The sequence below is a fragment of the Pseudomonas sp. WS 5059 genome, assembly GCF_012985525.1.
GTDB lineage: Bacteria > Pseudomonadota > Gammaproteobacteria > Pseudomonadales > Pseudomonadaceae > Aquipseudomonas.
The window spans coordinates 1-57,671 of the sequence record NZ_JAAQWO010000004.1 but is presented as its reverse complement, the minus strand read 5'-3'; the positions used below and the strand labels follow the sequence as shown (position 1 = coordinate 57,671).

40 protein-coding genes (1 of these 40 running past the window's edge) are annotated in these 57,671 nt (G+C 62.8%); 3 read left to right on the top strand and 37 right to left on the bottom strand.

The annotated features are described in order from the left end of the window. From HBO12_RS12690 to HBO12_RS12585, 22 genes are all read right to left on the bottom strand, one after another. Window positions 1–539: the 5' portion of a DUF799 domain-containing protein gene (locus HBO12_RS12690; protein WP_169953968.1), read on the bottom strand. The gene continues 112 nt to the left of window position 1, outside the view; 539 of the gene's 651 nt are visible here — the first part of the coding sequence; the start codon lies at window positions 537–539; its stop codon lies off the left edge, out of view. Continuing rightward, complete coding sequence (locus HBO12_RS12685) at window positions 536–898, bottom strand: DUF4810 domain-containing protein (protein WP_169953969.1); 363 nt, start codon at window positions 896–898, stop codon at window positions 536–538. Before HBO12_RS12685 ends, HBO12_RS12690 begins: the two co-directional genes overlap by 4 nt. A 29-nt stretch (window positions 899–927) precedes the next feature. Beyond that, the gene (locus tag HBO12_RS12680; RefSeq protein ID WP_169953970.1) at window positions 928–1,611 is read right to left on the bottom strand and encodes a CsgG/HfaB family protein; all 684 of its coding nucleotides are present in this window, start codon (window positions 1,609–1,611) and stop codon (window positions 928–930) included. 30 nt (window positions 1,612–1,641) lie between these two features. After that, window positions 1,642–2,223, bottom strand: a complete 582-nt coding sequence (locus HBO12_RS12675; protein WP_169953971.1) for a hypothetical protein — start codon at window positions 2,221–2,223, stop codon at window positions 1,642–1,644. A gap of 200 nt (window positions 2,224–2,423) precedes the next feature. Next, entirely contained in the window at window positions 2,424–4,994 is a 2,571-nt protein-coding gene (locus tag HBO12_RS12670) for an autotransporter family protein (protein ID WP_170042300.1), read from the bottom strand. A gap of 61 nt (window positions 4,995–5,055) precedes the next feature. Further along, the gene (locus HBO12_RS12665; protein WP_170042299.1) at window positions 5,056–5,622 is read right to left on the bottom strand and encodes a hypothetical protein; all 567 of its coding nucleotides are present in this window, start codon (window positions 5,620–5,622) and stop codon (window positions 5,056–5,058) included. Between the two features lie 46 nt (window positions 5,623–5,668). After that, window positions 5,669–5,950: a hypothetical protein gene (locus tag HBO12_RS12660; protein ID WP_169953974.1), complete on the bottom strand. Its 282-nt coding sequence runs from the start codon at window positions 5,948–5,950 to the stop codon at window positions 5,669–5,671. Beyond that, the gene (locus tag HBO12_RS12655; protein WP_170042298.1) at window positions 5,947–6,813 is read right to left on the bottom strand and encodes a PoNe immunity protein domain-containing protein; all 867 of its coding nucleotides are present in this window, start codon (window positions 6,811–6,813) and stop codon (window positions 5,947–5,949) included. Before HBO12_RS12655 ends, HBO12_RS12660 begins: the two co-directional genes overlap by 4 nt. Further along, a complete protein-coding gene (locus HBO12_RS12650) occupies window positions 6,810–15,842 on the bottom strand; it encodes a hemagglutinin repeat-containing protein (protein WP_170042297.1) in 9,033 nt (3,010 codons plus the stop codon). The genes HBO12_RS12655 and HBO12_RS12650 overlap by 4 nt, the downstream gene beginning before the upstream one ends. 30 nt (window positions 15,843–15,872) lie before the next feature. Next, window positions 15,873–17,591 carry a ShlB/FhaC/HecB family hemolysin secretion/activation protein gene (locus tag HBO12_RS12645; RefSeq protein ID WP_170042296.1) on the bottom strand — a complete coding sequence of 573 codons (1,719 nt, stop codon included), beginning with the start codon at window positions 17,589–17,591 and terminating at the stop codon, window positions 15,873–15,875. A gap of 432 nt (window positions 17,592–18,023) precedes the next feature. Then, a complete protein-coding gene (gene pgaD, locus HBO12_RS12640; RefSeq protein ID WP_169953978.1) occupies window positions 18,024–18,473 on the bottom strand; it encodes a poly-beta-1,6-N-acetyl-D-glucosamine biosynthesis protein PgaD in 450 nt (149 codons plus the stop codon). Further along, the gene (gene pgaC / locus HBO12_RS12635; RefSeq protein WP_169953979.1) at window positions 18,470–19,816 is read right to left on the bottom strand and encodes a poly-beta-1,6-N-acetyl-D-glucosamine synthase; all 1,347 of its coding nucleotides are present in this window, start codon (window positions 19,814–19,816) and stop codon (window positions 18,470–18,472) included. Before pgaC ends, pgaD begins: the two co-directional genes overlap by 4 nt. A 3-nt stretch (window positions 19,817–19,819) precedes the next feature. Beyond that, the gene (gene pgaB, locus HBO12_RS12630; RefSeq protein WP_170042295.1) at window positions 19,820–21,820 is read right to left on the bottom strand and encodes a poly-beta-1,6-N-acetyl-D-glucosamine N-deacetylase PgaB; all 2,001 of its coding nucleotides are present in this window, start codon (window positions 21,818–21,820) and stop codon (window positions 19,820–19,822) included. A 12-nt stretch (window positions 21,821–21,832) separates the two neighbouring features. After that, window positions 21,833–24,283: a poly-beta-1,6 N-acetyl-D-glucosamine export porin PgaA gene (gene pgaA, locus HBO12_RS12625; protein ID WP_170042294.1), complete on the bottom strand. Its 2,451-nt coding sequence runs from the start codon at window positions 24,281–24,283 to the stop codon at window positions 21,833–21,835. A gap of 311 nt (window positions 24,284–24,594) precedes the next feature. Further along, window positions 24,595–26,091 (bottom strand): YdgA family protein, encoded by a 1,497-nt coding sequence (locus HBO12_RS12620; protein WP_169953981.1) that lies wholly within the window; start codon window positions 26,089–26,091, stop codon window positions 24,595–24,597. 231 nt (window positions 26,092–26,322) lie between these two features. Continuing rightward, window positions 26,323–26,955 (bottom strand): NADH:ubiquinone oxidoreductase subunit N, encoded by a 633-nt coding sequence (locus HBO12_RS12615; protein WP_169953982.1) that lies wholly within the window; start codon window positions 26,953–26,955, stop codon window positions 26,323–26,325. An 81-nt stretch (window positions 26,956–27,036) separates the two neighbouring features. Continuing rightward, complete coding sequence (locus HBO12_RS12610) at window positions 27,037–28,491, bottom strand: efflux transporter outer membrane subunit (RefSeq protein WP_170042293.1); 1,455 nt, start codon at window positions 28,489–28,491, stop codon at window positions 27,037–27,039. Next, on the bottom strand, window positions 28,488–29,378 hold the full coding sequence (locus tag HBO12_RS12605; protein WP_169953984.1) for an efflux RND transporter periplasmic adaptor subunit: 891 nt from the start codon (window positions 29,376–29,378) through the stop codon (window positions 28,488–28,490). Before HBO12_RS12605 ends, HBO12_RS12610 begins: the two co-directional genes overlap by 4 nt. Beyond that, entirely contained in the window at window positions 29,375–29,584 is a 210-nt protein-coding gene (locus HBO12_RS12600) for a DUF1656 domain-containing protein (RefSeq protein WP_029298814.1), read from the bottom strand. The genes HBO12_RS12605 and HBO12_RS12600 overlap by 4 nt, the downstream gene beginning before the upstream one ends. Beyond that, window positions 29,581–31,659, bottom strand: a complete 2,079-nt coding sequence (locus HBO12_RS12595; protein ID WP_170042292.1) for an FUSC family protein — start codon at window positions 31,657–31,659, stop codon at window positions 29,581–29,583. The genes HBO12_RS12600 and HBO12_RS12595 overlap by 4 nt, the downstream gene beginning before the upstream one ends. Further along, window positions 31,656–32,087 carry a MarR family winged helix-turn-helix transcriptional regulator gene (locus HBO12_RS12590; protein ID WP_169953986.1) on the bottom strand — a complete coding sequence of 144 codons (432 nt, stop codon included), beginning with the start codon at window positions 32,085–32,087 and terminating at the stop codon, window positions 31,656–31,658. Before HBO12_RS12590 ends, HBO12_RS12595 begins: the two co-directional genes overlap by 4 nt. Window positions 32,088–32,375: 288 nt before the next feature. Next, entirely contained in the window at window positions 32,376–32,618 is a 243-nt protein-coding gene (locus HBO12_RS12585) for a DUF2789 domain-containing protein (protein WP_170042291.1), read from the bottom strand. A gap of 149 nt (window positions 32,619–32,767) precedes the next feature. Here HBO12_RS12585 and HBO12_RS12580 point away from each other — a divergent pair, with 149 nt between their 5' ends. Together HBO12_RS12580 and HBO12_RS12575 are read left to right on the top strand one after the other, a co-directional pair. After that, window positions 32,768–34,924 (top strand): PA5441 family protein, encoded by a 2,157-nt coding sequence (locus HBO12_RS12580; RefSeq protein ID WP_170042290.1) that lies wholly within the window; start codon window positions 32,768–32,770, stop codon window positions 34,922–34,924. Between the two features lie 4 nt (window positions 34,925–34,928). Continuing rightward, complete coding sequence (locus tag HBO12_RS12575; protein WP_170042289.1) at window positions 34,929–35,636, top strand: DUF3142 domain-containing protein; 708 nt, start codon at window positions 34,929–34,931, stop codon at window positions 35,634–35,636. A 44-nt stretch (window positions 35,637–35,680) separates the two neighbouring features. On the opposite strand, the gene HBO12_RS12570 is transcribed toward HBO12_RS12575, so the two are convergent. The 15 genes from HBO12_RS12570 to HBO12_RS12500 form a co-directional block, all read right to left on the bottom strand. Continuing rightward, window positions 35,681–38,134 (bottom strand): TonB-dependent siderophore receptor, encoded by a 2,454-nt coding sequence (locus HBO12_RS12570; RefSeq protein ID WP_170042288.1) that lies wholly within the window; start codon window positions 38,132–38,134, stop codon window positions 35,681–35,683. A 226-nt stretch (window positions 38,135–38,360) separates the two neighbouring features. Beyond that, a complete protein-coding gene (locus HBO12_RS12565; RefSeq protein ID WP_170042287.1) occupies window positions 38,361–39,317 on the bottom strand; it encodes a FecR domain-containing protein in 957 nt (318 codons plus the stop codon). After that, window positions 39,314–39,823 (bottom strand): sigma-70 family RNA polymerase sigma factor, encoded by a 510-nt coding sequence (locus HBO12_RS12560; RefSeq protein ID WP_170042286.1) that lies wholly within the window; start codon window positions 39,821–39,823, stop codon window positions 39,314–39,316. The genes HBO12_RS12565 and HBO12_RS12560 overlap by 4 nt, the downstream gene beginning before the upstream one ends. 73 nt (window positions 39,824–39,896) lie before the next feature. Beyond that, entirely contained in the window at window positions 39,897–41,342 is a 1,446-nt protein-coding gene (locus tag HBO12_RS12555) for an efflux transporter outer membrane subunit (RefSeq protein WP_170042285.1), read from the bottom strand. Continuing rightward, a complete protein-coding gene (locus tag HBO12_RS12550; RefSeq protein ID WP_169953994.1) occupies window positions 41,339–42,397 on the bottom strand; it encodes an HlyD family secretion protein in 1,059 nt (352 codons plus the stop codon). The genes HBO12_RS12555 and HBO12_RS12550 overlap by 4 nt, the downstream gene beginning before the upstream one ends. 25 nt (window positions 42,398–42,422) lie before the next feature. Next, window positions 42,423–43,958 (bottom strand): MFS transporter, encoded by a 1,536-nt coding sequence (locus HBO12_RS12545; protein ID WP_170042284.1) that lies wholly within the window; start codon window positions 43,956–43,958, stop codon window positions 42,423–42,425. A 209-nt stretch (window positions 43,959–44,167) separates the two neighbouring features. After that, window positions 44,168–45,088, bottom strand: a complete 921-nt coding sequence (locus HBO12_RS12540; RefSeq protein ID WP_169953996.1) for a LysR family transcriptional regulator — start codon at window positions 45,086–45,088, stop codon at window positions 44,168–44,170. A gap of 52 nt (window positions 45,089–45,140) precedes the next feature. After that, window positions 45,141–45,767: an energy transducer TonB gene (locus HBO12_RS12535; RefSeq protein WP_169953997.1), complete on the bottom strand. Its 627-nt coding sequence runs from the start codon at window positions 45,765–45,767 to the stop codon at window positions 45,141–45,143. A 99-nt stretch (window positions 45,768–45,866) separates the two neighbouring features. Beyond that, the gene (locus tag HBO12_RS12530) at window positions 45,867–46,715 is read right to left on the bottom strand and encodes an ABC transporter permease (protein ID WP_170042283.1); all 849 of its coding nucleotides are present in this window, start codon (window positions 46,713–46,715) and stop codon (window positions 45,867–45,869) included. A 12-nt stretch (window positions 46,716–46,727) separates the two neighbouring features. Beyond that, complete coding sequence (locus HBO12_RS12525) at window positions 46,728–47,579, bottom strand: ABC transporter ATP-binding protein (RefSeq protein WP_169953998.1); 852 nt, start codon at window positions 47,577–47,579, stop codon at window positions 46,728–46,730. 1 nt (window position 47,580) lies between these two features. Next, window positions 47,581–48,606: an ABC transporter substrate-binding protein gene (locus tag HBO12_RS12520; protein ID WP_169953999.1), complete on the bottom strand. Its 1,026-nt coding sequence runs from the start codon at window positions 48,604–48,606 to the stop codon at window positions 47,581–47,583. A 14-nt stretch (window positions 48,607–48,620) separates the two neighbouring features. Beyond that, entirely contained in the window at window positions 48,621–49,505 is an 885-nt protein-coding gene (locus tag HBO12_RS12515) for a TauD/TfdA dioxygenase family protein (RefSeq protein ID WP_170042282.1), read from the bottom strand. A gap of 225 nt (window positions 49,506–49,730) precedes the next feature. Beyond that, window positions 49,731–51,092: an HlyD family type I secretion periplasmic adaptor subunit gene (locus tag HBO12_RS12510; protein ID WP_029298775.1), complete on the bottom strand. Its 1,362-nt coding sequence runs from the start codon at window positions 51,090–51,092 to the stop codon at window positions 49,731–49,733. Further along, complete coding sequence (locus HBO12_RS12505; RefSeq protein WP_170042281.1) at window positions 51,082–53,238, bottom strand: type I secretion system permease/ATPase; 2,157 nt, start codon at window positions 53,236–53,238, stop codon at window positions 51,082–51,084. The genes HBO12_RS12510 and HBO12_RS12505 overlap by 11 nt, the downstream gene beginning before the upstream one ends. Before the next feature lie 41 nt (window positions 53,239–53,279). Then, window positions 53,280–54,626 (bottom strand): TolC family outer membrane protein, encoded by a 1,347-nt coding sequence (locus HBO12_RS12500; RefSeq protein WP_029298771.1) that lies wholly within the window; start codon window positions 54,624–54,626, stop codon window positions 53,280–53,282. 340 nt (window positions 54,627–54,966) lie between these two features. On the opposite strand from HBO12_RS12500, the gene HBO12_RS12495 reads away from it, so the two are divergent. Next, the coding region (locus HBO12_RS12495) for a retention module-containing protein (RefSeq protein WP_170042280.1) at window positions 54,967–57,671 on the top strand (2,705 nt) is incomplete at its 3' end.

Here is a 57,671-nt window from a genome sequence, read left to right as displayed (position 1 = left end):
GAGCTGTTGATCACCTGCTTGACCGCCGCCGTGATCAGCATGCCCACCAGGCCGCCACCGTTGTTGTTGCCTTCCTCGCTGGAGGCCCGTGCCGAGCCGGTCCACAGGGTGGTGCCGGTACGCAGGTCGACCAGTTTGGCCGAGGCCGTCACGGAAGTGTCGCTGGTGACCAGCATGTACTTGGTGCCGTACTCGCTGACGGTGATGTACAGCGCCGCGTCTGCGCCGAAGATCTCATGCAGCTTGCCCGGCGCCACGCCCTGGATATCGTTGGCGGTGGTCAGGCCGTTCTGGCGGAAGGTTTCGTCCACCAGGGCAATCGGCATCACGTAGTAGCCAGCTTCCGCCAATGGGTAGGTCACCTGCGATACCAGGCTGTAGGAGGCCTGCACTTCAGGGGATTCATTGATCGGTGGCAGCACCAGGATCGACTTCGGCCGCGCCTGCTTGTAGGCCGAATAATCGACGGTCTTGGGGGCCGCGCAACCGCCCAGCAAGGCCAGGGCGAGCAAGGCGCCGGTGAGTTTCAAAAAGCTCATTGCTTCACCTCTGGGGCCTTGGCGTTCTTGAGCAAAAAGTCCATGTAGGCCGCGGACTCGGGGAACAGCGCCTTCTCGGTGCGCAACTGCTGCACCATCTGGTCATCCTTGCCCATGCTCAGGTACAGCAAGCCCAAATGGGCGTGGTAGCCCGGCGGGGCCTGGCGGCCACTGGCGTTGATCTTTTGCAGGTCGCGTTCCAGCGCTTCGACCTGGGCTTCCTTGGGCTCACCCTTGAAGTACTCGTAAACCTGTGGCTGGTAGCTTTCCCATTGATACAGGGGCTTGGGTGCCGTCTGGCACCCTGCAACCAGCGCGGTTGCTGTCAGCATCAGCGCCAACTTAACTGCCTTGCTCATCCGTGTACTGCTCCTTGAAAACGCTTGAATCAGTTGCGCGGGTTCCAGGCGCCGGCGTTGATGCCGTCGACCAGGCGATTGATCGCTTCGCGCATGGCCAGGTCCAGGACCTTGCCATTGAGGGTGGAGTCATAGCTGGCGGTACCGCCAAAGCCCACGACTTCGCGGTTCGACAGCGCGTACTCACCGGCGCCCTGGGTGGAATACACCACTTCGGAGGTGCTGATGTTGACGATATTCAGGTTGATCTTGGCGTAGGCCACCTGGGTCTTGCCACGGCCGAGGATGCCGAACAATTGGCGATCGCCGGTCTCTTTGCGGCCGAACTCGGTCACATCGCCGGTCACCACGTAGTCAGCACCCTTGAGGTTCTGGGCGGTGCCCTTGATCTTCGCTTCCTGGGAGATCTCGCCCATGTTGTCGCGGTCCAGCACGCTGAAGCGGTTGGTCTGCTGCAAGTGGGTGATCAGGATGGTCTTGGCCTGGCCACCGAGGCGGTCCACGCCATCGGAGAAGATCCCGCGCATGTAGCTGGAGCGGTTATCGAACTTGCCCACGGCAATCGGCACGCGTACGCCGGAGTAGGCAACGTTGGCGCTGGCGACTTTTTCGATCGGCAGTGCGCGGGAGGTTTCGGTCGCCGCACAACCGGCTAGCGCCAGCAGCGCTGCGCCGGCAAAGCCTGACAGCAGGATGTTTGAGAGTGCTTTCACAGGGTGCTCCTAAGTGAAGAAATCCGGGGGTTAGCGTGCAGGTATGGCACGCAGGTCACGCACGATGTAGTTGCTCAAACCACCGGTAAAATGGCGCTCGATGTTGGCGTTGCCTTCATTGGTCAGGATCCCGCCAATGGTCTTCCATTGCTGCACCTGGCCGCCCCAGTTGTTGGGCACCAGGCCATCCCGGTCCTGGGCAAAATGCAGCACCTCGGCCTCGGCTTTCCTGACCTTGACCTTGTAGCCAAAATCGATGCTTTGCAGGATCGTGTTGTCGTCGACCACCAGGCTGGTGATGCCGCCCTTGGAGTCGAGGATATGGCGCACGTAGACGATATCCACGTCCAGCAGGTAGTCAGCGGTCTGCTTGCTGCTGGCGTAGCGCTTGGCCTTGAGCAGGCGGTCCACCAGGTCGACGCCCAGCTGCTCGCGGACTTTGGCGTCCGACATGAAAATCCGGCCCTGCCCCACCACTTTGACGTCGAAGGTATCGACCCAGAAGGTGGCGGTCTTGGGAATGGTCACAGGGGCTGGAGAGATGTAGTACGGGGGTTTGGAAGCACAGCCGGCCAGGAAGGACAGAGCCAGCAGTAAAGCAAAAATGCGCATCTTCGAATTCGTCCCTGATTAAGTGCTGCGGCATTTTACGGGGTTGAGAGCGGTTCTCAAGTTGTTTCGCACTTGTGGGGCCTGGCTTGTGTAGGAGCTGGCTTGCCTGCGATGCAGACACTGCGGTGTTTCAATCACACCGCAGGGATGCTATCGCAGGCAAGCCAGCTCCTACACCAGCTCGCTCCTACCAGGACGGTTTAGAAGGCGTAGCGGGCCTTGAGCATGACGCCATCGGCATCAAACCCGCTGCGGGCCTGGCGGGTGTAGCTGGCACCGACGCTGAACGCCGAAACCTGGTAGTTCACGCCCACGCTGGCTTCATAGCTGTCACGCGCGACCGATGCACCGGTCACGCTGAACGTCGAACCACCGTTCACAAAGCTGGAAGTCTGCGCCACGCGATCACCCATCAGGTCGTGATAAGCCATCAAGGTCGCTTCCGGTTGCAGGGTGCCGGCGCCCAGCGCCAGGTTGCCCGCCACGCGCAGGCCGGCGCCCAGTTCACCAACTTCGTAACGCTGGGAACCGGTGTTCAGCGCCGCCGAAGAGCCCTTCTCATGCAGGCTGTCCATGTGCACGCTGGAGTAACGCGCCGCGACACGCGGTTCGATCAGCACGCTGTCCGACGCTTTGAAGCTGTAGCCGCCGATCACGCTGGCCGACAACGCCTGGCTGTCGTAGCTGCCCTTGGCCGTGGTGCCGGCGATGTGGCGCTTGCTGTCGTTGTCGTTGACGCCGTAGCTCAGGCTGCCATCGACAAACCAGTTCTGCAGCGACCAGTTGCCATACAGCGACAGCGCATTGCCCTGCACTTCGGTCTTGTTGCCCAGGTCCGAGTGGATGTTGGAGTTGAGGTAGCTGTACGCCACACCCACCCGCGTGCTGTCGTTCAAGCGCCCGTCCACGCCGACTGCCACGCCACTGCTGTTGGCCGAGTAACCGTTGTCGCCACCGCGACCGTCCTGGTCCATGTTGCTGCTCAAGCCCTGCACCCACACACCGCCGCGTTCGCTGCCATCGCGCTGGCCGGCCAGGCGGTTGAGGATCGCGCCGTTGATCACGGTCTGCCCGGACAAGGCCACGTCCAACGCGCCACGGTTCACGTCTGGCTTGAGCTGTTCGCCAAGCTGCGCCAGTTGCTGGGCGCTGCCAGCGTTGGCCACGGCCTGGAACACCGCGTCGTCCTGGCTCAGTTGGCCCAGCACTTCGTTTTTCAACAGGTTCACGGCAGTGACCGCCGAGGTCGTTGCCCCAACGCCGCCGAGGTCGGTTTGTACCTGCTCGTCTGGCTTCAGACCCACCACGGCCTTGACCGTCTGCGCATCGGCCGAGTAGCTGAGCACATCGAGCAGCGACGAGCTGCTGGCGACCGTCAGGCCGTTGTTCTGCACGCTGCCGGCTTGCAGCAGGGTGTATTCGGTGCCGCTGGGCGCTGCGGTGAAATCACCGGGCTTGGCGCTCAAGGTCACGTTGGAACCCTGGGCAAAATTCGCGGCGCCGCTGACCGTCAGGTACGGGGTGGTCGGCACCACGCTGTTGGACAGGCGCATATCAACCCCGGCGCCGCTGGCCACATTCAGGTCGCCAGTGATCGTGGTGCCGGCGCCAGACAGGTTCAACGAACCCGCGTTGACCGATACCGGGCTGCCAATGCGCGCACCGGTAAAATCGGCCTGGCCGTTGATGTTCACTGCCGTGACACCCAGCACATCACCGACGATTTTGCCGCCGCTCCAGTTCAGGCTCGCCAGGTTGCCCCCGTCGATGGCCGTGCCGGAGTTGCTGCGGATTTCCCCGGCTTGCTGGTTGATCTCCAAGGGCGTCAATTGGAATCGCGGGTTGACCTTGATCGCGGTCGCGTCGGCGCTGATCACGCCACGGTTGATCAAGCCGCGCTCACCGCTCGGCGAGGTGGTGTTGAAGGTCGCGCCTTGCACGTTGAAGGCCATGGCGTTGCTGCCGCTGGCTTCGATGGTGCCGGTGTTGAGCAGGTAATCGTAGGTGCCCGCATCGAGCTGCACGGCGATCGCCTGCCCGCCGTTGACGGAAACCAGGCCGCTGTTTTCGATACGCAGGGGGTTGGTATCGGTTTCGATCTCGATCCCCAGGGCCTCTTCACCGGTCACGCGAATGGTCCCGGAATTGAGCAGCTTGCCGCCGATGGTCACTGGCATGTTGTTGTGGGTATCGAGAATCAGGCCGTAGCCGTAGTAGGACGTGATATCCACCACACCGCTGTTGACCACGTCGCCCGCCACGGTGGTGCCGTTGAGGTAGATACCCTCGGCGTCGGATTCATCGCCCGAACCAGGGACCTCGACCAGGGTGATGTTGCCCGAGTTGATGATGCTGCCGCCCACGTTGCTGGCGCCCACTTCAAAGCCTTCGGCCCAGATGGTGTTGCTCAGGTGGATATTGCCAGCCTGGACGATATCGCCGCTGATTTGGCTGCCGGTGGTGGTGAGCATTTGATCCAGCGCCCCATCGACGATCAGGCCACGCACGGCCTGGCCGCCGGCATCCAGGGTGAGGTTGGCGTTGTTACGCAGCGTGCCCTGGATATTGGTCAGGGACACATTCACACCATCGGCACTGGGCTGGGTCGATACGACATTGCGCGCGCCCACCAGGGTCACGGGCTCGTTGAACGTCTGGGAGGCCCAGACGTTCTGCCCTGTGCTGACGTCAAACTCCACCGCACTGGCTTGTGCGGCAACGGCGCTGACCATCATGGCCAACAGGGTTTTCTGGAACTGCTTGCGCTTCATTTGAAACTCCATTTACTACGACAACACCGCCAATGTGCCCGGCGGTTGTAGGGTGCATGATTCAGGACGCGGGGACGGCAACGCGTTGTGCGGGGTCGGTGATGTCATAGGCATGCTGCTCACAGCCGGCGCCGACGATCACGAATTCCACCAGGTAAACCTTTTGCTTTTGCGGCTTGAACGCCGAGGTCATCGGGCCGCAGGCGTAGACAATTTTTTCGGCGTAGCGGTAGTAGTTCGAGTCATAGACCCGCGACTCGCCCAATACCTCGATCGTCTGCCCCGGATCGGCCAGCACTTCCAACTGTGGGAAGCGCTTGACCGCGGCGCTGTTGGCCACCTCGCTCATCTTGGCGATCCAGCCGAACACCTTGCCCCGGCCCGAATCCACCACCGTGCCGAGGATCTCCGGGCGCTGATCGGCATCGCCGCCACGGCGCACGGAGAACTGCACCGGGTAGGTAAAACCGGTGGCGCGCATGATCACCTTGGCGTGTTCGGCGTCCGCCACGACCTTGTTCTGCTGCAACTGCACACCATCTTTCAACAGGCTGGGCGACGAGTCGCGGGCAGTGGAGTGGCAGCCCGCAAGGGCCAGGGCCGCGAGGATAAAGGCAACTTTTTTCATAAAGGGTCTTCCGTGGCAATAAAGGGCTGGGGTTGCCCTGCAAGAGTCAAAAACTCAAAAAGAACACGCCCCCATATAAAAACAGGGCGAAGCCAGCCAAGGCCGCGCGCCACTTTGGGTCGGCATCCTTGCTCATGCCACCCGGCGCGATGGCTACCCGGGCGCCACGCGCATAGTTGTAGACCGCCTGGCCAAACCACAGCTGCACCAACACCATGATGAAAAAACGCTGCCAGCTGCCGTCAAATCGCAAGAAACCGTTCAATAACGCTGCCAGCAGTAAAGCCACGCCAATGCCATGCCGGTACTTGTACAAGTGACGGCTCATTCATCTGAGCGCCCAAACAACCGCGCCAGCCAGCCGGTTTTTTCTACGCGGGCAGGGGCTGGGGCGGGAACAACGTCTTCACTGGGATGGAGCAAGTCGCCGGGGTAATGCTCATGCCCCAGACAAGCGCTGTCATCCAGCCCGAATGCCTTGACTGCGGCAACCGCCTCAAAGCACCAGCGGCCAAAGTAACTACCCATTTCAAGGGGATGTTTTACCGGGTCGCCATAGATATACCACCAGGGTTGCTGTTTACCGCGTCGGTTCAGCTCCGGGTACCAATGTTCCACGAACGCCCGCAACAGCGAGGCCTGCTGGTCCTGGGGCGCATCGATGGCCTTGAGCAGCCTTGCATAAGGTTTGGCGTGCAGTAGCTGTTCACCGATCACACGCCCTGGCTGGCGGGATGCAATGATTCGATCCAGCAGAACGTCCTGCCCACCTTCGCCGATCAAGGCGACGAGGCGACGCCACTGGTCGTCGGGAATCTCCAGCGCCAGCGCCAGGCTTACCAACCAGAAACACCAGATGTAGTGGTTCAGGTCCGCCAACTCGAAAGTCCAGTCACGGCAGGTCTGGAGATTATTCTCAGCACACACGCTGTCGGACTCTCGATTTGAAAGCTCCCATGCGTCTATCGCGGCGGGAAGGTAGGTAGCCATCTCTGCAACATTGCCACCACTTGAATAGACCCGAATGGCCGCACGCACATTATCTTTGGCAAAGTCGAACGTAAATTGCGCTCTGTACAGGGGGTTGGCCGAAGGTTGCGAGAGAATTTCACTGACGCGCTCAACCCATTGCCGATCCTTGGCTTCGCGATCGTCCCAATACGGCTTATCCCCCAGGGGTGCACGAATCATGGATAACCCTCATCGAAGTTTTTCTTGGGCGGGAGAATTTTCGACGTATCAACATTTTTGGCTTTGCCACGCGCATCAAGCACTTCAATTTCCGTGTCGCCATCTGGCCGGGTTCTCACCACCCACGTTTCAGTACGGTTCGCGTCCACCGCGAGCCGCACATCCCGGCTCTGATCTGCGCCAACCGAACGCTCCAGGCGATCGCCTCCGAGTATCCACGAGGCGGAACCTTGCTTGCCATCTGTAGGCTTGCCCAGCGCCGAGGAACCGGACTTCCTGTTATCACTCAAAAACTTGTATTCAATGACAAGGAAGTCGACATCCGGACGATCGACCTTGTACAGATCGTCAATACCCGTTTCACCGGTCCCCGGTACTCGCGCCAGCTTCTGCCCGTCAGGAACAATTTGCTGCACCGAGCGACCTCCAAGTAAATCGCCCATGACACTTTTCTGCTCACGGGTCAGCACCGACAGATCCATCAGCGGCTTGCCATCAGGTCCGAATCTACCGCCACTCTTGAGCAGTGCCTGCTCGGCCGCTTCGTTGATGATACCGGTGAAGCGCTTGCCCACAGCCCCGGCCAGCTCGCCGGTCAGGCGGGTGGTCGTCGCGCCAGCACTACCGACACCCGCGCCGCCCAGGCCGAGGCCCACGCCAGTAGAGGTGGCGATCATCTCGTTCTGGCGCAGCACGTCGGCGCCATAGCCCTGCATGATATGCAGGGTGTCCAGGTAGCCCTTGAGCCTCAGCTCTTCGGGCAAGCTCTGCACCGCCTCTACCGCCGCGATAAACTGCCGACCGCCACAGCTTGGGCAATTGACGGTACTCATCGCCCAAAGCGCCGTCTTGGAACCGAAACTGGCCAGATCCTCTACGGCATTGGCAATACCCTCGGCACTGCCCTGGCCTTTGGCATTGAGAATTTCGGCCATGTTTTTCGGATCGTGCAGGTACTTGTAGGGGTCGACCAGTTCGATGTACTTGACCAGGTTCTCAACCGAGTTCCGGTCTTTCATCAGGCGCGACAGGCCCAAACGCTCATTGTTGTAATCGGCCAGGCTGACCTGGAACAGGTCGGCGCTTTTGGACTGCGAAAGCTCGCTGCGCAGGAAACTGGCCGCCGTCGTGGTGTTGCCATCCTCGACACCCAGCACGGTGTTCCAGCCGCGATCGACCATCGCCGCCGCCGTTCGCAGCAGCTCTATGCGTGCTTGCTCTTCGGTGATGCCCTGCGCTTGTGCATAGCGATCGACGCGCTCCTTGTCGGAGGCGAACTTGATCTCGTCCGGGTGCAACTGGCGGTTGTACCGGTCCACGCTGGCCGCAGTGCCACCGGCAACAATGGCGCCGCCGGTGCCATGCCCGGAACCGACCGCCGTACCCACGCCGGAGGCAATCAGCGTAGCCACGGCCTTACGGTCGGCCTCTTTCATGCCACTGTCTTCCAGCGCTTGCAGAATCGAGGGCATCAGCGCCGCCGAGGCCCCTGCACCCAATGCGCCGCTCTGCACATTGCCGCTGGAAAGCCCCAACGCGGCTCCCGCCAATGCGTGCAACATAACGCGCGCGGCGCCGCCTTCGGCCCAGGCAGCCTTGGTCGCGCTGTCGATGTCTTTGCGGTTTTTCTGCTCGTCGGCAAAACTGCCGATTTTATTGAAGATATCGCTGGCCGATGTATTAGCCACGATCCCTACCGCCGTGCCGCCGGTAGCGCCGCCCAGCCCGGCCGCAATCAGCCCGGATGCAATATCGGCCATCAGTTTCTTGTCGCCACCCACCTGCCAGCGCAGCGCCTCGGCATTCGCCGCCTCGTACGCCTGGGCCGCGGCACCCGCCGTTGGCGAGCCCGCGCTGGCCTGGTCTTTTGCCTCCTGCCCAAGCTTCTTCGCTTCATCGGCCTTGGCTTTGGCCACCGTACTGATCACCCCACTGGCCAATTGCGCCGAGCTTTGGATCAGGTCGATGCGCTCCCGCATGGCCTTTTCGTCTGGACGGTCGAGCCTCTGGTTGGCGTTGGCAGTGTCGCGATTGAGCCCCACCAGGTCATTGGCGCCCTCAGGGTTGCGGACCTCAATCGTGCCGTCGCTGACCGCACTGCGGGTGTGGCTGCGCTCGTCTTCCTTGAGCGCCACCGGAATGCTGCCACCCGGCGAGGTGCCACCGCTGCTGCTGAACGAAGCGGAGAGCCCCGCCGACTGGCTCTGGATCTCACTGGTGTTCTTGATATCGCTGACGATCAGGCGATCGGTGCTCAAGCGGTTCTTCACTGCCGCCGCTTCGCTGGCAATCACCCCGCCCTGCAAGGTGGTGGTCTTGCCGACATTGATGTCGTAGCCACCGGTGCCCGCAAACAGGCCGGTCTGGTCGGTCACGGCCTGGTAGTCGCTGTTCATCTTGGCCGCTGCGATGCTGGCCGAACCGGCCACAGTGGAGCCGTAGCAGAACGGTGGGATGCAGATACTCGCGCCAAAGCCTGCGCTGCTCTGCTTGCTGCGCGACGATTCGGTGTCCTGGCGCGAGAGGATGTTGAGGTTGCCGCCGATGTCGGCCTGGATGCGGTCAGCGCGCACCTGGGCGCCGGCGAGGGTGGTGTCGCCACCGCTTTTGAGCAGCAGCGAGCCGGTGTCCAGGGTGGTGTTGACCTGGGTTACCGAGTTGCCATTGCCCTTGTTCTTCGCGCCCTGTGCACCGAGGTCGAGGGTGAAGCCGTTCTGCTCGCCGATGTTGAAGCTGGCGCCAATTGCAGTCTTGTTGGTCGAGCCATCGTTCTTGCGATCGACGGTGTCCTGGGCGCTTTGCAGCAACACGTTGTTCTTGGCCAGCAACAAGGTGTTGGCGGCTTTCAGGCTGCTGCCGGTGATCTCGATATTGCCCTGGGTGCCGGGCGCTTCGCCGGTGGCGACAATCGACAGATCCTGCCCGGCATTGAGCGTGCTCTGGCGCGCCGTCAGGCTGTTGTACTCACTGCTGGCCTTGCTGCGGGTATTGGCCAGTTCGGTGCCGATCTTGATCAACGAACCGTTGCTGGGTGAGCCGCCCTGCTTGTTCTTGAAGCCGGCGCTCTGGCCGTTGGCGTCCGAGGCCTGGCCACCCAGGTTGTAGGCCGCCAGGGCGGCCTGGGCGATTTTCACCGCCTTGAGGCGCGGGTCATCGGCGTTCTTCGCCGCTTCGGTGGCATCGTGGATACTGCGCGCGGTGTCGATCACCGCACCGCCAATCACCCGGCCCACGGCCAGGCTCCTGGAGCTGTCTTGCGTGGTTTGCCGCGCGGTTTCAGCGCCGGCGGTGATGGTCACGTTGGCGCCACTGAGGTCCATGTTCTTGGTGCTGACCAGGTCACTGGCGACCACATTCAACTCACGCCCGGCAATCAACGAAACATTGCCTTCGCTGGAGCCAATGGTGCTGCCGGTCAGGGTGGTTTCCTGGGCGGTGCCGTTGTGTTTGCTGCTGCTGATCGACAGGTGTTGATTGCCGGTGATGTCGTCCAGGCCCAGCTTATTGCCGGTCAACACGCCGGTCAGGTCGCGATTTTTTTCCTTGTGCATATCGGTGCGCGAGAAGGTGTTCTGCGCCGCATCAATCGTCAGGTCGCGCCCCGCCTGCACAGCCAGATCGCCGGTGCTGACCAGTGCCGAGCCGGTCACTGTCGCATCCTGCCCCGCTACCACGCTGACCGTCTCGCCCGAAACCATGCTGCCCACGGCCATGGTGCGTTTCTCGTCAACCTTGTCCTGGACCTTGCTCGACTTCAGCCCGCCCCAACTGCTTTTGCTTTCTTTGCGCTCATGCCGGGCACTTTCGGCGTCGGTGACCGCGACGATTTGCACATCCTTGCCCGCCACCAGTTTTGCCGCGCCTTTGTCGGCGGCCACGCTGCTGCCCGCCAGCAGCAGGTTCTCACCGGCTACCAGGGTGCTGTTGCCGCCGGAATTGACGCTGCTGCCCACGTTGTTGACGGTGTCGGTTTCATCGAGGCGGAATTTTTTCCCGGACGAGCTTTTCTTGGTCTTGCTGTAGAAGCTGTAGTCCTGATCTTCGGCAGCCTTGAGGGCCAGGTTCTTGCCGGCCACCAGGTACGCTTCGTTGCCGGCGCTGACGTTACTGGCGAGCAACAGCAAATCTTCGCCCGCATTCAAGGTCACGTTGCCACCGGCCTTGAGCACGGTGGAGACCTGGCTCACATGGTCCTCGATGCTCTTGACCTTTTTCGAGTTGTACGCCGAATGCTGCTCGTTGGCCGCCGCCGCCAGGTTCACATTGCGCACGCCGCCCACGCTCAGGTCGCGCTTGGCTTCGATCTGGCTGCCCACCGCGCTCACATCCCGCCCGGCGACCACATGGAAGTCCCGCCCGGCTTCAACCACCGAGCCTTGCTGGGTGATGATCTCGTGGCGCGAACGGCTGCCAATGGCGCCGTTGTCCAGGGTTTGCGCCGCGACGATATTCACGTCGCGCACCGCCTGGGCGGTGGTGTCGCCGCCACTCTTGAGCGCGCCGCCGACACTGTTGATATCGCGCCCGGCCTGCATCGCCAGGGTGCTGGCCGACTCGATGCGCGCAGCGTTGTCGATAAAGTCGCTGCGCTCGATGCGGTAGTCGCTGGCGCTCTGGTGGGTGGTGACGCTGCGCTCGTTGAGCAGGTCGGCACCGGCCACCAGGTTGACCTGCTGCCCGGCAATGATGCCGCCGGCACGGTTGTTGAGGTTCTTGCCGGTCAGCAGGTCGAGGCGGTTGCCGGTCTCCATCAGCCCGCTATTGTTCAGGTCGCCGCCCACATTGGCGCCCAGGTTGCTGGTGGCGCGCAGCGTGCCGACGTTATTGAGGTTGGCGCCGGTCATCAGGTTCAGGTCGCTGCCGGAAATCAGCGCGCCATTGGGGGCCAGGCGATTGCTGGCCTGGGCCAGGTACAACACGGGCACCAGCACTTGCTGGCCGGCGACGGTGGCGTTTTCCAGCCACACGATATCGTGGGTCAGGGCCGCGACCTGTTCGGCGGTGAGGCTCACGCCCACGGCCAGGTTCAGTTGCTGGCGGGCGCCGACCGCATTGTCCATCAGGTACTTGAACACCCCGGCGTCGCTGGTCTGGCCGTCGATGAAGCGCTGGCCGGTACGGGCGACCACGGCTTGCTGGATCAGGCGCTGCTCGTAGAAACCGTCGCCCAGGCGCTTCTGGCTGGCGTCGGGGTCGTAGCCCAGCTTGGCCAGCATGTAATCCGAGCTCATGAACTGCGCCATGTTGGTCAGCTGCGCGTTGGTCTCGATCAGGTATTTTTGCGGCTTATCGGCAAACTGGCTGTTGGGCAGGCCCTGCACGCCACTGCCATCGCTGAAGTGGAACAGGCCGTTCTGCCCGGTGGGCAAGCTGAAGCCCGGCAGGCCCAGCGGGTTGACTTGTTGCTGGGCGACATCCGGTGGCAATTGCCCGTTGAGCTTCACTTGGGTGGAGAAGCCGGGAGCGTTGGTGTCGGTCTTCGCGCCGCTGCCCACGTAGGTGTAGCCGCCGCGCACCACGCTGTTATCGATACCGGCCTGGGCCTGGATGTTCACCGCGCCGCCAGCCTGGATCACCGCTGCGTAGCGCTGGTCCGCAGCCGCCAACTGAGTGGTTTTGGTCTCGCCCCACTGGCGCTCCATAGCGCCGATAAAGAACGCCATGGCCGCTTCCAGGCCGCCCAGGTTGTTGGGGTTGTAGGCCGCGCCACCGATGGAATAGCGCTGGGTAAATTGCGCGGCGGTCTGGTTGTAGCCCGACGGATCACGGGTGCGCTCGGAAGAAAACACGCGCTCGGTCAGGGTGTCGTGGGTTTCCAGGCCGAGGTTGGTCAACTGGTTGACCCGCGCCGTCAGGCTGCCGGCTGCAGCGATGCTACTGCTGCTGTTGAGCACATCGCCGCCGACCAGCAGCAGGTTGGCGCCGGAGGTAATGCTGGAAGCCGCACTGGCGTCGGTAACCCTCAGGCGCTCCCGCTGGGCAATCAGGAACGGACGGTTTTCCTTGCCGCCTTCGCAGTCACCGCCGTTGACGTTTTCAATGCACTGCACCGGGCTGATCGAGGCGCTATAGATCCCCGATTCGCTGGTCAGCACCGTGCGGATATTCTGGATGGTGCCGGCGGCCAGGCTCAGGTTGCCGTCACTCTGGATGCTCGACGAGCTGTTGATGATGCTGGTGGCGAACGCGCCCTTGCCGTCGCGGTCGATGCTCAGGTTGCCCATGGCGTAGATATCGGCGCCGAGGTTTTTCAGGCGCTCGACCCGCAGGCTCATATCACCGCCGCTGAACAGCAGGCCATTCTGGTTGAGCAGGCTGCCAGTGGTCAGGGTCATGGCGCGGCCGCTGCCCAGGGTACCGAGGTTGTTCAGCGCGGCACTGGCCAGGCTGAAATCCGTGGCGCCGGTCAGGCGGCCGGTGTTGTTGAGGGTCCCGCCCAGGTTCAGCTCAAGGCTGCCGTTACTGGCGATCACGCCCTGGGTGGACCAGTTCTGGCCGGCGCCCTTGATGCGGTTGGCCGCGAGCAGTTGGCCGCTGCTGGTTTGCTCAAGATTATCGACATTGACCGTGAGATTGCCGGCCTGGATCAGGCTGCTGTTGGTCCAGTTGGTTTTGTCCAGGCTCAGGTCGCCCTGGGTCACCAGGCTGCCGCCGACGTTATCGAGGTTGATCCCGGCGATATCAAACACCCCGGTACCCACATGCAACACGCTGCCGCCCTGGTTCTGGAACGTGCCGGCGGCCAGGCTCAAGTCGGCATTGGCCGCTTCCAGCTTGCCGCCGCTGTTATCCAGCACACCGCCAATCGCCACGCGACTTTTGCCGCTGGTACCCAGGGCACGCAATTGCCCGCCCTGGTTGCTCAGGCTGGCGGCGGTGATGTCCAGGGTGCTGGCACTTTCGATCAGGCCACGGTTGTTGAGGGCACCCAGCAGGCTGAGGTCGACTTGCTGACCGGCGATCTGCCCAGCGTTATCGACGCTGCCGCCGCTGAGGCGCACGCGCTGGCCGGCGAATACACCGCCGTTGCCATTGTTGAAAACACCGGCGTTGATCAGTGCATCGCCCGCCTTGGCCGAGAGCTTACCCCCGGCGTTGTTCAGGCTGCCGACGGTGAGGTTGAGGCCGGCGTTTTCACTGTGGATCAGGCCATCGTTGTCGTTTTGCAGCAGGCCGCTGGCGTTTAGGGTCAGCCCGGCGTTTGCCGCCAGGGTGCCGCTGTTGCGGTTGTCCACGCTGGCCGCCAATACCGTCAGCAGGGTTTGGCTGGTGAGTTTGCCGCCCTGGTTGTCGAGGGCTGCAACGCGCTCGATCGACAGCGGGCCGGCGCTGGCGAGCTTGCCGTTGCGGTTGATCAGGTCGGCCAGCAGGTCGAGGGTCAGCGCGCCGTTGCCGGTCAGGCTGCCGGCGCTGTTATCCAGGCTGTTGCCGCGCAGGGTGAATGCGCCGGCGCTGTCGATGGCGCCGCCCTGGCTGTTGTTGAGTGCGCCGCTGAGGGTCAAGGTTTGGGCTGCGGCGCTGGAGATCACGCCTTTGTTGCTGTTATCCAGGCTGTCGCCGGTCACGCTGAGGGTGTCGTGGCTGACCACCACGCCGCCCTGGTTATTGACCTGCGCGACATTGGCCTGCAACGCGCCATCGCTGATGATTTCGCCCTGGCTGTTGTGCAGCGCAGCAGCGGTCAACTGGGTGCTGCCGCTGGTCAGCAGGCGGCCTTTGTTGCGGTTATCCACAGTGCTGGCGGTGACGTCCAGGGCCTTTCTGGCACTGATGACGCCGCCCTGGTTATCCAGGGTCTGGCTGGCCTTGACGGTAGCGCTGCGGCTGGCAACCACACTGGCGTTATTGCGAATATCGCGGGCATCGAGGCTGACATCGCCGGTGGTGGTGCGGGTGTTATCGGCATTCACGCCGGCTTCGATAACGCCGTTGTTGGTCAACTTGCCGCCGCTGCTCAGGCGCACCGTGTCGCGGGCCGCGAGGCTTTTCTGGGTGCTCAGGTCGCCGCTGGTTTTCACCGTCAGGGCGGTGCCGGCGTAGGCCGGGCCCTGGGCATCGAGGCTCGCCGCCTTGACGTCGATCGCGCCACTGGCCGCCGCCTGCGCCATGCTCAGGTGCCCATTGGCATCGAGCTGGATATCGCCGGCGCTGGCCGCCAATGTGCCGTCCAGTTTTACCCCGACACCGGCCTCGGTGCCCACCAGCTTGATCGCGCCGGCGTACATGCCGCCCAGGGCCGAGGAGTCAATCGCAAGCTCCGGCTTGGCGCTGCCATCGTCGGCGCGTGCGGTGGCATTCAAGGTCTGTGCATTGACGTCGTTGCGCCCGGCAATCACGGTCAGGTTGCGCGCATTGATCTGCGCGTTGATCTTGGCCGTGCGAGTGATGATTTCGAAGCGGTCGACATTGCTCGCGTTCAAGCCCTGGCCGTCGATGGTCACCGCGCCGCCATCGACCTGGTAGCGGTCCAGGCGGCCGTTATCGAGGATCGGTTTGCCGGTGGTCAAGGTGACGTTGGGGGTGTTGATAAAGCCGCAGCCGTTGCAGGTCACGCCATAGGGGTTGGCGACGATGACCTTGGCCGACTGCCCCGCCACTTCGGTGTAGCCGCGCAACTGGCTGGCGCTGCCGCCGTTGACTTCGTTGAGGATGACATTCGCCGAGCCACCCTTGAGGTTGGGGTTGCCGACGATAATCCCGCCCAGTTGGGTGGACTGCAACGGGCCGCCGGCGTTGTTGAGGATCACGCCATTGGGGCCGACGTTGTAGTCCTTGAACTGGTTGTGGGACAGGCCGCTGCCGTTGGGCGTGGCGATGTTCACCACCGGTACGCCATTGCCCGCCGCGCCCACCGTCGTGCCGGGGCCGCTGACCACAATGCCGTCGGCCTGGGCCAGCAGCGGCTGCCAGAACAGCGCGTTGGCCAGGATCAGCACCAGGCCGCGCTTGGGCAGGCCGCAGAACGCATCACGGCGCTTCATGGCTGAAGAAGGCAGGCGGGCAAGGAAGGCAAACTGGCGGACATCCATGTCAAATTCTCGATGCGGCTAGGCGTTGAATTACAGGTAGAAATCCATCCGGAAGTAGATCGGCGCTTCGCGCTCGCTCATCACTGCCGGACGTTCCAAAGAGTGGGCAAAGGTCACGCTGGTGCTGACGTTTTTGCCACGGGCGAACAGCTCCACGGAGTTGCTGGAAACCCGGCCGTGGACGATGTCGTTGTAGCGGTCATTGCGGATCACGCCCTGGTCGTAACCCAGGCTCACGCCGTATTCGCCGAAGGCCGGGCGCAACCAATCCACCAGCACCGGCCGCGCCCAGCGCAGATCGTTGCGCCAGTAGCCGCCACTGTCACCGTTGAGTTGCTGGTCCTTGAAGCCGCGCACCGAGGACGAGCCACCGAGGCTCATGCGCTGCGGGCTGAAGAGTATGTCTTCACTGCGTTGGCCGGTGGCAAGGCTAGTGAAACTGAACGACTCGCCCCACAGCGTGAACGGTTGCAGGTAGCTGACGGTGGCGGTGTATTTGCGGTAGCGCGAATTGGGTTGGCGACTGCCGAATTCGCCACGTTCGTCCTGGGACTGGGCATCGAGCAGGCCAATGCCGTTCTGCATGCCCAGATCCATGTTGACGAAGGCACTGCCGACCCGCCGACCGTGGTTGATGCCGACCTGCATCTCGCTCAAGCGCGTGCTGCTGTCCAGGCGAGTGCTGAGCACGTAGTTGTTGGTACGCAAGTGGGCCAGGCCGACGTTGACCGAGGTCTTGCTCACGTCATCACGATGCACCACGCGCTCGGCGCGCAGTTGGTGGTTCTGGCTGTCACCCGATTGCTTGAAGCTGAACGTGTCGGCCTGGCCCAGCGCGCGGTAATCGCTCTCGCTGTAGGTGTAGCTGAAGTTCCACCAGCCCCACGGCACGTTGTAATAGAACATGCCGTTCTTCGAAGTTTTCTGGTGATCGCTGATCGCATCATGGCCGCCGCGCAACACCAACTGGTCCGCCAGGCCCAGGGGGCTGTCCCACTCAAGGCCGGCGCCCCACTGCTGTTCGCCGGTGCTTTGCTGCCCGTCGTTATTGCGCGACAGGCTGGCGCGCCAGGGCTTTTGCGGAGTGTTTTTCACCAGCACCGAACTGCCGCCAACGGCTTCGCCGGGGGCCAGCTCCATTTGTGCCTGGTTGGATGGCAAGCGGTTGAGCTGATCGATGGCCTGCTCGATTTCCCGCAGGTTGAGCAGGTCGCCGTTTTTGCCGGGGAAGGCCATGGCCAACTCGCGCGCCGAGATCTTGCTGTCGGCGGCGCTATTCAAGCCTTCGAGCTTGCCTTCGACCACCAACACTTGCAGATGCCCTTTGGACAAATCCTGCTGCGGCAAGTAGGCACGGCTGGTGACCATGCCCTTGTCGATGTAGTGATCGGTGACGGCCTTGAGCAGTTGATTGAGCTGGGCCACGCCCAGGCACTGGTCGATGTAAGGCTTGATCAAGCGCTCACGCTCGGGGGCGGACAGGCTGTCGGCGCCTTTGAGTTCAATGGTCTTGATCGCGAAGCAACGGGTATCTACCGGGGCGGTGGGCGTTGCGGGTTTGACTTCCTTGCCGGGCAATTCCTTGAGCTCTTCGAGGCGCCGGCGCTGCTCTTCAAGCAAGCGGTTTTGCCGCTCGCGGATCAGGTCCTGATCGCCAGGCGAAGTCGCGGCCACTGCGCTGTTTGACCCACAGAGGGCGAACAGGGCAATACACAGGGAATACCGAATCCGTGGCAATAACGAAGGCATGTTCGATCCATCGAATAACAAGGGGCGGCAAACTAACATCGAACTTCTACACAGCCTAAATTCCCGGCTAGTTGAAGCTAAAAATTAAATCACCAATAAGTTGCTGATTAATAACGATAAAAACTATCAGCAACAATTAAATGCTTGTATTCGGAATTTTTATTCCGACAAGCGGTATCAGTTTTGATACAGCTTTCGGCGCAACTTGAAAGTTGCCACTAGTTAGCCATCAATGTTGTGCCGAGATGGTTTAGTAGCCAAATAAGCGGAAAAGTTCGCGGTTATTTTGTGAATTGGATCCCATTTCTGACGATAGGTACCGCAGATCCCTCCCTGTAAGAGCTGGCTTGCCAGCGATGACGGCCGCGAGACCGCCGCAGAGTGTCAGATACCCAACGTCATCGTTGACGACCATCGCCGGCAAGCCGGCTCCTACCCAACGCGTTCCGCCACCAGCTTCAGCTCCCGCCGTTGTGCCGTCACCGCCTGCACCCCGCCCTCCTGGTCGTTATGAATCACCAACACCCCCGGCCGGCGCAGTTGTTCAAGCTCCCCCGCCGCCAACCGGAAGCTCTCGCTCAGGCCGTGATCACTCAAGGCCTTGCCCGCCGCCCGGCGCTGGGCGAAGCGCTTGCCGCGCCGCTGCTGGTAGCGCGCCCAACTGATCAGCAGTACCGCGTTGAACAGGGCAATCCACAGGTAGATCTGCAAGGTGTTCAGCGCAGCAAAGATCGGGGCGTCGATGCGTGGGCCGCCGTGGCTGTCGAGCATCGGCACCAGGCCGCGCACCAGCAGGATCACCAGCCCGGCCCAGGCCAGCAGGGTCAGGAAAATATCGATGGCCTGCATCACAGGCCGCTGTGGGGTACGGATCAGGTTCATGGCTTCACTTCCTTGGCAGGTGCCTTGATGCCGCGATCCGGGCTGACCCAGCGCGCGCGTTTTTGATGTTGGCGGAACAGGACTTTGGGAAAGCTGACCAGGGTGGTGAACAGGCTCACCAGCCAGAACACCAGCGGGTACCAGACGGTCCAGAACAGGGTTTTCCACAGGCCGCGCTCGTAGCGCCGGTCAATCATGATGCTCACGGCGAACTGCACCAGGCACACCACCGCCAGCAGCAAGCCGGTGAAGGCCGGTGGCATCAGCGAGCTGACGGCAATCGCCTCAGGCAACGGCACCACTTTGCCCACGCCCCAGAAAATCACCGACAGCAGGAAGGTGAAGGCCCAGCCGGTGGACAGGCAGTATTCGAACAACAACGGCCACAGGTAGCGGTGGCGCCATTGCCAGATCCCGCGAATGTTCTTGAACAGCACCTCGGCACCACCCTGGGCCCAGCGCAGGCGCTGCTTCCACAGGCCGCCGAGGGTTTCGGGCATGAGGATCCAGCACAGCGCGCGCGGCTCGTAGAAGATGCTCCAGTGGTCCAGTTGCAGCTTCCAGCTCACGTCGATGTCTTCGGTGATCATGTCGGTGCTCCAGTAGTCGACCCGGTCCAGGGCCGCCCGCCGAAACGCCACCACTACGCCGGACACGGTGAAAATCCGCCCGAAGACCCGCTGGGTGCGCTTGATCAGACCAATGATCGAAGAGAACTCGCCCACCTGTACCCGGCCGATCAAGGTCGAGCGCGTGCGGATGCGCGGGTTGCCGGTGACCGCGCCAAGCCGTGGGTTGTCGAGCATCGGCGCCACCAGGTAGGCGGCGGCATTGCGGTCGAGCAAGGCGTCGCCGTCGATGCACACCAGGTATTCGCTGCGCGCCGCCACGGCGCCCATGCGCAAGGCCACGGCCTTGCCCTGGTTTTGCGCCAGGTGCAACACGCGCAGGCGCGGCTCTTGCAGCGCCAGGGCATCGAGTACTTCGGCGGTGTTGTCGCTGGAGCCGTCGTTGATCGCAATCACTTCCAGGTTGCGATAACGCTGGGCCAACGCCGCGCCGATGGTCTCGGCGGCGTTGTCGCCTTCGTTGTAGCAAGGGATCAGGATCGAGATCAGCGGCTCGCCCTTGAGCGCCGGCGCCGGGGTGTCATCGGACCACGGCCAGTGGCGCTCCCAGTGCAGCCAGAAATACACGCCACCGGCGATCCACAGCCCGGACATGAACAACGGGTAGAAAAACACGAACTCCATCAGGAACTGCCCGGTGACCAGGAACATCAGGCCCAGGGGCACCCCCAACACCAATGCCAACACGAGAAGAGCAAGGATTCTGTCGAACATGAGTCAAGGATTCCATTTGTTGGAAAGGGCCGGACGCACGGTGTTCAGATCCGGCGAATTCTCCAGGAAGTTGTCGGGGTAGTAGCCAAAACTGCTGGCACCCTGGCGCTTGAGCACACCCATCCACTCCGCCATTTGCACGCCGGAAATGTCCGGGGCGGCTGGAGTGCGCCAATCCTTGGCCTGTAGCTCGAAGACCGTGCGTTGCATCGCACCGGGCCGGGCCTTGACCGTGGCCACGAGCTTTTCCAACCAGGCGTTGGAGTTTTTCAGCGACTGGCCTTCCATCAAGGGCATCGCCATCGGCGCGGTCCAGTCGTAGTGCTTGAGGAAGTCGTCGAGGTTCTGCGCAAACCAGGCTTCGCTGGCCGGGTTGAGCATCGGCTCGGCGAAGATATTGCGCGCGGTGAGCACTTCCGGGCCGCGCAGGGTGCGGACCTTGGCGGTCAGTTCATGGGTGAAGTCGATCAGGTAGCGACTCTTGAAACGGGTCCAGCGCTGCATCGCCTCAGGGTCGGCACGCAGCGCCTGGATGCTGCCCGGCAGGCCGTTGGCGGCGTAGGTTTTCAGGGCTTGGGGGCTGGCGTCTTCAAAGTCCGAGAGCACGGCGTCGTCGTGGAACAACACGCCGTGGATAGCGCTGGTACGGGCCAGGTCTTCGTAGATCTCACCGATGACTTTGCGCACTTGGGGATCGAATGGCGACAGGCGCTGGTACTGTTTCGGGTCGACGGCTACCTTGCCGGTGGCCGGGTCCCAACGGCTGACGCGGGGCAGCTTGGGGTCCAGGGCAAAGCTGAGCACGGGCATCCAGGCGTAGACCTTGACCAGGCCGCCACGGGTGTGCAGCTGCCAACTGACGCGGTTGAACAGGTCGGCACGCATCGGCAGATGGCGGTTGGGGAAGTACAGCGAACGCGCCAGGCCATCACCCTTGGGGTCGGCGAAGGCCTGGAGGAACACGGTGTCGACGCCCATGTCCAGCACACGCTGGACCAGCGCATCGAGGTTGCGCGCTTCCTGCGCCTTGTCCGGGTCGTAGACATGATCGAGGTCCACATGCAGCACGCGCATCGGCGCTTTGACCTGCGCCGAGACCATGCTGTTGGCGAAGTCCTCGCCGTACGGGTCGTTGTCCACCAGAAAGCGCGGGCTGCTCATCAAGTTGCCGAGGTTATCGAGGCCGTCCTCCAGGGTCAGGGCCATCTGGTAGCCCTGCTCACCCACCACCGCCAGGGAGGTGCCATCCGCCGCCCCATACGGCCATACCCATACACGCGGGGCCTTGCCGGTAACGGCGCGGATCTTGTTGGAAATCGCCGCGACGTCGGCGCGCATCCGTGCCTGGAACTGCGCTTCGGATTCATAACTGCCGGTGACCGGGTCATAGCGCCGGGTGGCGGCGGCCGGTTGCAGGTTGCCCTGGGGGTTGGCCAGCACGCCCTTGTGGTTGGCGTCGGTGTGGGCAGCGATTTCCACCAGGCCCGATTGCGCCACTTCGCGCACTTGTTGCCAGGTCAGAAACTCCGCGCGGTCACGCGGCACGCCGGCAAAATCCACCGGTTGGTTCAACGGCGTGTCGACCCAACTGCCCACCGGCGCCAGCACGGCCGGCCACTGGTAGGCACGCAGGATCGGCATGACACGGGTGTAGAAGCTCGAATAGCCGTCGTCGAAGCTGAGCATGACGGCTTTGGCCGGCAGCTCTGGCCCACCGGCGCGGGCGGCGAGGACCTGGTCGACGCTGACCGCCTGGTAGCCGTTCTCGCGCAGCCAGGACAACTGTTCGATCAGGCGTTCGGTGCGCACCGCCACCACTCTCTGGTCGGGGTCACGGTCGTTGACATCGTGGTAGGCAATGCCCAGGAAATGGTTTTTCGGCCACGGCGCTTCGTTGACCGGTTTGAGTCGTTCAGCAGGTGGCGTAAAAGGCGCGGGCGACTGGGCACAGGCACTGCTCAGCAGAAAGCCCAGGGCCAGCAGGCAACGGGAAACAAGGGTCATGATCGGACTCTTCTAGAAACGGTAAGTGAGGTCGACGATCAGGCGCACATCGCTTTCGCGCTCACCGTCATAAGGTCGGTTGATCCAGCTCAGGTTGGCGCCGGTCTCCAGTACGTCGTTCCAGCGATAACGCTGGCCGTAACTGAGCAAACCAATGGCGCCGGTGGCGTAATCGCGCTGGCTGTAGGTGCCCGCACCGGCCTGGAACTGCTGACTCCACTGGGTTTCGTAGCGGTGATAAAGCACATGGTTGACGCTCACCGTGGGCAGCACGCTGAAGTCTGAGCGCGGGTTGAAATACGCCGCTTCTTCCTTGCTGTTGCGGCTGGTGGCGACTTCCAGGCCAAGGTCCACTTGCACGCCCGGCGAGCGGTAGACGCCCTCACGGCCGATGAGCGACGCTTCAACACGGTCGTTACCGTCACTGAAGTGGGACGGGCTCAGCGCCAGTTTCCACTCACGGCTCTCGTTGGCGCTCCAGCGGATAAACCCGCTACCGCCGTTGGCGGTGACGTTGGCATTGAGCGCGCGCAACGGCGTGCTGGCGGCCAGGTAGTCAAGGCTGCCCCCGTACTGCCAGTGGTCGTTGATGTCCCGGGCAATCGCCAGGCGTGCACCTTGCTTGGTGCCTTTGCCGTAGGAGTGATTGGAGACTTCGGCCTCCAGGGTCATATCACGGGTACGCCGCTCCACCCCCAGGCGCTGCCAGCGGTGGTGGCCGGTACCTTCTTCAAAGTCGGCGGTGGCGTAGCCGATACCGCCGAATATCCGCCAGTCTTCATCGATGGGCGGGCTGTAGAGCAGGGTTTCGATCCCCCAGTCGCGACTGCCGGAGACCGCCCCGCCGCCATGGCTTTTGCCGGTTTCGGCCTCGATGCGCAGCTCGGCCATCTCATGCACCTTGCGCAGGCGCTGCAGGCGTTGGACCTGGCGATTGTCCGGGGCGCGGGCGACTACGTCATCGGCGAGCACATCGAGCTGGCGCCACTCCTGCAGATCCAGCGCGTTGTAGCCTTGGGAGACTTCCAGGTCGATATGGCGCGGGTTCTGGTTCTCGGCGTTCTTGAGGGCAACTTCGGCACGCCGCGGCCAGGCGCGGGCGCGGAACATGTCCGCCTGGGCCACACGCATGCCGACATTGCCAGGCGAGGTGCGCACCAGGGTTTCCAGGCTTTTTTCACTGGTCGGCAGATCGGCGCCGTAGGTCGCGGCCTGGGCCGCCAGTTGCTGGGCGGCCAACCACGCATCGTTGGGGTTACCGAGGGGCAGGCCCTTGAGTTCAACCCGAGGTTTTTGCGTGCTCGCCAGGTCGTTTGCGACGGCGCGGGCTTCGCGGGTCTGGTCGTTTTCCAGCAAGGAGTAGTACAGCGCGGTGCTGTCGACCACTTGGTTGCTGGGGTCGGCGTCCGGCGCAATCACCGCCTGGCGATACAGCGGCGCAGCCTTTTCCGGCAGGCGTTGATCGAGGTAGGCGGCGGCCACCCAGCGCAGGGCGTAGTTGGGCAACTGCACGCCTTGAGCTTGCAAGGCTTCGTAGTCGTGGAGCACCTCGGCGGTACGTGCGCGGGCCTTGAGCGCGCCCAGGCGGTCGATGCGCCAGCGCACCACATCGTCATGGGCACTGGCGTCCGGGGTCCAGGTGGCGAGCAGTTGGTCGTAATCCTTGAGGGCACGGTCGGCGATCACAAAGCGTTCGCTTTCACTGCGCGTCGGGAATTCAGCCAGGCGCACGCGTTCGGCAGCCAGGTCACCTTCCAGGCGGCGCTGGGTCACCGGGTCCAGCAGGCCGGGGTGGCGGGCGCTCAGGCGCAGGGCCGGTTCCGGCATACGTGCACGTTGCAGGGCGATCAGGTATTCGCGCACCACCTCGGGCTGGTTGCCGGCGCGGATAAACGCCTGGTCGAATTCGAACAGCGAATCATAGGGCTGCCCGGCACGGGACAACGCGTAGCCCAGGGCCATGCGACGCTGGACATCCTCAGGCTTGGCCGCCACCAGGGTGCGCGCACGCTGTACGGCCTCGGCGGTTTTGCCGCCGTCGGCCAGGGTCATGGCCAGGCCCAGTTGCAGGTCCGGGTTGTTCAGTTCGCGCAGCAAGGCCTGGCGATACACCGCCTCGGCGGGCGCCCAACGCTGTTGATTGCGGTAGGTGCGGGCCACGGTGGTCAGCGCTTGGGTGGTCAGTTGGCGCTGGCGCCCCTGGGTCTCATAGACCTTGAGCACTTCGTCATCCTGGCGCGCCCAACTGGCAATCAGCAGGTGATCGCTGACCTGGCCAGAGGTCTGGCGCTCGGCAGGCAATTGGCGCAGCAGGTTGAGCGCCGGCGTGTAGTTGCCGGTACGGGCCTGGCGAATCAGGGAATCATAGGCAGGATCGGCCACGGCCAGGGTCGGCAGCAACAAGGCGGCACCGATCAATAGACGCAGGCGGCCAGGGCCAGAGGGAGAGAAATTACGCAACATGTCGTCAGCTTCCTTACTTGGAAAGCTGTAGCGATAGGTTCGCCTGTACAACACGCATCAGGCCGCCGGTGTCTGATGACCCGGCCAAGCTTTCCTGGGGCGCAATATCCCTGAGAAGGATATGGAATAGGGCAAATCAGGACAATTGTTCAGAATCGTCCTACAAACCGGTGGAGATCAAATGTGGGGCTTGTGTGGGAGCTGGCTTGCCGGCGATGGCATCACCTCAGTGTCACTGATACACCGAGGTGATGCCATCGCCGGCAAGCCAGCTCCTACACAGACCGTATTTCTACAGGGGGCGGGCGGCCTTACTGCGCGCCGCTGACCGCACCCAGTTTGCCCAGTACGCCGCCGATAAACTGCTCGACGGTCATTTTCTGGCCATTGAAGGTCACTTCATTGTTGGCGTAGTGCAGCTTGGCCAGGATGTCGTTGCCTTCCAGGGTCGCCAACTGCGTGCCAACAGCCATGCCGCTGACCATCTCGCTGGCCATCTGCGATTGCTGCTCGATGGCTTTCGGGTCGGTCACGCCACCGATCTGCGCTTGCAGGGCAGCCACATCAGAGATCATCGGCTTGGACAGGGTCAGGTTGGCATCCAGCAGGGTGATCATCTGCTTGGCCAGTTCAACCGGCGGCAGCTCCATGGTGGACGGCTTGGTCAGGTCCACCACCAGGTTGAAGCGGCTTTCGCCATTGGCGGTCTTCAGGGACAGGTTTTCCAGGGCCACTTGCGGCTTGGCGGCCAGCAGCAGGTCAACGTTGGCCTGGGCCAGCACTTGCTCGGCTTCGCTCAGTTGCAGTTCTGGGATCGGTTGGCCGGCAGCCTGGGCAGCCTGCACCGGTTGCATCTTGTCCTGATAGAGCTTGGTCAGCACCATGGTCGATGGCACGTCGATGTTCTTAACGCTCACGGCCATGGCCGCCGAACCCACGGGTTTGCCCTGGTATCCGATCTCGGTGATTTTGTAGTCGACGCGACCGCTGAGGTTGTTGTCCTTGGTATCGCTGCTGTCTTTCTGCTCGAACCCTTTGACGGTCAGCACGGCTTGTTCCGGGCCAAAGGTGAACGTGCTGTTGCTCAACACGACGGTATTCTGGCCGACATAAAAGCCGAAGTTGCTCTTGGTCAAGTTACTGGCGAGGGTCAAGCCATTGAGCTCTGCCTGGAACGGTGCCCCCTTGGGGTCGACCAGGGAGACCTTGAGGGCGTCCATGTAACCGTCGACCTTGATCTCTGTCGCCTTTTCGGTGTTGAAGTAGTCCATGTTCAGGCCGGAGAAGGTGACACTGGTGGTGCCGTCCTTGTACTCCAGGGGCAGCAGCTCCAGGTTGCCGTTGACCGAACGGTTGAAGCCGATGTTGGCCACACCCTTGACCGGCGAAACGTCCTTGGTGGCGGCGAACCATTTTTCGGTGGTCGGGTTCTTCTCAAGCGCCAAATGGCTGGTAGCCAGCACCGGCCACCACTTCAGGGTTACCAGGCGCGAGAAGGGCAGCGGGCCGTGTTCGATACGGTCGACAAACAGCAGTTCGCTGTCTTTGAACTGTTCACCGAATGCCGCACCTTCAGCCTTGAGACGGAAGTGGCCGGTGCTGCTGAACCAGCCGCGGTCCAGGGAGACCATCTCCAGGGTCATGCGGCCATCGACACCGGCCAGGGAGCGTTCCATCTCTTTGTTGGCGTCTTCGATCGTGGTTTTCAGCACCCCTTCCAACTGGCTGCCGGTGTACCAGGCACCGCCAGCACTGACCACGCCGACGGCGGCAACAAAACCCAAGAGTACAACGGCTGATTTATTCATGAAGTGTCCTGATCCAATCCTGTGCGAAGTGGGCTGTCTTCCCTGAACCCCGAAGTGGGGCGTCGGCTCAAGCCCGCCGAAAATCGGGGCAAGGTTAGCACTGGCACGGGGGCTTGTCGCAAGGCCCGCCATACACACGCCCCCGGCTTGCCGGCGATGGCGGCCGAATGGGCGGCGCAGGGCTCAAGGTCGTCTCGCCGGCAAGCCGGCACCTACAGGGGGCGGTGGGGGTCAGGAGTATTCCATCTCGATCTCGTCGAGCTGGTGATCGAAGCTCTTCAGCCGTGCGGTCCAGGTGTACACCAGCACTTCAAACTCGCGATGAATCACCGCATTGCCCGGTGTGTCGGCCTTGGGGTCGTAGAAGTCCAGCTGGTAACGCTCGCGGGCCATGGCGGTGGCAACGTCTGACAGCTCCCGGGCGTTGTTCAGCCAATGCCGTCCTTCAGCCACTTGCCGGTCGAGTACCACGCATTGTTTCTTCAAGGCTTCGAGGCTTTTTTCCAGGGGGGTGCCGGTCAGTTCGCCCATGACTTCCTGGAACGTACGCCCCGGCTGCCAGTAGCTACCCCAGAAATAGCGGTCGAACACGGTTTCGACCCGGCGCAGGGCAACCTTGGTGTCCCAGATCGCCACCCGCGTCTTGCCTTGCTCGAGGATTTTCTTCTGGGTCCGCTGGCCCTGGTACGACGCCCAGGCCACCACGCCCACGGACAATGCGGCGATCAACGCGCAGGCGCTGTCGAGGAACACCATGGCCTTATCCAGTTGATGGGCCAGCATGACACCGTAGAAGTAAGTCGCCGATAACAACACCAGTGCGAAGAGCACGCACCAGAAAGCGGGAGCATAAGGGTTTTTCATTATTGGAATCCCCATGAGCAACGCAGGCAGTGATCAGCGGGCCATCACGCAAGCCCGTCTGATCAAAGCATAGCAACCGCCTCAGGGTTTGCCGGGTTCCGTACCTTGCGTTCGTCCGCTTTCCCAGCCGCCGCCCAGGGCTAGGAACAGGTCGATCTGGCTCATTGCCACCTGGCTATTGGCCTGGGCCAGTTGCGCGCGCATATCGGTGTAGGTGCGCGTGGCCTGCAGGTCGGCGAGAAACGACTCGCGGCCGGCCTGGAAGAAGCGGTGCGTCTGGTCGGCGGCCTGTTGCGCCGACTGCTCGGCCTCGGCCAGGGCATCGCGGCGCTGCAATTGGGCGGTGTATTGCGCAAGCCCGGTCTGGGTCTCGCGGATGGCATTGAGTACCACCCCGTCAAAGTGCGCCAGGGCGCCCTGGGTCGCGGCTTCGGCTTCGTGGATGCGCGCACGCGAGCCGTTGGATGGCACCGTCCAGCTCAACAAGGGGCCGAACCCCCAGCGGTTGGTGGCCGGTTTGCCGAGGTTGTCGATAATGCCCACGGTGCCAATGGAGGCGCCGATGCTGATATCCGGGTACAGCTCGCCGGTGGCCACGCCAATGCCCGCCGTCGCCGCCGCCAACCGGCGTTCGGCCTGGCGCACGTCGGGGCGGCGCTTGAGCAGCGTTGCGCCGTCGCCCACCGGTAGCAGTTGGGCAATCTGCGGCAACTCGGCGCAATCGCGGGTGCCGGTCGGCAATTGGTCCAGGGGCTTGGCCAGGAGCATCGACAGGCGGAACAACCCCGCCTGGCGCGCCGCCTCAAAGCGCGGCAGTTCGGCGCGCAGAGACTTGAATTGGGTTTGCGAGCGGGTGACCTGGGTTTCATCGCCCCGCCCGGCATCGCGCAGGCGCTGGGTCAGGCGCGTGCTCTGGGCTTGCAGGTCGAGGGACTGTTGGGCGATGTGCAGCTCTTCGTTGGCCGCGCACACCTGGGTGTAGGAGCGCACCACGTCAGCAACCAGGGTGATGCGCGCGGTATCGACGGCGGCCTGGGTCGCGTCGGCATTGGCCTGGGCGCCTTCGATGCCGCGCTGCAGGGTGCCGAACAGGTCGAACTGATAGGAGGTGGTGATGCCAATATCACCGACATTCGCCACCGGCACCTTATTGGCCTGCAAAAAGGCCTCGCCGGACTCCTGCAAACGCTGGGCGCCAAGCTTGACCCCGCCGCTCCAGCCGCCCGCCGATTGCGCTTCCTGCACCTGGAAACGCGCCCGTTGCAGGTTGGCTGCCGCCACGCGCAGGTCGGTGTTGGAGGCCATGGCCTGGCGCACCAGTTCATCCAGGCGCGGGTCCTGATACAGCTTCCACCAGTCGGCGGGCACCGGGGCCGAGACCACATGACTGCCCTGCCCGGCCAATTGGCCTTGCAGGTCGCCACGGTTGATCGCCGCTTGGTCCGGCAACTGGTAATCCGGGCCTACCACCTGGCAGGCCGACAGCAGCAGCCCCAGCCCCAGCCCCAGCCCTGCGGTCGCCAGCAGTTGCTTCATGGCTGGTCTCCGGCCTTGGGCTGGTCATCGATGATCGAGACGGTGGCCGTGCGCCCGGCGATCATGCGGAAATCCGCCGGCACATCATCAAAGGCAATACGCACCGGAATCCGCTGGGCCAGGCGCACCCAACTGAACGCCGGGTTGACGTTGGGCAGCAGGTTGGAGCCGCTGGTGCGGTCGCGGTCTTCAATACCGGCGACGATGCTCTGCACATGCCCGCGCAAGCGCGCGTTGTCGCCAATCACGCGGATATCCACGCGTTGGCCGACATGGATGCCGTCCAGCTTGGTCTCTTCAAAGTAGCCGTCGATGTGGAAGGAGTTGCTGTCCACCACCGACAACACCGGGCGCCCGGCGGTCACGAACTCCTGGGCCCGAGGCGCACGGTCGTTGACGTAGCCGTCCACCGGGCTGCGGATCACCGAGCGGTCGAGGTTGAGCTGGGCGCTGTCCACCGTTACCTGCGCTTCGGCCAGGGCCGACTGGGCGCGGGCCACCCGGGACTGGCTTTCTTCCAGTTGCTCGCTGGCCACCAGGTTGCCCAGGCCACGGTTGCGCTTGGCTTCGCGCTGGGCCTGGGCCAGGGTTTCCTGGCGGTCGGCCACGGCCGCCTGGGCCTGGCGCAGGGCGAGCTTGAAGCGGTCCTGGTCCACCGAAAACAGCACCTGGCCACGGGTTACCAACTGGTTGTCGCGCACGTCCACTTGCTGGATCAGCCCGGACACGTCCGGGGCGATCTGCACGATGTCGGCGCGGATATGCCCGTCACGGGTCCAGGGCGCGAACATGTAGTACATCACCATGCGCCAGACCACGACGCAGGCGAAGGTCACTACCAGTAATGTCAGGACCACACGGCCAATCGTCAAAAAAGGTTTTTTCATGTCATCAGGTATCGACTGAGTGAGTCCACAGCGCCCAGCAACAGCGCGTAGAGAGCCACATTGAATAATGCCCGGTGCCAGACCAGGCGATAGAAGTGGACGCGGTTCAACAGCCCGTGCACCACCAGGTAAAAGCCATACGTAATGCCCATCAGCACCAGCAGCGTGGGCAGGAATACCCCGCTGATATCCAGGTCACCGATCATAGAGGCGCTCCATCGGGTAACGGCGCGTCCATCTCGCCTGTGCTGACAAACTCCACGCCGGGCAACAACGCCAGGCGCAGGCCGCTGAGGGCATGCAGCAGGTGCAGGCGGGTTTCGCCCTCGCCTTGCAGGCCCTGGCCATTGAGGGCGCGGCGGGTGCGGTCCAGGGTCATCAGCAGACCGCTGGGAGCCGGCAGGCGTTCACCGGCCTTCAGGCACGCCTTGAAGTACTCGCCAACCTCGGCCACCACCTGGTCGAGCAACACCCGTGGCACGCCGAGGATGCGGGGTGCGTAGGCCAGCAGGTCGAGCAGGTTCAGCGCCACGCGCAGCTCGCGCAGGGCGACGCCGGTGTCCTGGCCGGTCATGGCCAGGCGCGGCAGGTGCTGCATCAGGCGGTCGAGCATTTGCACGCCCAGGCGCCGGTGCTCGGCGAGGGTCGCCGGCTGCGTGAGCCCGACGATATCGCGCCAGCTGAAACGGGTCAGGCGCTTGGCCGCCAGTTCGGCGCCAAAGGGCCGCGCAATCAGAGTCCAGACAAAGGCAAACAGCAAGCCCACGGGGCCGGCGAGGTTGGAGTTGGCGAAGCTCAGAAAATCCGCGTCATAGGCGCCCTGGATGCTGATAAAGGACGAGGTGTTGACGATGGTCAGCAGCATGCCCAGGTAGAAGCGCGGTTGCACCGTCAGGGTGCCGACCCAGATAAAGGGCACCGCGAACGCCAGCACCAGCATCGGGAAATCATGCAGGTTGGGCAGGATCAGAAACAGGTAGAGGCTGGCGAACAGCACCGACATCGCGGTCCAGAAAAAGAACCGGTAGATCTGGGGCGCCGGGTCGTCCATCGAGGCGAAGAAACTGCACGCTACCGCCGCAAGGATCACCGCGCTGCCGCCGTCGGTCCAGCCCAGCAGAATCCACAGCACCGAGGCGACGATGATCGCGCTGACCGTGGAAAACGCCGAGTAGAACATCAGGCCACGGTCAAGAAACGGCGTCAGCCGGCCCAGGCGCCAATGGCGGTAGACCGCGCGCCACGGGGCCTGGCTTTCGCTGTGGATGGCAGCTTGCAGGCTGCGGCAGTCTTGCCACAGGTCGATCCACTCGCCAAGGCGATACAGCGCGTTGGAAAACAGCAACTGATGGCGATCGTCCAGGGCCTCGGCGTCGGGTTGCAGGGCTTCGAGCTGGTCACGCAGGGCGCGCCAGCGTTCCACCGACGCCTCACTGGCGGTGCTTTGCAGCCACTCGGTGGTGGCCGCCAGCAGCGGCGCAAACTTGCTGACCAACTCCGGGGTGCGGCGCTCCAGGGCATACAGCGCGTCATCCAGGGCATCCACCACCGGCAACAGATGGATCATGCGCCCGCGCAGTTCCTTGGTGTTGCGCACCGTTTGCGGCCGCGCGCCTTCGTGGGGCAGTTGGCCGATCATCAATTCCAGGGTGTTGAAGGTCGCGACCATGCCGCCGCGCAGGCTGCTGACTTCTTCGGGCTGCACATTACGCGTGAGGAAGCGCTGGCTGTAGACCGTCGCGTCGGCAAACCATTTGCGCACCGAATCATCGAACACCGGCGCCAGGCGCCGTGGCCAGAACATCGCGCCGACCACCGCCGCCACGGCGATGCCAAGGAAGATCTCTTCGGTGCGCGCCTCGGCCACATCCCACACCGCCAGGGGGTTATCCACCACCGGCAGGGCGATCAACGGCAAGGTGTAACCCGCCAGCATCAACGCGTAGCTGTTGGCGGTGCGCAAATGCAGGGACAGAAACAGCAGAATGCCAGTCCACAGTGCAATCACCACCACCAGCAGGAACGGCGTCTGCACAAACATCGGCACGAAAAACACCGCCGCCATCGCCCCCAGAAAGGTGCCGATCGCACGGTACAAGGCCTTGGAGCTGGTGGGCCCGACAAACGGGCTGGAAACGATATACACCGTGGCCATCGCCCAATACGGACGCGGCATTTGCATGAGCATGGCGATGTACAGGGCAATCATGGAGGCGGCGAAAGTGCGCACGCCGTAGAACCAATCCCGGGCCGGCGGCATGCCGGTAAAAAATCCGTTCAAGAAGCCACGACCACGGGCGGCTGGCTGGCGTCTTCGAAAGCGCGCAGTACCCGCAACGCTGCCTCCAGGTCGGCAGGGGCAATATCTGCCAGCACTTCACGGCGCAGGCGCACCAATTGTGCTTCAACGGCCTGCACCAACTCCCGGCCCCGTTCGGTCAGGCTCAAGGCCTTGGCGCGGCGGTCGTGCAGGTCTTCGGCGCGGCACACATAACCTGCGCTGCACAGTTGGTCCAGCAGGCGCACCAGGGATGGGCTTTCCATCCCCGAGGCCTGGGCCACCTTGACTTGATGCACGCCGTCGCCAAGACGGCCGATCATCAGTAAAGGCACCGCACAGGCTTCGGAAATACCGTAGCTCACCAGCGTGGTCTGGCAGATTTTGCGCCAGTGACGGGCGCCTGCGACCATGCTGCTGCTGAGGCTCATATGTAGGGTTTCGAGGGTTTGGGGCACGAGATCATTCGCATACAGTTAGTTTGCTAACTATCAATATGATCAAGGAATGGAATCTCGTCAAGTTTTGATACAAATTCACAGATAGGCGGTGGGACACCCACATACCGCGTCACCCTGTGGGAGCTGTCGAGCCTTGGCGAGGCTGCGATGGCAGTGGCACTGCGTGCATGGATGGTGGCTCACCCACCGCTATCGCAGCCTCGCTGGGGCTCGACAGCTCCCACATTCGATTGCCGTTGTCTTGCACAGTGCGTTCGCTTAAGCACGACCGCTGCGCAGCAGCACATTCAACTCATCCACCACTTCCGCCCAATCCGCATCCTCCAGGATTTCTTCGCGCAAAAACGCCCTCTGGCTCGGCGTCCAGAAAAACGCATCTTCGAGTTTCAACTCCGGCTTGAGTGGTGAATGCACGGCGACGAAACGCTCAATGCTGATGGCGTCATCGGCCAGTCCGAGCTGTTTGAACAACGACGGCAGGCTGTGAACAGGCGATTCCATGACAACTCCAAGACGAGGTAATTGCCCACAGTCTAGACCGATAAAACCCACAGATTGGCGGCCATACGTGCAACATTTTGCAATGTTCACGTTATCATCTTCACCTTCCGCCCAGCGGCATCCACGGACTCCCGGAATAAGGACAATTCATGCGCATCGGTCTTCTGTCATCCCTGACCCTGGCACTGTGTGCCGGCGTATCCCTGCAGGCCCAGGCCAGTGGCGACGACTCGTGCTACCCCGACTGGCGCGTGTCCCAGGATTCGCTGACCGCTTGCAGCAACATGCCGTTCCTGAGCCCCGGCAACGACAGCCGGACCAACCTGCGCCTGTTGCTCGCGGCAAAAAAGAACGCGCCCCTGACCCCCAATCCGCTGGGTGAAGATGACCTGGCCCAGGGCTTCGGCCCGGTGCCGTTCCCGGTGTATCGCCTGGTGCCCCGCCCGCCCGAGGGGCAGACGCCCGCAGAACAAGGCACGCAGCTTGCGCAGTTGTTGGCCGCGCTGGGCATCCAGCACGAGGTCACGGCGGCGGCGGGCGACCAGTTTTTGTGGGGCGAAGGCAGCCGTTGCCGCAGTAACAATGTGCAGAGCGCCACCGACTTTGTGCGCCAAGTGACCAACGCCGATGTGCCGGCGAATGAGCGTGTACTGCTGGCCAATGCCCGCCTGAAACTGCTCGGCACCTGCGACTGGCAGGGCGAGGTGCTGCTGGAGCCGCAGTTGATCACTTCCACCCAGGGTCGCGAACTGACCACCTACCTGCTCGCCGCCTCCGACTTTTACAGCGGGCGCTTTGTGTATGCCGAGCGTGGATTTGCCGCAGTCACCCTGACCACGTTGCCGTGGCTGAAGGAAACGGCGGTGTACATGATCGCCCGCGCGTCGCTCAACCATGCCCAGGAAAATGCCTTCGATGAATACGGCCTACCCCAGCGCCAGGCTGTGGATAAGTCCGCGCTGGACGAAGCCGAGCACAGTTTCCTCAGCTACCTGAACACTTATCCACAGGGTGAATACGCCCCTTCCGCTCGTGGCCTGCTGCGCCGGGTGCATTGGCTAGCGGGCGATGCGACCAAACTGGCCGATGACTACGCCTGGCAACTGACCGCGGCCAGCGATGCCGAGCGCAATGGCTCCATCGATGAGCTGGTGGAAGAAACCGACAACAAGCTGCTGACCAGCTACGCCGAGACCATCCGCAACCCCTTGTTGCTGGCGATCAACGACCTGATGTGGATGCGCGCCAACAACCCGCCCAAGCTGACCCGCGCCACCCTCGACGGACAAAAGGCCGCGTTTGCCAACGAGCCTGCGCTGTACGACTACTTGCAGGCGGCGTTCGCCCTGTATGTCGAGCACCAGCCAGACCAGGCGTTGAAGCATCTGCCACAGGAGCTGCCAGCGAGCCTGGATTACCTGGCATTCAGCCAGCAAACCCTGCGCGGCCTGGCCCTGCAAGCCAAGCAGGACTGGAAAGGCGCCGAGGCACTGTGGCTGCAACTGCTGCCACTGGCCAAGCAGCCCTTGCAGCGCGATCAAGTGGAGCTGGCCCTGGCGATGAACTACGAACGCAGCGGCCAATTGGCCAAGGTGTTCGCCGTCGACTCGCCGATCCAGACCCAGCAAGTGCGCTATATCCTGTTGCGCAGCGTGGCCGGGCCCGAGTTGCTGCGCCAGCAGATCAGCCAGGCCAGCGACCCGCTGGAGCGCAGTACCGCGCAATTTGTGTTGCTCTACAAAGACCTGCTGCGGGGCCAGTTCGCGACCTTTGCCCAAGACTTGCAGCAACTGCCGACCGCCCCTGCCGCAGACAAGCTCGGCACCAGCCTGGGCTATGTGTACGACGGTGGCCAGGCACTGACCCTGTTCCGTTGGAGCGGCGACAAGGCCGCCTCCGGCTACACCTGCCCGACCATCGCGCAAACCGCCAGCACCTTGCAGGCCGACCCGAAAAACCCACACGGCCTCAACTGCCTGGGTGAGTTCATCCTGCGCAACGGCCTGGACGGCATGCCCCTGGAACAGGCCCGCTCGGCCGGCAGCCTGGGCAGCACTGCATCGGGCTTCACCGGGGAAACCTTCTCGCGGCTCGAGGGCTACCAACAAGTGATCGCCAACCCCAAGGCGCCCCGTGACGACAAGGCCTATGCACTGTTCCGGGCGATCAACTGCTATGCGCCTTCGGGCTATAACAGCTGCGGTGGCGAAGATGTGGACAAGGCCGTGCGCAAGGGCTGGTTCCGCCAGCTGAAAACCGGGTTTGCCGACACCCAGTGGGGCAAATCGCTGCAGTACTACTGGTAAGCCGGTGAAAGGCTTGTGGCTGGCGCTGCTGGTACTGGCGAGCCCGGCCTTCGGCGCAGTCGACGCCCGTGACTATGAAGCCTTCTGGCTGTGGAGCGGCGTCGCGCCACAGCCGGTGCTCAAGCAGGCCAAGACCCTGTACATCCTCCAGGGCCAGATCAACTCGACCCGCCGCCAGCCCGAACGCGGCGTGCAGTTCATCGCCCAGGGCATGAGCGTGCCGCGCATCCGCCAGGGCGAAGTGTGGATCGTCTACCGCGCCCATACCTTGCGCTGGCCAGAACCGGTCTACACAAAAATGCTCGGGCAGGTGCAACGCTGGCGCGCAGCGGGCAACCCGGTGGTCGGGATCCAGATCGACTTCGACGCCCGCACCCAATACCTGCACGAATACGCCACCTTCCTCAAAGACCTGCGCCAGCGCTTGCCGAAGGAGTTGCGCCTGAGCATCACCGGCCTGATGGACTGGAGCAGCAACGCCGACCCGGCCGCCATCGCCCAGCTTAAGGGCGTAGTGGATGAAGTGGTGGTGCAGACCTATCAGGGCCGCCATAGCATCCCCGATTACGCGGCGTACCTGCCCCGGATGAACCGACTGGGAATGCCGTTCAAGATCGGCTTGATCCAGGGCGGGGAATGGCAGGAGCCGGGGTATTTGCAGGGGAGTGAGTGGTTTCGGGGGTATGTGGTGTTTTTGCAGAACCCAGGTTGATCCCTGTAGGAGCCGGCTTGCCGGCTCCTACAGGGGATAGCGTCTTACCAGTCGTAAGTCAGGCTCGACACCACCGTACGCCCTTCGCCGTAGTAGCAATCCAGGTCGCTGGTGCACTGCGATACGTAGGTCTTGTTGGCAAGGTTCTGCACGTTCATCGCCAGCTTCACGCCTTTGAGTTTCAGGGGCGAGGCGCCCAGGTCGTAGCTCAGGCTGGCATCGTAGACGGTGTAGGACGGCACGGTGAACGCGCCGGCAAAGTAGTCACCCATGCTGCTGCGCGAGTAGCGGGCGCCCAGGCCTGCGCCGAGGCCGGCCAGGGGGGTGTCGCCGATCACGGTGTAGTTGACCCACAGCGCCGCCGTCAGGGGTGAGATACCGGCCGGGTGGCGGCCTTCGCGACCTTCGTTGTCCTTGGTGTACTTGATGTCGTTGCGCGCCGCTGAAGCGACCACATCCCAGGAATCGTTCAACACGGCCTTGGCTTCGAACTCGACGCCGCGCGAGCGCATGGCGCCGCTCTGGCTACTGAAGTTGCTCGGCGGATTGGCCGTCAGGATGTTTTCCTGGTCCAGTTGATAGACCGAGACCTGCACAAAACTTTCCTGGCCCGGGGGCTGGTACTTCACGCCGACTTCGTACTGGTTGCCGGTGGACGGGTCGAAGGGTTTCTGGTTGGCATCGGTGCCGGACAGCGGCAGGAAGGACTCCGAGTAGCTGATAAACGGCGCCAGGCCGTTATCGAACAGGTACACCAGGCCCGCGCGGCCGGTGAAGGCCTGGTCCTTGCTGCTGGTGCGGTCGTCGCTCAGCGGCGCCTTGTTGACCACATTGGCCCAGTCATAGCGCCCACCCAGCACCAGTGCCCATTTGTCCCACTTGATCTGGTCCTGCACGTACAGGCCGGTCTGGGTGATGGTGTTGTCCCAGCGATAGGGCTGGCCGAAGTTCAGCGGCTGGCCATACACCGGGTTGAACAGATCGATGATCGGCGGGTTGCGGTCATAAAGGCCGAGGAACCTGGAGTTGGAGTGGTAGTAATCCAGGCCCACGATCAGGGTGTGGGAGAACTCGCCAGTGGTGAATTCGGCCTGGGCGATGTTATCCACGCCAATCACTTTGTTGTTCTGCCTCCAGTCCACGCCGAACCGTTGCAGGTAGCGTTGATCCATCGCTCCAGTGGCCGGGTTGGCGACAAAACGGTAGCCGTGCAACGGCGCCCTATAGCGGTCGTCCACTTCGGCATAGCGCGCGTTTTGCTTGAGGGTCCAGGTGTCGTTCAGCCGATGGGACAACTCGTAGCCGAAGGCGAATTGTTCGCGGTTGTACTTGTTGACGCCCGGCTCGCCGATAAACACATCGCGGTCGATCTTGCCGTTGGGGTTGCGCCATATCGTGCCGGACGCCGGCAGGCCCTGGGCCTCGGGCACGCCCTTGTCTTTCTGGTACTGGGCGAACAGGGTCAGGCTGGTGTCGTCGTTGGGCCGCCAGGTCAGGCTCGGCGCAATGAATTGGCGGCGGTTTTCGAAGTAGTCGATCTCGCCCTGCTCGTCCTTGAGGCGCCCGGTGAGGCGATAGAAGAATTGCCCTTGATCATCCAGCGGGCCGCTAAGGTCAATGGCCGCGCTTTTGTGTTCGTAGGTGCCGGTTTCGAGCACAACCTGGCGCACCGGGGTCTCGCTGGGGCGCTTGCTGACCATATTGACGATGCCGCCCGGCTGGTTGTGCCCGTACAGCACCGATGCCGGGCCCTTGAGCACTTCGATGCGCTCCAGGGAATAGGGCTCGATCTGCAACGCACCGCCGGTACTGCCGCCGCCGTAAGGCAGGTGCAGGCCGTCGAGGTACAAAGGGGTGGGCGAGAAGCCACGGGATGTCGGCTCGTCGAACAGCTTGACCCGGTCGGAGAACCCCCCGGCGCTCATGCCGGGGGTGTACAGCAGCGCCTGGGTCACGCTTTGCGCGCCGCGCGCCTTGATTTCGGCAGCGGTGATCACGTTGATGGTCTGGGGGATTTCCACCAGCGCGGCATCGGTCTTGCTGCCCGTGGCGCTGCGGGTGGCGACGATGCCGTCGACCGGGCCCCAGGCGTTTTCCTGGGCCTGCTGGGCGCTGATCTGGGTTGCGCCCAACTGCACCGAACCGTCTCCCGACAGCGCCTGCACCGACCAGCCGCCGCCCGACTGCAGCGCCACCAGGCCGCTGCCGGCCAACAAGCGCTCCAAGCCCGGCCCGGTGGCATAGCGGCCCTGCAAGCCAGGGCTGCGTTTGCCGGCAGTCAGTGATGCATCCACCGAGAGCAAAATCCCCGAAGCGCTGGCGAAACGGTTCAACGCCTGGTCCAGGCTGCCAGCAGGGATGTTGTATTGGCGCAAGGCTTCGCCAGCGCTCTCCTGGGCCTCGACCAGGGTCGGGACGAGCGGCACAGTCGCCAGCACACTGACAAACAGGCCACGGCGCAGGGCGCGGGCCAGGGGTTGGATTGGGTGGTGCGGCATTGCAGGACTCCCCGTGAGAACGCTTCTTGATTGGCTTTCAAGAGGTATCCCGGACGGGATTGAAAAACCGACAAAAGAAAATCAAAAAAAATGCGGCCACTGACTTTCCACACCAAAACACCATCAATGTGGGAGCTGGCTTGCCTGCGATAGAGGTGGGTCAGTTGGCCCATCTGTCACTGATACACCGCTATCGCAGGCAAGCCAGCTCCTACAGTTGATCGAGTCAGACCCTGGGTTTGATGGTGACCCAGTAACGCGTCACCGCATGCACCCGTACCGGCAATGAGCGCTCAAGGGCGGTGAGGATCGCATCGGTGTCATTGAGCGGAAACACACCGGTCAGCAACAGCCCGGACACGGCCTCGTCACAGCGCAACACCCCCGGCCGATAACGGCTCAGTTCAGCCACAAAACGCCCCAGCGGCTGGCGCTCGGCAATCAGGCGGTGCTGGGCCCAACTGCTGGCGTTGGCATCCAGCGCAGTCACTGCCGAGGTCTGCGTTGCACTGAACCACAGGCTGTCACCCGCGTTCATCAGCACCGGCACACCCTGTACCGGGCGGACCTGCAGGCGCCCTTCATACAGGTCGACGCGGCTGCCGTCGTCCAGTTCGCGCACGGCAAAGCGGGTGCCCAGGGCCTGGATATCGCCCGCAGCGGTTTCGACGATCAGCGGGCGGGACGGGTCGTGGCCGCTGGTCAGCAGGATCTCGCCACGAATCAGGCGGATGCGCCGCTCAGTGGCACTGAAGCGCAGGTCGATGGCACTGTCGCTGTTGAGGTCCAGGTGGGTGCCGTCGCTCAAGGTCAGGTGGCGAATTTCGCCCGTGGCGGTGCGGTGCTCGGCAAACGCCGCCCGCCACGGCTGGCTGCCCTGCACCAGGTAGCCGCTGCCACCGGCTACCAGCAACAGCCCGAGCAGTTTCAACGCAGCCCGACGCTGTGGGTCCGGCGCGTCGCGCAACACCGCGCGGGCGCTGTCTGCGGGTACGCCGCCCAAGGTCTGCTGCAACTGCTGCAACCGCTGCCAGGCGCGACGATGCTCCGGGTCAGCGGCCTGCCAATGGGCAAAGGCCTGGCGCTGGGCCCCGTCGAATTCGCCACCCCATTGCAGCATCAACCATTCGCTGGCCTGTTCGACCACGGCCTGGGCAATCGGCGCGTCATGGCGGGCTCTCATTCTTCGTAAGCCACCTGGTAGCAGGCGATGATCGCGCGGGTCATGTACTTCTGCACCGAGCTGATCGTTACCCCCAGGCGCTCGGCGATCTGCGCGTACGTCAGACCTTCGAACTGCGACAACAGGAACGCCCGGCGCACGTTCTCGGGCATGCGGTCGAGCATGGCATCGATCTGCATCAGGGTTTCGAGGATCAATGCGCGGGTTTCCAGGGACGGCGACTCGGGCTCCGGCAGGTGGGCAATGCTTTGCAGATAGGCGCGCTCGATGCGCAGGCGCCGCCATTGATCGATCACCAGGTTGCGCGCGATCTGCGTCAGGTAGCTGCGGCTCTCCTTGGCCCCGGGAAAACGCCCCGACACCAGCAGGCGCAGGAAGGTGTCCTGCGCCACGTCGGCGGCGTGCTCACGGTCGCCCAGGCGCTTGCGCAGCCAGCCTTGCAGCCAGCCATGATGGTCGCGGTACAGGAGATGAAGCTGTTGCTGGCCGTCAGTCGCGGTGTCCATGAATCGCCCGGATGCACTATTGAGAGCAATTATCATTACAGCTTGTATCGCGACTGGCAAAAAACTTTATCAGTTACCGCCCGGCGGTCTGCAACGGATACACCGACTCCCAGCCCCCGCCCAATGCCTTGTACAAGCCGACCATGGCCAGGGACACGCCGGTGGAGCTTTCCACCCATTGCTCCTGGGTCGCCAGCAAGGCGCTCTGCACCGTGAGCACGTTGACGAAATCCACCACCCCTTCGACGTACTGGTGCTGGGCGGTGTCCAGGGCAATCTGGTTCTGGCGCACGGCTTCGGCGAGGCTGTCGCGGCGCAGTTGGCTGGCGTTGTAGCGGGTCAACTGGTCGTCGATTTCATGCCAGGCGCGCAACACGGTCTGCTGGTACGCCAGGGCCGCTTCCTGCTGCTGGGCTTCGCGCAGATCGAGCATGCCTTGCAGGCGGCCGCCGTTGAACAGCGGCAGGCTCAGCGATGGGCCGAAAGCAAAGGTGCGTGAGCCCCAGGAGCCCAGATCCGACAATTGCATGGCCTGGGAACCGAGGCTGCCCGACAGGGTGATCCGTGGGTAGAAGTCGCCCTTGGCCACGCCGATGCTCGCGGTCGCCGCATGCAGGCGCGCCTCGGCCTGGCGGATATCCGGGCGGCGCTGTGCCAGTTGCGACGGCAGGCCAATCGCAACCTGGCGCTGGGTCTGGGGCACCGCCGCGTCCGGCGACAGTTGTGCATGCAAGGCTTGCGGGGCCTGGCCCATCAGCAGGCTCAGGGCGTTGATCAACTGGTCCTGGCGCTGCTGCAAATCCGGCAGGCGCGCTTCGATGGCGGCCACTTGCGCCGCAGCTTCAGCGACATCCAGGTGGGTGGCCACGCCATCGGCCAAGCGCAGTTGCGAGAGCTTCAGGCTGCGCCGTGCGACGTCGAGGTTTTGCTCGGTGACCGCACGGGTACTTTGCACGCCGCGTAGCTGGATGTAGTCCTGGGCAGTCTCGGCCAAGACCGACAGCAGCACACTGCGGCGGTCGTTTTCGGCCACTTGCAGGGTGGCGTCGGCGGCTTCGGTTTCGCGCCGTACCCGGCCCCAGAAGTCCAGTTCCCAGGAGGCCGCAAAGCCCGCGTCCCACAGGTTGAAGGCCGAACGGCCGTTATTGCCGGAGGGATCGCTCAGGCCGTTGGCGCTATTGCGTTTGCGGCCATAGTTGCCGTCGGCGCTGACCTGCGGGTAGCGCTCGGCAGTCGTCACCTGGCGCACCGCGCGGCTCTGTTGCAGGCGGCTGCTGGCCATTTTCAGGTCGAGGTTGTCGTTCAATGCCCGGCGCACCAGGGCCGACAGTTGCGGGTCGTGGAACACGTCCCACCACTGCTCTTCCAATGGGTCGCTGACCGCACGGCTGGCGGCCTGGCGCCCCTGGGGCTCGGCCCAGTGCGCCGCTGGCTGCGCGTCGGGGCGCTTAAAATCCGGGCCGACGGTGCAAGCGCCCAGGCTGATCAGGCTGAGAGTAAGCAGCGCGAGTTTTCTCATTGCTGCGCCACCTCACGTTGCTGCGCACTGGGCTGTGTGTTGACGCTGGCCTCCACCGACATCCCGACCCGCAGGCGATGAACCTGCGCCTGGCCCGGCTCCAGGATGATTTTCACCGGGATGCGCTGCACCACCTTGGTGAAATTGCCGGTGGCGTTGTCGGGTTTGACCGAAGCGAAGGTCACGCCCGTGGCCGGTGCCAGGCTTTCCAGGTGGCCGTTGAGGACTTCACCGTCGAGGCTGTCGACCCGCACTTCAACCGCCTGGCCGGCGTGCATGTGGGACAGTTGGTTTTCCTGGAAATTGGCCACCACATACGCGTCGGCCAACGGCACCACGGCGAGGATCTTGCTACCCGGGGTGACAAAGGCACCGACCCGCACCGCCCGCTCGCCGACCATGCCATCCACCGGCGCGACAATGCGCGTGTACGACAGTTGATAGCTGGCCATTTCCAGCGCGGCCTGGGCACGCTTCAAGCCACCTTCGGCGGCATCGCGCTGGGCGCTGAGGATTTCCACCTGCTTGCGCTCGGCGGCCAGTACCGCCGTGGCGTTGGCCAGCCGCGCGGTGGCCTGGTCGATGCGGGTCCTGGCTTGCTGGGCGTTCTGCACGGTACCTGCGCCAACTCCGGCAAGGTGGTTGTAGCGGTTCAATTCGTGCTCGGCAAAGGCCACTTCGGCGCGGTCGGCGGCCACCGTGGCCTGGGCCTGGGCGATCACCGAGCTTTGCCGCTCAAGGGTGGCCACTGCGTTTTTCAGCTGGGCCTGGGCCATCAGGGTTTCGGCATCGGCGGCCTGGGCGGCGGCGCGCAAGTCGCGGTCATCGATCAGCGCCAGCAACTGCCCGGCCTTGACCTGCTGGTTGTCCTCCACCAACACCTCTTTGATAAACCCGGCGACCCGTGGTGCCACCAAGGTGTAGTCGGCGGCGACGAAGGCGTCGTTGGTGGTCTGGCGCTTGCTGCCAAACACACCCGGCGCCAGCAGGTACACCAGCGCGCCCACGGCGAATACGCTGATAACAGTCACGGCAATCTGGTCTTTGCGTTTCATAAAAATCCTTTGTTTCAGTCAACAATCAAGCGGGTGCGCGCGGCGGGAAAATCCGCGTCGGCATCCAGAAAATCAGGAGGATCAACGCCACCGCGACACCGGCCATGACGTAATAAAGATCCGCAGAAGTCAGCACCACGGCCTGCTGGTGCAGGCGGTGGGCAAGGCCCGCGGCATCGCTGTCAGCCAGGGGTGAGTTACCCAGGGCGTCCACCAGCATGGTCGAGTGGAAATGCAGGCGGTGGGTGGTCAGCACCTCGATCACCCCGGTGGCGACCACCGCCGCCAGGCCCTTGACCGTGTTGAACCAGGCCGAGGCAAACGGCCCGTCGGTGGGCACGATGCTGCCGGTGGACAGCATCAACAGCGGCAACACCGCCATCGGCTGCCCGAAGATTTGCAGCAGTTGCAGCACGTAGAACTCATCCCGGATCCACGCCGAGGTCAGTTGCGCGCCGCCAAGGCAGGACAAGGTCAGCATGCCCAGGCCAATCCCCAGCACCCAGCGGCAATCCACCCAGCGCAGGTTGCACAGGGCGGCCACCAGGGGCAGCGCGATCAGCTGCGGCAGGGCCATGATCAGCATCACCGGTGCGGTTTGCAGCGGCCGGTAGCCCTGCACCTGCGCCAGGTAGCTGGACGGCAGGATGATCACCGCCTGCAACACCACCAGCACCCCGGCCAACACGATCAGGGCGAAGGCCAGGTTGCGCAGGCCGAGCATCTGCAACTTGAAGAACGGCATCGGGTGTGACCATTCATTGAGCATGAACAGCACCAGCAACAGCACCCCGCCAATCAGCAGCGTGGTGATCAGCGGCGACTCGAACCAGTCCAGGCGGTTGCCCTGCAAGATGCCGATCACCAGCATGCAGATCGCCGGGAAGCCCAGCAGCAGGCCGCGCCAGTTGAACTGCTTGAGGCGCTCCAGGCGCAGCGGGTCCTGGGGCAAGCCGTAGGCCACGGCGGCCATGGCCAGCAGGCACGGTGCGACGATCTGCCAGAACGCCCACTGCCAGCCGACGTATTCGGTCCAGAGTGCCGCCAACGGTGTGCCGAGGCTGGGGCCGAAAGTGGCGGTCAGGGCATAGCCGGCCAGGCCGTAGAGCTTGACGTGGGCCGGCAAGAAACGCAGGGCCACGGTCATCAGCATCGGCGGCAAGGCTCCACCGGCCAGGCCTTGCAGGGTGCGCAGTACCAGCAGGCTTTCATAATTCGGCGCCAGCGGGCAAAGCACCCCCAGCAGGGTAAACAGGCCGATGGCCCACAGGGTGAAGCGGCGCAGCGAAAACGTCACCGAACACCACGGCGCAAAGGCCATGGCCGAGACGGAAGTGGCGGTGTAGGCAGCAACCAGCCAGGTACCTTCGTCAAACCCGATGTACAGCGCACCGCGGATATCGGCGAGGGCGACCTTGGTCACCATTTCGTTCAGGCCCGAGACCAGTACCGCCAGCAGCACGCCAACCAGGCCGATGATGATCCGTGGGCCGAACACAGGGGGGCTGACGGCGGCGGGTTTGGCGGCGGCCAAGGGCGCGGGGGCAGCGAGGGAAGTCATGAAGGTACAACTCGGCAATAGAATACCCGAGCAGTTTAATAAGGCTTAGACATGACGAAAACTGACTTGTGGGAAGGTTATAACTGCATCAGACGCAATGATTGAACGTAGGAGCTGGCTTGCCTGCGATAGCGGTGTATCAGTTACAGATGCGTTAGCTGACACACCGCTATCGCAGGCAAGCCAGCTCCTACATTTGATCGGGGTCATCAGACCGGCTGGGCTTCGCGCCAGGTCGCCGCGCAGCTTTCGCGCATGGTTTCGCGCAGCCATCGGTGCGCCGGGTCTTTGTCGAAGCGCGGGTGCCAGGCCTGGGTCAGGACCAGGGTCGGCAGGGAAATCGGCAGGGTGAATGCGCGCAGTGGCAGTTTCAGGCGATTGGCGCTGTACAGCGCTTCCTTGGGCACCGGCAGGATCAGGTCGGAGTCGGGCAGCATGAACATCGCACCGTGAAACCCCGGCGCGATCATCGCCACCCGGCGCTCCAGGCCCTGGGCACTGAGGGCAGTGTCGATCGGCCCACGGGCGATACCGCGCCGGGAGATGCTGATATGGGAGTAGCTGGCAAAGCGCGCCGCAGTGATTTCTTCGTCGAACAGCGGGTGGCCTTCACGGGCCAGGCCGACGAAGGTGGTGGAGAACAGGTTCTGCACCTTCACTTCCGGGGTGATCGGCATGGTGTTGCCGACGCGCAGGTCCAGGCGCCCTTCGCGCAAGGCTTCATCGTCACTGTCGCCTTCCGGCACAAAACGCAGCTCGCAGTGGGGCGCCACCCGTTCCATGGCATCGAACAAACGACCGCCATACACGCCGACAAAAAAGTCATTGGCACGCACGCTGAACCGCCGGCGCAAAGTGCTCAGGTCGACCTCGTCCGCCGAGCGGAACAGCAACGCCGCCTGCTCCACCACGTTGCGCACCTGGCCTTGCAACTCCAGGGCCTTGGGCGTGGGCACCAGGCCGCGCCCGGCGCGCACCAGGATCGGATCGCCGACAGCCTCGCGGATGCGCGTCAGGGTGCGGCTCATGGCCGCCGGGCTGAGGTTCATCCGCCGTGCGGCGCCCACCACACTGCCCTCGTCGAGCAAGGCGTCGAGGGCCACCAGCAGGTTCATGTCCGGTAATTGCATGCCAAGCACTCGTGATGAATGTGGAGTACAGCGCACGCAATCGTAGCAGGCTTTATCGGTACTGTTTCAGGCTATGCGGCAGGTAATCGGCGTAGGTGGCGGTGGGATTGGCCTGACACTGGCGGACGATTTCCGGCAATAAGTTTTCCAGCTGATCGGCCAGGACCAGGCCGTCGGCATAGGTAGTTTTGCCACTGAACGCCGGCAGCATCACCGCAACGCGGGTGATGGCGAAGCTCTTCATGGCACTCAAAGGGCGGGTGGGATGCTCGCGGCGGAACTGGCTGACCTCCTCGCTCAAGTCACGGCAGGATTGAAACTTCACCTCGGTAAAGTTCAGTTGCACCCCTTCACGGCTGATGGGCTCGGGCGAAAACAGCATATCGTTGCGCGCCTCGACCACCGCAGGCCGCTCGGCGCTCACTGTCCACGGCTTGAAGCGCCATTGCTTGGCCGCACCGACAGCCGCTTCGCCAAAGGCGGGCTTGGTGGCATTGAGCGCTTTTACATCGCTGACCGATCCGTCGTTGTGGATCTTGAGGCTGATCCGCGCATGCCCCTGGGTGGTTGTCAGGGTCTTGGGGTACACCGGCTTGACCGTGAACACCACTTCAGGCTCAAACCCGGCAAAAACCGCTGTCGACGCGAGTAAGGCTGCAGCCAAGACAAGAAACCGCATGTTCGTAAATCCTTTTACCGGCCAGGCCTGACGCCAGGGCGGCGTCAGGTTCGGGCGGCATTATCGGACTCATAGCGGCCAAAGAGCAATAATTCCTATTTAGCGCTGCATGCCCCAGCGCTTCACGGTGACGCGCTCGAGGGTGTCGAACACCAGGTTTTCCACGAGCAGGCCGATCAGGATCACTACCGCCAGCCCGGCGAATACCTTGTCGGTGTACAACTCGTTGCGGTTCTGGAAGATGTACCAGCCCAGGCCGCCCTTGCCGCTGGTGGCGCCGAACACCAGTTCGGCGGCGATCAGCGTGCGCCAGGCAAAGGCCCAGCCGATTTTCAGGCCGGCGAGGATCGATGGCAGCGCCGCCGGGATCAGGATAAACAGCACAAAGCGCATGCCCTTGAGGCCGTAGTTGCGCCCGGCCATGCGCAGGGTTTCCGACACCCCCATAAACCCCGAGTAGGTGTTGAGCGCCAAGGCCCACAGCACCGAGTGCACCAGCACAAAAATCAGGCTGTTCTGCCCCAGGCCAAACCACAACAGCGCCAGGGGCAGCAGGGCAATCGCCGGCAGCGGGTTGAACATCGAGGTCAGGGTGCTCAGCAGGTCGCGGCCAATCTGGGTCGAGACCGCCAGGGTGGTCAGGGCAAATGCCAGGACGATGCCGATCAGGTAGCCCTTGAGCAGCACCACCAGCGAGATGCTGACCTTGCCCAGCAACTCGCCACTGGCAATGCCGTCGTAGAAGGCGTGGAAGGTCTGCAAGAAGCTGGGCAGCAGCAGGTCGTTGTTCTGATAGCGCGCCGCCGCCTCCCAGAGGATCGCCAGCACGATCAGGATCAGGCCCTTGCGCAGCCAGCCTTGTTGCCACAGGCGTTGGCGCAGGGGTAAGGCGCGTTCCACGGGCACGCCGGGCAGCGGTTGCAGGGTGATTTCATATTCCTGGCGCATGGGCACAGTCCTTCAATAAGCGATGCGGATGTCGGCGAAATCCAGTTCGGTTTCTGCCTCGGGCGACTCATCGAACAACAGGCGATGAATACGCCGCGCCGACGCCTGGAACGCCACACCGCCGAGGCTGTGCAGGTCGTATTGATGGCTGTGGATTTCGGCGCGCACCCGCCCTGGATGGGGCGACAGCAACAGGATGCGATTGCCCACCACCAGGGCTTCTTCGATGGAGTGGGTGACAAACAGCAGGGTGAAGCGCACCTCTTCCCACAGCAGCAGCAACTCCTCCTGCATCTTGCGCCGGGTCAGGGCATCGAGGGCGGCGAAGGGCTCGTCCATCAACAGGATTTTCGGCTGCATGGCCAACGCCCGGGCAATCGCCACCCGCGCCTTCATGCCACCGGACAGAGTGTGCGGATAGGCGTCGGCAAAGGCGCTCAAACCGACCTTGTCGAGGTAGTACAACGCCCGCTCCTCAGCTTCGCGGCGCTTGAGGGTCCGGGACGCCAGCAACGGGAACATCACGTTCTGCTTCACGGTTTTCCAGGGCGGCAGTTGGTCGAACTCCTGGAACACTACGATGCGATCCGGGCCCGGTTGCTCGACCTTTTGCCCCAGCAGGCGGATCTCGCCTTCGCAGGGTTTGATAAAGCCGGCCACCGCCTTGAGCAGCGTGGATTTGCCGCAGCCCGAAGGCCCCAGCAGTACAAAGCGATCAGCCGGATCGATCTCGAAGCTGACCTGGTGAGTGGCCCGCACCACCCGTTCGGGGGTGCGGTATTCCAGGCTGACTTGATCCACCGCGAGCAAGGCTTGGGCGGGACTCAGGTTGCTGGCCGTGTGGCCTTGCAAAGGCGCGTTCATCTCAGCTCCCTTGCAGCGGCTTGGCATCCTGGAAGAAGTAATCCTTCCACGACTCGGGTTTGTTCTTGATCGCGCCCACGCGGTAGAGGAATTCAGCCAGTGGGTAGGTGTTTTTCGGCGTGACGCTGAACTCAAATTGCGGGTTGTCGATGATTTTCAGCAACTCGGCCCGGTCGATCTTGGCCTTGGTCACCCGGATATAGGTGTCGGCGGCAGCGCCCTTGTCGTTCTGGGCGAACTGCGCGGCCTCGGTCAGGGCATCGATGAAGGCCTTGTAGGTTTTCGGGTTGTCGTTGCGAAACTTCTCGGTGGCGAACAACACGGTCGGCGAGTTCGGCCCCAGCAGGTCATAGGTGTTGAGCACCACATGCACGTTCGGGTTGGCCAGGGCCTGATCCTGGAACGGCGGGTTGGAGAAGTGCCCGGTCAGCTCGGTGCCGCCGGCGATCAGCGCGGCCGTGGCGTCGGGGTGCGGCACGGCGATGGTGTATTTATCCAGGCGATTGAATTCCTTGTCGCCCCATTGCTTGGCCGCAGCGTATTGCAAGAACCGCGACTGCACGGAAACCCCCACGGCCGGCACGGCGATGCGGTCTTTCTCGGTGAAGTCTGCAATGGTCTTGACCTTGGGATTGTTGCTGACCAGGTAGTACGGGAAGTTGCCCAGGGAGGCCACGGCTTTGACATTCTGCTTGCCGTGGGTGCGGTCCCAGATGGTCAGCAGCGGGCCGACACCGGCGCCGGCAATGTCGATGGAGCCGGAAAGCAACGCGTCATTGACCGCCGCGCCGCCGGACAACTGGGTCCAGTCGACCTTGATGTCGATACCTTCCTGCTTGCCGTATTTCTCGATCAGGTTCTGGTCGCGCACCACGTTGAGCAGCAGGTAAACGATGCCGAACTGCTCGGCAATGCGAATCTGGCCTTCAGCCTGGGCGACAGTCGGGGCAACCAGACTGCCGGCCAACAGGCTGATGCCAAGGCCCACGGTCGCGGCCAATCGTGCAAAGGGGGTTTTGCTGGACATGGTCATGCTCCGAATCAGAAGGGGGCGTCGCCCTGGATGGTGGTGCGAAACAGCTTGCGGCGCAGGTGGCTGGGGCAACCGGCGGCCAGGTGGATCAGCGAGCGGTTATCCCAGAACACCAGGTCGTGGGGCTGCCAGCTATGGCGGTAGATGTTGTGCGGGTGGACGCTGTGGGCGTAGAGCTGGGCCAGCAGGTCGCGGCTTTCGTCTTCGGGCAGGCCGACGATACGGGTGGTGAATCCTTCACTGACGAACAGTGCCTTGCGCCCGTTTTCCGGGTGGGTGCGCACCACCGGGTGCACCACCTCGGCGACCTGGGCCAGTTGTTCGGGGGTCAGGGTCGGGCGCCAGTTGCCTTCGAATTTGGTTTCGCTGTAGCGCGCGGTGTAGGAGTGCGCGGCGCTGCGGCCCTCCACGGCTTTGCGCAGATGCTCGGGCAGTTGGTCCCAGGCTTTGTGCATGTCGGCAAACAGCGTGTCGCCGCCTTCGGACGGCAACTCCTGGGCGTGGAGCATCGAACCCAGGCTCGGCAGTTCCTTGTACGACAGGTCCGAGTGCCAGAACTTGCCAGCGTCGCCCAGGCCGACGGATTGACCGTTTTCGATGATGTTGGAGACGATGAGGATTTCCGGGTGGTTGGCCAGCAGGAACTGTTTGAGCACATGGATCTGCAACACGCCGAAACGGCGGCTGAAGGCGATCTGTTGCTCGGGGGTGATGCGCTGGTTGCGGAACACCACCACATGGTGGTCCAGGTGCGCGCGGTGGATGCGGGCGAAATCCTGGTCGTTGACCGGACGCGACAGATCCAGGCCGATGATCTCGGCGCCTACGCTGCCGGGGAATGGGCGGATGTCGAAGGTTTGGGCGGTGGGCAAGGCGGCTGTGGCGGTGGACATGAGATCACTCCCTGGCAGTCAGGAGAGTGACTTTATAGATATAAGAACTGGAATTTAAATACCGTTAGAGAATAACTATATGGCCTTTTAAGGGGTTGAGGCCGGAAAGTGTGGTGGAGTTGAGGGCCCTATCGCAGGCAAGCCAGCTCCCACATTTTGACCGTGTAAACCGATCCAATGTGGGAGCTGGCTTGCCTGCGATGAGGCCAGGCCAGGCAATCGAGATCAACGCTCCTGCAACGACTCCGCCCGGGCCTTGATGATGGGCTTGAGCAGGTAGCTGAGGATGGTTTTCTTGCCGGTGATGATATCGACCGAGGCGACCATGCCGGGGATGATGATCAACGGCTTCTCATCGGTGCCCAGGTGGCTGCGATCGGTGCGCAAGGTGATCATGTAGTAGGTGGTTTTTTTGTCTTCGTCGGTGATGGTATCGGCACCGATGCGCTCCAGCTTGGCCTTGAGGCCGCCGTAGATGGTGTAGTCATAGGCGGTGAACTTGACCACGGCCTCTTGCCCCGGGTGCAGGAAAGCAATGTCTTGCGGGCGGATCTTGGCTTCCACCAGCAGGGTGTCGTCCAACGGCACGATTTCCACCATGTCGCTGCCCGGCTGGATCACCCCGCCGATGGTGTTGACCAGCAGTTGCTTGACGATCCCGCGCACCGGCGAGGTGACCAGGGTCCGGCTCACCCGGTCTTCGAGGGCTTTGCCGGTGGCCTGGGCCTTGTTCAAGTCGGTGCGTGCTTCGTTGAGTTCGGTCAGGGCTTCGCTGCGGTATTTACCGCGGGTCTCGTCGATCTTGCGCTGCACTTCCTTGATCGCCGAATCGGCGCGGGGGATGGCCAGGGTGGTGGCGTCCAGCTGGCCACGGGTTTCCATTTCTGCGCGCTTGAGGCGCAGCACTTCCACCGGCGACACCGCCCCCTGGGCGACCAGGGGTTCGGACATGTTGATTTCCTGGCGCTGCAACGACAGCTGGTTACGGTACTGGCCCTGCTTGGAGGTGTATTCGCGCATCTCCTGCTGGCGCTGGGTCAGTTGCTCCTGCAAGCCGCCGATTTCGTCCTTGAACTGCTGGCGCCGGCTTTCGTACAGCGACTGCTCGTTGATCGCCTGGGTGGGCGCAGCAGCCCGCACATCTTCAGGGATATTCAACGGCCGGTCTTCGACCTGGGCGTTCAAGCGTTCGATGCGCAACAGCAGGGACAGGCGCTGGGCCTCGGTTTCCCCGGCGTTGGAGACAAAACGTGTGTCGTCCAGGCGAATCAGCGGCGCGCCGGCTTCGACGATCTGCCCTTCCTTGACGTACAGCTCGGCGACGATGCCGCCTTCCAGGTTCTGGATCTTCTGCAGCTTGGAGGATGGGATGGCCTTGCCATCGCCACGCGTGACTTCGTCGACCTTGGCAAAGCCGGCCCACAGCAGCATGCACAGGAAAAACCCGATGATCCCCCAGATGGTCAGCCGCACGACGCGCGGAGCATCTTCGATCAGGGCCTTCTTGACCTCTGGCAGTGGCTGGCCGTCCAGCGAATCGGAACCAATGAAGTAACGACGGACCGCGTCCTTGAATTTACGCAACACTGATCTGCCCCTTCTTCAACGCTTCCATCACTACGGCTTTCGGGCCATCCGCGAGGATCTGCCCACGGTCGATGACCAGCAAACGGTCCACCAAAGACAGCAACGACGCCCGGTGTGTCACCAGCACCACGGTCTTGTTTGCCACAACGGCTTGCAGGCGCTGTTTGAGGCGTTCCTCACCGGTGTTGTCCATGGCGCTGGTCGGTTCGTCCAGCAGCAGGATAGGCGGGTTGAGCAACAGGGCACGCGCCAGGGCGACGTTTTGTCGCTGGCCGCCAGAAAGGTTCTGGCCCCGCTCGCCTACTTGCAGTTCGTAGCCTTGCGGATGCAGGCGGGCAAATTCGTGGACGCCCGCCAGTTCGGCGGCTTGCAGCACCACTTCGTCTTCAACGTAGCGGGCGCCGGAGACCAGGTTGTCGCGCAGGGTACCGGCCAGCAGTTGGATGTCCTGGGGCACATAGCCGACGTTGTGGCGCAGTTCGCTGACGTCGATCTGGCGAATGTCCACGCCGTCTACCAGCAAGGCGCCAGAGTCGGGCTGATAGAGCCCCACGATCAGTTTGGCCAGGGAACTCTTGCCCGAACCGCTACGCCCGATGATGCCGATCTTCTCGCCGGGCTTGATCACCAGGTTGATGTTCTTGAGCGCCATGTTCTGCTGGTTGGGGTAGGTAAAGTTCAGGCCCCGGCACTCGATGGCGCCTTGCAGGGTGCGGCGGCTCAGGGGGCGCTCTTCGAAGTTGCGCTCCTGGGGCAGCTCCATCATCTGGTCGGTGGAGACCATGGTGACTTTGGCCTGCTGGTAGCGTGTCATCAGGCCCGACAGCGACGCCAGGGGGCTGAGCGCGCGGCCACTGAGCATGTAGCAGGCAATCAGGCCGCCCATGCTGAGGTTGCCGGCGATGATCTGGTAGACCCCGAAGACAATCATGATCACACCCGCCAGTTGCTGGATCAGCAGGGTGATGTTCATCGACAGCCCGGAGAGCATTTTGACCCGCAGCTCAAGGCGGCTGAGGGTGCCAATGGTCTGTTCCCACTGGTACTGGCGCTCGCTTTCGGCGTTGTTGACCTTGACCGCGTCCAGCCCGGCCAGGGTTTCGATCAGGCTCGACTGGCGCTCGGAAGCCAGGGCCATGGTGCGCTCCATGGTGGCCACCAACGGCTTTTGCAGCAGGTAGCCGATGCCCAGGGCAATCGGGAAGGCCAGCATGGGGATCCACACCAGATGCCCGCCGAGGATGGCGATCACCATGAAGATCAGCAGGGTGAACGGCAGGTCGATCAGGCTGGTGAGGGTCAGGGACGCGAGAAAATCGCGCAGGCTCTGAAACTCGTGGATGTTCTGGGCGAAACTGCCGACCCGCGCCGGGCGGTACTTCATTGACATGCCGACGATCCGCTCGAACAGCGTGGCCGAGATGATCAGGTCGGTTTTTTTGCCGGCCAGGTCCAGGCACAGGCTACGCAGGCTCTTGAGGACCAGGTCGAAGACGTAGGCGATGAAAATACCGGTGGCCAGCACCCACAGGGTGGCGGTGGCCTGGTTCGGCACCACGCGGTCGTAGACATTCATCACGAACAGCGGCGCGGCCATGGCAATCAGGTTGATCAGGAAACTGGCGGCGATGGCATCGGCGTAGAGCCAGCGCGAACGCTTGAGGGTATCGCGAAACCACGAGCGGGCCCGAGGGATCAGGGTGCCGTGGCTGACATCGAATTTGTGCTGGGGCTGGGCAAAGAACACTTTACCGATGTAGTCATCGGCCAAGGCTTCACGCTTGACGATGGTTTCACCGCCATCGCTTTCGCTGAGCAGCACCTGGGCTTCGTCTTCACCCTGCCAGCCGAGCAGCACGGCGCTGCGACCGTCCTTGAGCAACAACAACGCCGGCATGGCAATCGCGGGGATCGAATCGAGCTTGCGTTGCAGCAGGCGCCCTTGCAAACCGGCGCGGGCCGCGGCCCGGGCCAGCAAATCGGCAGTCAGTTGCTGTGCCGGCAATGGCAGACCGGTGGTCAGCATCGCCGCACTGGCGGGCTTCTGGTGCAGGGCGCAGAGAGCCAACAACCCGTCGAGTAACGGGTCGTCGTGCAATGTGCGTGGATCATGACTGAGATGGACTCGACTGACTTCTGATTCCACGCGGGCTCTCTCAACTAACAGATGGGACTATAAGGAATAGCTCAATTCATCCCAGGCAGTTGAACTTTCGGCTTCACATCGTTCTGTACGACGGAGGCCATCGGTGCGACCACTCCCTGGCTCTTGAGCAACTCGCCCATGGTCGCCTTGATTCGGTACTGAGTAAATAACTGAACGTTTTTTATCTCTTCCAGACGACGCGAAGCGGTGAACAGTTCGTTCTCGCTGTCGAGCAAGTCGAGCAGGGTCCGCTCGCCCAGGCTGAATTGCTTTTGGTACGCGCCGCGCACCTTGCTGCTGTGGTCGACGTATTGCTGGGCAATCGGCACCTGGGCATTGGCGTTGTTCATGGCGTTCCAGGCCAGGCCCAGTTCTTCGTTCAATTGACGCAGGGCGTTGTTGCGAATATCCAGGGCCTGGTTGGACTGGTAGGACTTGGACTCCAGCTCAGCCTTGTTGCTGCCACCGGCATACAGGTTAAAGCGCATGCGCAGCATGGCTTCCCAGCCATTGTTGTGGCTGGCGTCGCCGTCGATGTTGTTGTCGGCGTTGCGGCCCAACTCGGCGTCGAAGCGTGGGTAGAAGGAAGACTTGGCGGCTTCGTATTGTTTTTCGGCGGCGGCGATGTCGGATTCGGCCGAACGCAGGATCGGGCTGTTATCCAGCATCTGGCGGCGCGCTTCGTTCAGGTCTGCTGGCAGCAGCGCCATGAAGCTTGGCGGACGCTCCAACTGATCGGCTTCCTGGCCAACAGCGCTCAGGTAGTTGGTCTGGGCATCGGCCAGGTTGGTCTGCTCGGTGATCACGTTGTTGCGGGCCTGGGCCAGACGGGCTTCGGCCTGGTCCAGGTCAGCCCCGCTGCCGACGCCGCGCTGGGTGCGCAACTTGATCTGGTCGTAGATGCGCTCGTGATTGCGCAGGTTGTCTTCAGCCAGGCGCACGAACTCACGACGGGTCAGGACGTCCAGGTAAACCTGGGCTACCGTCAATGCTGTGCGCTCGGAAGTGCCAAGCAACGAGAAAGCGCGGGAGTTAACGGTGGCTTGTTGACGCCCAACTTCACTGGAGGTGGCAAAACCGTCAAAAACCATTTGCTGCAGGCGCAGGCTCGATTCACCGCGATTAAGGGTGTCCCAGTGGCCGCCACGTGCCCGGGTGGAAGAACTGTCGGTGCCTTCACGGCCGTAACCGGCGTTCAGGTCGACACGGGGCAGGTAACCGCCCTTGGCCGCACGTAACTGATAGTCGGCAGCAATACGAGCGTTGACACCTGCCTGAATCTCCGGGTGCACATCCAGCGCTTGCTGCATGGCCTGGGGCAGGGTTTGGGCTTGTACAAAACTGGCGGCGAGAACGAACGGTATTGCCTTAAGCAGGTGCAAACGCATTTAAAAATTCCCCAGGACTTCTTGTCTCAAGTCACAGCAACTTGGCGTGCTGCGTTAGAAAATGGCTACCGTAATGACCGTACGTCGGAAAGTTCAAAAGCGGAACTGGTTCACACATGTAGGACGGTTCGCCGCGTGAATATCAATGTGACATTAGCGAGGCGATTGTTTAGGATGGCGCCAATAAGGTCAATAGTTTGGCATAAAGTAAATCGCCAAAAAATATAGCCAATTATTTGACGTCACCCGTTTTATAAACTACGCACTTCCCAGGTTGATGAATCCCATAGGGTCTCAGCCACAGGAACACCCACAGAATGGATCGCCGGAGAAATCTTCAATGAGCAGTGTTGTTGCAATCGTCAAAAGCATTGTTGGCCAAGTTTTCGTCATTTCTCCGGAAGGTGCCCGTCGGGTGCTTGTTGAGGGTGATCGCCTGTTCGCCGGCGACCAGATAGACACCGGCATGTCGGGCGCCGTCAGCCTGGAGCTGGCCGATGGCCGCACCCTGGACCTGGGCCGTGATACCCAGTGGAGCGCCAACGCGCCCGACTCCAGCACCGACCTGAGCCAAGCCACCGCACAGGCCGCGCCTTCGGTTGCCGAACTGCAGCAGGCCATTGCCGCCGGCGCTGACCCGACCACCGACCTGGAAGCCACTGCCGCAGGCGCGACAGCTTCTGGCACGGGCGCTGCCGGTGGCGGCCACAGCTTTGTGATGCTCAATGAGACGGCTGGCTCGGTTGATCCGTCCATTGGTTTCCCGACGGCAGGCCTGGGGTTCGGTACCAATGCGTTGACCAACGAACTCGGCGGGCAGCCGACCGATCCCCTCACGGCAGCACCGTTGCCGTCGACCCTGTCGCTGAGCGCCACCCCGACCATCACCGAAGCCGGCGGCGTGCTGACCTACACCGCCACGGTGACCCAGCCGTCCACCAGCAACCTGACCGTCACCCTGTCCAACGGCGCGGTGATCACCATCCCGGCCGGCCAGGTGACTGGCTCCGTGAATGTGCCCCTGGCGCCCAACGACAGCCCGTACATCGATCCAGGCCAGATCAGCGTCACCGTCACCGGCACCACTGGCGGTAACAACCTGATCGTGACCGTCGACCCGACGCCGGCAGTTACCCAGATCACCGACACCATCGACACCACCACCGTGACCCTGACAGCAGGCGAAACGGTGACCGAAGGCGGTCAGATCACCTACACCGCGACGCTGACCAACCCGGCGCAGACGCCTGTCACCATTACCTTGAGCAACGGCTCGGTGATCACCATCGAGGCGGGTAAGTCCACCGGTACGGTGGTGGTCGACACGCCGGCCAACGATGTCTACACCAATGGCAGTACGGTCAGCACCACCATTACCGGGGCAACCGGTGGCAACTTCGAAAACCTGGTGCCCAACACCACACCAGCCGTCACGACGATTACCGACTCGGTCGACGACACCGGCGTAACCCTGACCGCGACCAACACGGTCACCGAAGGCGGCCAGATCACCTACACCGCGACGCTGACCAACCCGGCGCAAACCCCGGTGACCGTGACCTTGTCCAACGGTTCGGTGATCACCATCAAGGCCGGCGAGTCCGTCGGTACCGTGGTGGTCGACACCCCGGCGAACGACGTCTACGTCAACGGCAGCACCGTCACGACGACCATCACCGGCACAACCGGTGGCAACTTTGAAAACCTGGTGCCCAACACCACGCCAGCCGTCACCACCATCACCGATTCGGTCGACACCACCACGGTGACGCTGACTGCGCCTGGCGATGTCAGCGAAGGCGGCCAGATCACCTACATCGCCACGCTGTCCAATAAAGCGGACACCGACGTTACCCTGAAGCTGGACAACGGTTCGACCATCGTCATCAAGGCAGGTGAAACCGTTGGCTCCGTCACCGTCGATGCTCCGGGCGATGATGTGTTTGTCGACAAAAGCACGCAAACGGTAAAGATCGTCGAGACTAATGGCGGTAACTTCGAAAAACTGGAAGTGGCAGGCGATGGCGCGACCACCACCGTCAACGACACCATCGACAAGGTCGATGTGGTCCTGACCGCCACAACCACCGTGGGCGAAGGCGGTCAGATCGTCTACACCGCATCGCTGGTGGACAAGGCCGGTAACCCGGTCACCAACACCACCAATCCGTTGACCGTGACGCTGGACAATGGCCAGACCATCACCATTGGCGTCGGCCAATCCGCGGGCACTGCCAGCACTGTTGCGCCAAACGATGTGTATGAGGGCAACCAGACCGTCACCACCGCTATCACCAATGTGACCGGCGGCGCGCATTTCGAGAACCTGGTGCCTGGCACCACGCCGGTCAACACCACCGTGACCGACACACCCGGCACCACCGACACCACCACCGTCACCCTGACTGCGCCAGGCGAGGCCGACGAAGGTGGCAACATCACCTACACCGCGACCTTGAGCAACAAGGCCGGCAGCGACCTGACCCTGACCTTGAGCAATGGTGACGTCATCACTATCGCCAAGGGCGAGACGACCGGCCAGGTGACGTCCAAGGCACCGAGCGACGACGTATTCAAAGATGCAGGCCCGATCAACGTCACGATCAATCCGGACGTCGTGGGTGGTGGTTTCGAGAAGCTTGATATCGCACCGGGTGGGGCGACAACGCAGATCAACGACACCATCGACAAGGTTGATGTGGTTCTGACCGCGACCAAAACTGTCGGTGAAGGCGGCGAGATTGTTTACACCGCTACCTTGGTGGATAAGAACGGCGCGCCGGTGACTAACATCACCAGCCCTGTGACTGTGACTCTGGATAACAACCAGGTCATCACCATTGGCGTGAACCAGTCGAGCGGTACCGTTTCGATTGTGGCTCCGGACGACGTCTACAAAGGCGACCAAACCGTTACTACCGGCATTAAAGAAGTCGCCGGTGGCGAGCACTTTGAAAATCTGGTCCCGGGGACTGACAAGGTCACCACGACTGTTACTGATACCCCAGGTACCGATAACACCACGACAGTGACCCTGACTGCTCC

Excerpts from the sequence above, each read along its gene's own strand:
- HBO12_RS12560 (WP_170042286.1), bottom strand. The coding sequence starts at position 39,823 with ATGGACACCGCGACTGACGGCCAGCAACAGCTTCATCTCCTGTACCGC.
- HBO12_RS12545 (WP_170042284.1), bottom strand. The coding sequence starts at position 43,958 with ATGACTTCCCTCGCTGCCCCCGCGCCCTTGGCCGCCGCCAAACCCGCC.
- HBO12_RS12530 (WP_170042283.1), bottom strand. The coding sequence starts at position 46,715 with ATGCGCCAGGAATATGAAATCACCCTGCAACCGCTGCCCGGCGTGCCC.
- HBO12_RS12525 (WP_169953998.1), bottom strand. The coding sequence starts at position 47,579 with ATGAACGCGCCTTTGCAAGGCCACACGGCCAGCAACCTGAGTCCCGCC.
- HBO12_RS12600 (WP_029298814.1), bottom strand. The coding sequence starts at position 29,584 with ATGATCGGTGACCTGGATATCAGCGGGGTATTCCTGCCCACGCTGCTG.
- HBO12_RS12520 (WP_169953999.1), bottom strand. The coding sequence starts at position 48,606 with ATGTCCAGCAAAACCCCCTTTGCACGATTGGCCGCGACCGTGGGCCTT.
- HBO12_RS12550 (WP_169953994.1), bottom strand. The coding sequence starts at position 42,397 with ATGAAACGCAAAGACCAGATTGCCGTGACTGTTATCAGCGTATTCGCC.
- HBO12_RS12675 (WP_169953971.1), bottom strand. The coding sequence starts at position 2,223 with ATGCGCATTTTTGCTTTACTGCTGGCTCTGTCCTTCCTGGCCGGCTGT.
- pgaD (WP_169953978.1), bottom strand. The coding sequence starts at position 18,473 with ATGAACCTGATCCGTACCCCACAGCGGCCTGTGATGCAGGCCATCGAT.
- HBO12_RS12565 (WP_170042287.1), bottom strand. The coding sequence starts at position 39,317 with ATGAGAGCCCGCCATGACGCGCCGATTGCCCAGGCCGTGGTCGAACAG.
- HBO12_RS12570 (WP_170042288.1), bottom strand. The coding sequence starts at position 38,134 with ATGCCGCACCACCCAATCCAACCCCTGGCCCGCGCCCTGCGCCGTGGC.
- HBO12_RS12615 (WP_169953982.1), bottom strand. The coding sequence starts at position 26,955 with ATGAAAAACCCTTATGCTCCCGCTTTCTGGTGCGTGCTCTTCGCACTG.
- HBO12_RS12605 (WP_169953984.1), bottom strand. The coding sequence starts at position 29,378 with ATGAAAAAACCTTTTTTGACGATTGGCCGTGTGGTCCTGACATTACTG.
- HBO12_RS12650 (WP_170042297.1), bottom strand. The coding sequence starts at position 15,842 with ATGGATGTCCGCCAGTTTGCCTTCCTTGCCCGCCTGCCTTCTTCAGCC.
- HBO12_RS12645 (WP_170042296.1), bottom strand. The coding sequence starts at position 17,591 with ATGCCTTCGTTATTGCCACGGATTCGGTATTCCCTGTGTATTGCCCTG.
- pgaB (WP_170042295.1), bottom strand. The coding sequence starts at position 21,820 with ATGACCCTTGTTTCCCGTTGCCTGCTGGCCCTGGGCTTTCTGCTGAGC.
- pgaC (WP_169953979.1), bottom strand. The coding sequence starts at position 19,816 with ATGTTCGACAGAATCCTTGCTCTTCTCGTGTTGGCATTGGTGTTGGGG.
- HBO12_RS12660 (WP_169953974.1), bottom strand. The coding sequence starts at position 5,950 with ATGAGCCGTCACTTGTACAAGTACCGGCATGGCATTGGCGTGGCTTTA.
- HBO12_RS12535 (WP_169953997.1), bottom strand. The coding sequence starts at position 45,767 with ATGCGGTTTCTTGTCTTGGCTGCAGCCTTACTCGCGTCGACAGCGGTT.
- HBO12_RS12585 (WP_170042291.1), bottom strand. The coding sequence starts at position 32,618 with ATGGAATCGCCTGTTCACAGCCTGCCGTCGTTGTTCAAACAGCTCGGA.
- HBO12_RS12670 (WP_170042300.1), bottom strand. The coding sequence starts at position 4,994 with ATGAAGCGCAAGCAGTTCCAGAAAACCCTGTTGGCCATGATGGTCAGC.
- HBO12_RS12665 (WP_170042299.1), bottom strand. The coding sequence starts at position 5,622 with ATGAAAAAAGTTGCCTTTATCCTCGCGGCCCTGGCCCTTGCGGGCTGC.
- HBO12_RS12555 (WP_170042285.1), bottom strand. The coding sequence starts at position 41,342 with ATGAGAAAACTCGCGCTGCTTACTCTCAGCCTGATCAGCCTGGGCGCT.
- HBO12_RS12500 (WP_029298771.1), bottom strand. The coding sequence starts at position 54,626 with ATGCGTTTGCACCTGCTTAAGGCAATACCGTTCGTTCTCGCCGCCAGT.
- HBO12_RS12515 (WP_170042282.1), bottom strand. The coding sequence starts at position 49,505 with ATGTCCACCGCCACAGCCGCCTTGCCCACCGCCCAAACCTTCGACATC.
- pgaA (WP_170042294.1), bottom strand. The coding sequence starts at position 24,283 with ATGTTGCGTAATTTCTCTCCCTCTGGCCCTGGCCGCCTGCGTCTATTG.
- HBO12_RS12620 (WP_169953981.1), bottom strand. The coding sequence starts at position 26,091 with ATGAATAAATCAGCCGTTGTACTCTTGGGTTTTGTTGCCGCCGTCGGC.
- HBO12_RS12685 (WP_169953969.1), bottom strand. The coding sequence starts at position 898 with ATGAGCAAGGCAGTTAAGTTGGCGCTGATGCTGACAGCAACCGCGCTG.
- HBO12_RS12540 (WP_169953996.1), bottom strand. The coding sequence starts at position 45,088 with ATGCAATTACCGGACATGAACCTGCTGGTGGCCCTCGACGCCTTGCTC.
- HBO12_RS12580 (WP_170042290.1), top strand. The coding sequence starts at position 32,768 with ATGCGCATCGGTCTTCTGTCATCCCTGACCCTGGCACTGTGTGCCGGC.
- HBO12_RS12590 (WP_169953986.1), bottom strand. The coding sequence starts at position 32,087 with ATGAGCCTCAGCAGCAGCATGGTCGCAGGCGCCCGTCACTGGCGCAAA.
- HBO12_RS12655 (WP_170042298.1), bottom strand. The coding sequence starts at position 6,813 with ATGATTCGTGCACCCCTGGGGGATAAGCCGTATTGGGACGATCGCGAA.
- HBO12_RS12610 (WP_170042293.1), bottom strand. The coding sequence starts at position 28,491 with ATGAAGCAACTGCTGGCGACCGCAGGGCTGGGGCTGGGGCTGGGGCTG.